52 protein-coding genes (1 of these 52 only partly in view) are annotated in these 57,216 nt (G+C 59.4%); 13 read left to right on the forward strand and 39 right to left on the reverse strand.

All coding sequences use genetic code 11. From position 1 onward, the window contains the following. On the reverse strand, positions 1-873 hold an 873-nt coding region (locus tag HMPREF2604_RS10145; protein WP_070565259.1), incomplete at its 3' end, for an HNH endonuclease signature motif containing protein. 109 nt (positions 874-982) lie between these two features. Then, positions 983-2,440, reverse strand: coding sequence for an NADP-dependent phosphogluconate dehydrogenase (gene gndA, locus HMPREF2604_RS10150; protein ID WP_070565261.1), 1,458 nt, complete (start codon positions 2,438-2,440; stop codon positions 983-985). Between the two features lie 43 nt (positions 2,441-2,483). Here gndA and HMPREF2604_RS10155 point away from each other — a divergent pair, with 43 nt between their 5' ends. Continuing rightward, positions 2,484-2,930, forward strand: coding sequence for a PaaI family thioesterase (locus HMPREF2604_RS10155; RefSeq protein ID WP_070520420.1), 447 nt, complete (start codon positions 2,484-2,486; stop codon positions 2,928-2,930). 4 nt (positions 2,931-2,934) lie between these two features. Here HMPREF2604_RS10155 and corA read toward each other — a convergent pair whose 3' ends face one another. Next, a complete protein-coding gene (gene corA, locus HMPREF2604_RS10160; protein WP_070532752.1) occupies positions 2,935-4,008 on the reverse strand; it encodes a magnesium/cobalt transporter CorA in 1,074 nt (357 codons plus the stop codon). Positions 4,009-4,091: 83 nt separating this feature from the next. On the opposite strand from corA, the gene HMPREF2604_RS10165 reads away from it, so the two are divergent. Further along, a complete protein-coding gene (locus tag HMPREF2604_RS10165; RefSeq protein WP_070520425.1) occupies positions 4,092-4,694 on the forward strand; it encodes a class I SAM-dependent methyltransferase in 603 nt (200 codons plus the stop codon). On the opposite strand, the gene thiD is transcribed toward HMPREF2604_RS10165, so the two are convergent. Both thiD and HMPREF2604_RS10175 read right to left on the reverse strand, forming a co-directional pair. Then, positions 4,691-5,527 carry a bifunctional hydroxymethylpyrimidine kinase/phosphomethylpyrimidine kinase gene (gene thiD / locus HMPREF2604_RS10170; RefSeq protein WP_070520428.1) on the reverse strand — a complete coding sequence of 279 codons (837 nt, stop codon included), beginning with the start codon at positions 5,525-5,527 and terminating at the stop codon, positions 4,691-4,693. The genes HMPREF2604_RS10165 and thiD overlap by 4 nt on opposite strands. 99 nt (positions 5,528-5,626) lie before the next feature. After that, positions 5,627-6,970: an NAD(P)/FAD-dependent oxidoreductase gene (locus HMPREF2604_RS10175; RefSeq protein ID WP_070565263.1), complete on the reverse strand. Its 1,344-nt coding sequence runs from the start codon at positions 6,968-6,970 to the stop codon at positions 5,627-5,629. Positions 6,971-7,156: 186 nt separating this feature from the next. On the opposite strand from HMPREF2604_RS10175, the gene HMPREF2604_RS10180 reads away from it, so the two are divergent. The 6 genes from HMPREF2604_RS10180 to HMPREF2604_RS10205 all read left to right on the forward strand — a co-directional run bounded on the left by HMPREF2604_RS10180 (position 7,157) and on the right by HMPREF2604_RS10205 (position 13,959). Further along, positions 7,157-8,449, forward strand: coding sequence for a class I SAM-dependent methyltransferase (locus HMPREF2604_RS10180; protein WP_070565265.1), 1,293 nt, complete (start codon positions 7,157-7,159; stop codon positions 8,447-8,449). 61 nt (positions 8,450-8,510) lie between these two features. Beyond that, positions 8,511-9,230, forward strand: coding sequence for a glycerophosphodiester phosphodiesterase (locus HMPREF2604_RS10185; protein WP_070565267.1), 720 nt, complete (start codon positions 8,511-8,513; stop codon positions 9,228-9,230). A 238-nt stretch (positions 9,231-9,468) separates the two neighbouring features. Next, on the forward strand, positions 9,469-10,443 hold the full coding sequence (locus HMPREF2604_RS10190; RefSeq protein ID WP_070565269.1) for a carbohydrate ABC transporter permease: 975 nt from the start codon (positions 9,469-9,471) through the stop codon (positions 10,441-10,443). Next, positions 10,444-11,415: a carbohydrate ABC transporter permease gene (locus HMPREF2604_RS10195; RefSeq protein WP_070565271.1), complete on the forward strand. Its 972-nt coding sequence runs from the start codon at positions 10,444-10,446 to the stop codon at positions 11,413-11,415. A 76-nt stretch (positions 11,416-11,491) separates the two neighbouring features. Beyond that, on the forward strand, positions 11,492-12,802 hold the full coding sequence (locus HMPREF2604_RS10200) for an ABC transporter substrate-binding protein (protein WP_070565273.1): 1,311 nt from the start codon (positions 11,492-11,494) through the stop codon (positions 12,800-12,802). Between the two features lie 26 nt (positions 12,803-12,828). Next, complete coding sequence (locus tag HMPREF2604_RS10205) at positions 12,829-13,959, forward strand: ABC transporter ATP-binding protein (protein ID WP_070565275.1); 1,131 nt, start codon at positions 12,829-12,831, stop codon at positions 13,957-13,959. A gap of 68 nt (positions 13,960-14,027) precedes the next feature. On the opposite strand, the gene HMPREF2604_RS10210 is transcribed toward HMPREF2604_RS10205, so the two are convergent. Beyond that, positions 14,028-16,949, reverse strand: a complete 2,922-nt coding sequence (locus tag HMPREF2604_RS10210) for an FAD-binding and (Fe-S)-binding domain-containing protein (RefSeq protein ID WP_070565277.1) — start codon at positions 16,947-16,949, stop codon at positions 14,028-14,030. A 109-nt stretch (positions 16,950-17,058) separates the two neighbouring features. On the opposite strand from HMPREF2604_RS10210, the gene HMPREF2604_RS10215 reads away from it, so the two are divergent. Next, positions 17,059-18,036: a bile acid:sodium symporter family protein gene (locus tag HMPREF2604_RS10215; protein ID WP_070565279.1), complete on the forward strand. Its 978-nt coding sequence runs from the start codon at positions 17,059-17,061 to the stop codon at positions 18,034-18,036. Positions 18,037-18,374: 338 nt separating this feature from the next. Here the strand turns inward: HMPREF2604_RS10215 and HMPREF2604_RS10220 are convergent, their stop codons facing one another. The 4 genes from HMPREF2604_RS10220 to HMPREF2604_RS10230 form a co-directional block, all read right to left on the reverse strand. Continuing rightward, complete coding sequence (locus HMPREF2604_RS10220; RefSeq protein ID WP_070520459.1) at positions 18,375-19,745, reverse strand: MFS transporter; 1,371 nt, start codon at positions 19,743-19,745, stop codon at positions 18,375-18,377. A 601-nt stretch (positions 19,746-20,346) separates the two neighbouring features. Next, positions 20,347-20,511 (reverse strand): hypothetical protein, encoded by a 165-nt coding sequence (locus tag HMPREF2604_RS14130; RefSeq protein ID WP_168163001.1) that lies wholly within the window; start codon positions 20,509-20,511, stop codon positions 20,347-20,349. Between the two features lie 15 nt (positions 20,512-20,526). After that, positions 20,527-21,225 (reverse strand): YceI family protein, encoded by a 699-nt coding sequence (locus HMPREF2604_RS10225; protein WP_070565281.1) that lies wholly within the window; start codon positions 21,223-21,225, stop codon positions 20,527-20,529. Between the two features lie 3 nt (positions 21,226-21,228). Continuing rightward, complete coding sequence (locus HMPREF2604_RS10230; RefSeq protein ID WP_070533068.1) at positions 21,229-21,588, reverse strand: hypothetical protein; 360 nt, start codon at positions 21,586-21,588, stop codon at positions 21,229-21,231. Positions 21,589-21,723: 135 nt separating this feature from the next. On the opposite strand from HMPREF2604_RS10230, the gene HMPREF2604_RS10235 reads away from it, so the two are divergent. After that, the gene (locus HMPREF2604_RS10235) at positions 21,724-22,107 is read left to right on the forward strand and encodes an RNA polymerase-binding protein RbpA (protein ID WP_010186588.1); all 384 of its coding nucleotides are present in this window, start codon (positions 21,724-21,726) and stop codon (positions 22,105-22,107) included. Positions 22,108-22,210: 103 nt separating this feature from the next. Here the strand turns inward: HMPREF2604_RS10235 and musI are convergent, their stop codons facing one another. From musI to HMPREF2604_RS10280, 9 genes are all read right to left on the reverse strand, one after another. Next, the gene (gene musI / locus HMPREF2604_RS10240) at positions 22,211-22,852 is read right to left on the reverse strand and encodes an ABC transport system MusEFGK2I component MusI (RefSeq protein ID WP_070520465.1); all 642 of its coding nucleotides are present in this window, start codon (positions 22,850-22,852) and stop codon (positions 22,211-22,213) included. A 26-nt stretch (positions 22,853-22,878) separates the two neighbouring features. Continuing rightward, complete coding sequence (locus tag HMPREF2604_RS10245) at positions 22,879-23,793, reverse strand: carbohydrate ABC transporter permease (protein ID WP_070520468.1); 915 nt, start codon at positions 23,791-23,793, stop codon at positions 22,879-22,881. Between the two features lie 3 nt (positions 23,794-23,796). Beyond that, the gene (locus HMPREF2604_RS10250; protein ID WP_070520471.1) at positions 23,797-24,642 is read right to left on the reverse strand and encodes a carbohydrate ABC transporter permease; all 846 of its coding nucleotides are present in this window, start codon (positions 24,640-24,642) and stop codon (positions 23,797-23,799) included. Between the two features lie 172 nt (positions 24,643-24,814). Further along, complete coding sequence (locus tag HMPREF2604_RS10255; protein WP_070520595.1) at positions 24,815-26,146, reverse strand: ABC transporter substrate-binding protein; 1,332 nt, start codon at positions 26,144-26,146, stop codon at positions 24,815-24,817. Between the two features lie 365 nt (positions 26,147-26,511). After that, a complete protein-coding gene (locus tag HMPREF2604_RS10260; protein WP_070520475.1) occupies positions 26,512-27,756 on the reverse strand; it encodes a DUF4032 domain-containing protein in 1,245 nt (414 codons plus the stop codon). 99 nt (positions 27,757-27,855) lie between these two features. After that, complete coding sequence (locus tag HMPREF2604_RS10265; protein ID WP_070565283.1) at positions 27,856-28,986, reverse strand: ABC transporter ATP-binding protein; 1,131 nt, start codon at positions 28,984-28,986, stop codon at positions 27,856-27,858. Positions 28,987-29,204: 218 nt separating this feature from the next. Next, positions 29,205-30,080, reverse strand: coding sequence for a polyprenol monophosphomannose synthase (locus tag HMPREF2604_RS10270; RefSeq protein WP_070520481.1), 876 nt, complete (start codon positions 30,078-30,080; stop codon positions 29,205-29,207). Positions 30,081-30,108: 28 nt separating this feature from the next. Beyond that, positions 30,109-31,596: an apolipoprotein N-acyltransferase gene (gene lnt, locus HMPREF2604_RS10275; RefSeq protein ID WP_070520484.1), complete on the reverse strand. Its 1,488-nt coding sequence runs from the start codon at positions 31,594-31,596 to the stop codon at positions 30,109-30,111. After that, complete coding sequence (locus HMPREF2604_RS10280) at positions 31,596-32,168, reverse strand: FxsA family protein (RefSeq protein ID WP_070565285.1); 573 nt, start codon at positions 32,166-32,168, stop codon at positions 31,596-31,598. Before HMPREF2604_RS10280 ends, lnt begins: the two co-directional genes overlap by 1 nt. A 70-nt stretch (positions 32,169-32,238) precedes the next feature. Between HMPREF2604_RS10280 and HMPREF2604_RS10285 the strand changes: the two genes are divergently transcribed. Then, a complete protein-coding gene (locus HMPREF2604_RS10285) occupies positions 32,239-33,078 on the forward strand; it encodes a cobalamin biosynthesis protein (RefSeq protein WP_070520490.1) in 840 nt (279 codons plus the stop codon). Here HMPREF2604_RS10285 and HMPREF2604_RS10290 read toward each other — a convergent pair. Together HMPREF2604_RS10290 and HMPREF2604_RS10295 are read right to left on the reverse strand one after the other, a co-directional pair. Beyond that, positions 33,075-33,821 carry an SDR family oxidoreductase gene (locus HMPREF2604_RS10290; RefSeq protein ID WP_070520492.1) on the reverse strand — a complete coding sequence of 249 codons (747 nt, stop codon included), beginning with the start codon at positions 33,819-33,821 and terminating at the stop codon, positions 33,075-33,077. The genes HMPREF2604_RS10285 and HMPREF2604_RS10290 overlap by 4 nt on opposite strands. Further along, complete coding sequence (locus HMPREF2604_RS10295; protein WP_070565287.1) at positions 33,821-34,945, reverse strand: M24 family metallopeptidase; 1,125 nt, start codon at positions 34,943-34,945, stop codon at positions 33,821-33,823. The genes HMPREF2604_RS10290 and HMPREF2604_RS10295 overlap by 1 nt, the downstream gene beginning before the upstream one ends. A gap of 45 nt (positions 34,946-34,990) precedes the next feature. Between HMPREF2604_RS10295 and HMPREF2604_RS10300 the strand changes: the two genes are divergently transcribed. Beyond that, positions 34,991-35,620 carry a serine protease gene (locus HMPREF2604_RS10300; RefSeq protein ID WP_246818419.1) on the forward strand — a complete coding sequence of 210 codons (630 nt, stop codon included), beginning with the start codon at positions 34,991-34,993 and terminating at the stop codon, positions 35,618-35,620. On the opposite strand, the gene HMPREF2604_RS10305 is transcribed toward HMPREF2604_RS10300, so the two are convergent. The 11 genes from HMPREF2604_RS10305 to HMPREF2604_RS10355 all read right to left on the reverse strand — a co-directional run bounded on the left by HMPREF2604_RS10305 (position 35,617) and on the right by HMPREF2604_RS10355 (position 48,989). Further along, positions 35,617-38,430 (reverse strand): DEAD/DEAH box helicase, encoded by a 2,814-nt coding sequence (locus HMPREF2604_RS10305; protein ID WP_070565289.1) that lies wholly within the window; start codon positions 38,428-38,430, stop codon positions 35,617-35,619. The two genes, HMPREF2604_RS10300 and HMPREF2604_RS10305, sit on opposite strands and share 4 nt — an antisense overlap. 98 nt (positions 38,431-38,528) lie before the next feature. Next, positions 38,529-39,518 carry a twin-arginine translocase subunit TatC gene (tatC, locus tag HMPREF2604_RS10310; protein WP_070520500.1) on the reverse strand — a complete coding sequence of 330 codons (990 nt, stop codon included), beginning with the start codon at positions 39,516-39,518 and terminating at the stop codon, positions 38,529-38,531. A 188-nt stretch (positions 39,519-39,706) separates the two neighbouring features. Beyond that, positions 39,707-39,970, reverse strand: coding sequence for a Sec-independent protein translocase subunit TatA (gene tatA / locus HMPREF2604_RS10315; RefSeq protein ID WP_070520503.1), 264 nt, complete (start codon positions 39,968-39,970; stop codon positions 39,707-39,709). Positions 39,971-40,053: 83 nt separating this feature from the next. After that, on the reverse strand, positions 40,054-41,019 hold the full coding sequence (locus tag HMPREF2604_RS10320; RefSeq protein WP_070520506.1) for a helix-turn-helix transcriptional regulator: 966 nt from the start codon (positions 41,017-41,019) through the stop codon (positions 40,054-40,056). Beyond that, the gene (locus tag HMPREF2604_RS10325) at positions 41,012-42,001 is read right to left on the reverse strand and encodes a helix-turn-helix transcriptional regulator (RefSeq protein WP_070520509.1); all 990 of its coding nucleotides are present in this window, start codon (positions 41,999-42,001) and stop codon (positions 41,012-41,014) included. The genes HMPREF2604_RS10320 and HMPREF2604_RS10325 overlap by 8 nt, the downstream gene beginning before the upstream one ends. Before the next feature lie 31 nt (positions 42,002-42,032). Further along, positions 42,033-43,415, reverse strand: coding sequence for a Pup--protein ligase (pafA, locus tag HMPREF2604_RS10330; RefSeq protein WP_070520512.1), 1,383 nt, complete (start codon positions 43,413-43,415; stop codon positions 42,033-42,035). Positions 43,416-43,462: 47 nt separating this feature from the next. Then, positions 43,463-43,654 (reverse strand): ubiquitin-like protein Pup, encoded by a 192-nt coding sequence (locus HMPREF2604_RS10335; protein WP_070520514.1) that lies wholly within the window; start codon positions 43,652-43,654, stop codon positions 43,463-43,465. Positions 43,655-43,690: 36 nt separating this feature from the next. Continuing rightward, positions 43,691-45,235, reverse strand: a complete 1,545-nt coding sequence (gene dop, locus HMPREF2604_RS10340) for a depupylase/deamidase Dop (RefSeq protein WP_070520517.1) — start codon at positions 45,233-45,235, stop codon at positions 43,691-43,693. After that, entirely contained in the window at positions 45,232-46,806 is a 1,575-nt protein-coding gene (gene arc, locus HMPREF2604_RS10345; protein WP_070565291.1) for a proteasome ATPase, read from the reverse strand. Before arc ends, dop begins: the two co-directional genes overlap by 4 nt. 44 nt (positions 46,807-46,850) lie before the next feature. Further along, the gene (locus HMPREF2604_RS10350) at positions 46,851-47,687 is read right to left on the reverse strand and encodes a tRNA (adenine-N1)-methyltransferase (RefSeq protein WP_070520523.1); all 837 of its coding nucleotides are present in this window, start codon (positions 47,685-47,687) and stop codon (positions 46,851-46,853) included. Positions 47,688-47,726: 39 nt separating this feature from the next. Beyond that, on the reverse strand, positions 47,727-48,989 hold the full coding sequence (locus HMPREF2604_RS10355) for a M18 family aminopeptidase (protein ID WP_070565405.1): 1,263 nt from the start codon (positions 48,987-48,989) through the stop codon (positions 47,727-47,729). A 76-nt stretch (positions 48,990-49,065) separates the two neighbouring features. On the opposite strand from HMPREF2604_RS10355, the gene HMPREF2604_RS10360 reads away from it, so the two are divergent. Beyond that, entirely contained in the window at positions 49,066-49,869 is an 804-nt protein-coding gene (locus HMPREF2604_RS10360) for a RecB family exonuclease (RefSeq protein WP_070520526.1), read from the forward strand. Positions 49,870-49,896: 27 nt separating this feature from the next. Here HMPREF2604_RS10360 and HMPREF2604_RS10365 read toward each other — a convergent pair whose 3' ends face one another. The 7 genes from HMPREF2604_RS10365 to HMPREF2604_RS10395 form a co-directional block, all read right to left on the reverse strand. Beyond that, positions 49,897-51,564 carry a formate--tetrahydrofolate ligase gene (locus tag HMPREF2604_RS10365; protein WP_070520529.1) on the reverse strand — a complete coding sequence of 556 codons (1,668 nt, stop codon included), beginning with the start codon at positions 51,562-51,564 and terminating at the stop codon, positions 49,897-49,899. 72 nt (positions 51,565-51,636) lie between these two features. Continuing rightward, a complete protein-coding gene (locus HMPREF2604_RS10370) occupies positions 51,637-52,944 on the reverse strand; it encodes an anaerobic C4-dicarboxylate transporter (protein WP_070520532.1) in 1,308 nt (435 codons plus the stop codon). A gap of 309 nt (positions 52,945-53,253) precedes the next feature. After that, entirely contained in the window at positions 53,254-54,786 is a 1,533-nt protein-coding gene (gene aspA / locus HMPREF2604_RS10375) for an aspartate ammonia-lyase (RefSeq protein ID WP_070520535.1), read from the reverse strand. Between the two features lie 91 nt (positions 54,787-54,877). Then, positions 54,878-55,723, reverse strand: coding sequence for an ATP phosphoribosyltransferase (hisG, locus tag HMPREF2604_RS10380; protein ID WP_070520538.1), 846 nt, complete (start codon positions 55,721-55,723; stop codon positions 54,878-54,880). A 58-nt stretch (positions 55,724-55,781) separates the two neighbouring features. Beyond that, positions 55,782-56,045, reverse strand: a complete 264-nt coding sequence (locus tag HMPREF2604_RS10385) for a phosphoribosyl-ATP diphosphatase (RefSeq protein ID WP_070520541.1) — start codon at positions 56,043-56,045, stop codon at positions 55,782-55,784. A gap of 103 nt (positions 56,046-56,148) precedes the next feature. Further along, positions 56,149-56,874 (reverse strand): HAD family hydrolase, encoded by a 726-nt coding sequence (locus HMPREF2604_RS10390; RefSeq protein ID WP_070565293.1) that lies wholly within the window; start codon positions 56,872-56,874, stop codon positions 56,149-56,151. Further along, positions 56,875-57,216: the 3' portion of a hypothetical protein gene (locus HMPREF2604_RS10395; RefSeq protein WP_070520547.1), read on the reverse strand. It continues 42 nt past the right edge of the window; only the last 342 of its 384 coding nucleotides appear in the window; its start codon lies off the right edge, out of view; the stop codon is at positions 56,875-56,877. It lies immediately after the preceding gene.

Genomic DNA, 57,216 nt, shown 5'->3' on the forward strand with positions numbered 1-57,216 from the left:
GATGTTGGTGTAGCCTCCTGCCTGCCAGGGCACCAAATGATGGACTTGACAGTAATCAGCGGGCTTGTTACAGCCTGGTCTAGAACATGTGTGGAATTCAGCGTGCAGGGTAAGGCGTTGTTTGAAGTTTGCTCCACGCTCTAGCCGGAAGGTGTCGATGGGTCCTTCAATAGGGTGCACGATGGTGGCATACCCTATTTCGGCAAACTTGTGGGTGAGGAATTCTGCCCCGGTCATGCGCCCGCCGTTGGTGAGGTTGAGCTCGATGTCCCCGTCACCGTTGATGATCTGGTCCAACTCGTTGAGGGTGACGATGACTTGGGTGCGCACCGCAGGTTTGGAACCGGTGCCCTCTTTGAAGAAGATGTCGTTGGCGGCTTGAAGCAGGTCGGTGGTGTTGGTTGATTCGAGGACGCCGCGCATGTTGGCGATCGTGGTGGCGTCGTCGGTTATGGAGAGTGTGTTGGGGCCTTGTTCCCGGTAGGTGATGCGTACGCCTGGTTTGGCTATGCGTTTGGAGCGTAGTTCTTTCAGTCGTGTGGCGGCGACGGTGGGGATGCGGTGTGCGGGTGTTCCTGCGAGTTTGATTCTGAGGTTCCAGGCGTCGAGGGTTTTCTTGACTTTTGCGGTGTAGGACTCGATGAGTGTGAGGGTGCCGAGGCTGTGGCGTTGTTGAAGGGCTGCGGTACGGGCTTTGCGTTGTTTGCCGCTAAAGCGGGTGGGCCCGAAGTACACCTGGTTAAGGCGTGCTAGTTCGGCGGCATCGGAAGCAGAAGCGCCGAGCGCGCGGAGCTCATCAGGTGAGCCAGGAATGTTTTCCACCAGCGCAATCCCCGAGTTGCGTAGGCGGATGTAGGTTTCGATATCCCCCATGGGCACAGAGACTAAAACAGGTCTCTACACCCCGCAACCGGAAGAAGAAAAATTCTGGTCGCGGGTAGCGGAGGGATAAGAAAAGCCTCTCAGGTGAGGGGCTTAGCAGCTACATTTCGGTAAGCGAGCGGTCACCTGACCATTCGATATGGAACGTGCCCTCGCGGTCCACACGCTTGAAGGTGTGGGCGCCGAAGAAATCGCGTTGGCCCTGAATCAGAGCAGCTGGGAGGCGCTCGGCGCGCAAGCTGTCGTAGTAGGACAGGGAAGAGGCAAACACCGGAACCGGCAGGCCCAGCTGCGTTGCAGCAACCACGACGCGACGCCAGGGGTCGATGAGGTTCTCCAGCTCGCCCTTGAAGTACGGGTCCAGAATCAAGGCAGGCAGGTCGGCATTGTTGTCGTAGGCCTCACGGATGCGGTCGAGGAACTTCGCGCGAATGATGCATCCACCGCGCCAGATGGTGGCCAAATCGCGTGGGTCCACGTTCCAGCCGAACTCCTCGGAGCCAGCCTTGATCTCATCGAAGCCCTGGGAGTAGGCAATGAGCTTCGCGGCATACAGTGCACGGCGAACGTCTTCGACGAACTCAGCCTTGTCCACGTTGAGCTCGGCAATGGTTCCGGAAGGCAGCTGGCCTTCCTGGGCAGCTGCACGTTGAGCCGTGGCAGAAGAGAGCGCACGCGCGAAAACGGATTCCGCAATGCCAGTGATCGGCACGCCCAGCTCGAGACCATTAATGGCGGTCCAGCGGCCGGTGCCCTTCTGGCCGGCGGCGTCCACGATGACGTCGACAAGCGGGGCACCTGTCTCCGGATCTTTCTGTGCTAGTACTTCGGCGGTGATCTCAATGAGGTAGGAGTCCAGGTCTCCGGCGTTCCATTCGCGGAAGACTTCGGCGATTTCAGCCGGTTCCATACCCGCACCATAACGAAGCAACTGGTAAGCCTCACCGATAACCTGCATGTCGGCGTATTCGATGCCGTTATGCACCATCTTGACGAAGTGGCCAGCGCCATCGGGTCCGATGTGGGTCACGCACGGAGTACCGTCGACATTAGCGGCGATGGACTCGAGGATTGGTCCCAAGGTCTCCCAAGACTCAGCTGGGCCACCAGGCATGATGGACGGGCCATTGAGCGCGCCTACCTCACCACCGGAAATGCCTGCGCCGACGAAGTGACGCCCCTTAGCGGCCACCTCCTTCTCGCGGCGAATGGTGTCCGTGAACAGTGCATTGCCGCCATCGATGATGATGTCACCCTCATCCATGGCCTCGGTGAGTTGCTCGATGACGGCGTCAGTAGCCGCGCCAGCCTTAACCATGATGATCGCCTTACGCGGGCGCTCGAGGGAGGCAACGAAGTCCTCGACGGTCTCGGAGGCAATGAACGCTCCTTCATCGCCGTGCTCGCTGATGAGCGCGCGAGTCTTTTCCGGGCTGCGGTTGTACACCGCGACCGTGTTGCCGTTGCGAGCAAAGTTTCGCGCAAGGTTGGAGCCCATCACAGCAAGCCCCACAACGCCAATCTGAGCGAGATCTGTCTTTTCAGCACTTTGAGTCATGTTCACCATCCTACGTCACCGAATTCCACTAACCTGTTGTGGCATGAACCACTCTGAAATCTTTGAAAAGCTCTTGGCCGTTTCCCAGTCGCGTCCGCTCAACGCGGAAGAACTCGAGTTGATCAACTCCAACCCGCAGGGGCTCGCAGGGCTTATTGGCCTGCGCTACACGCACATTTCTGCGGACGAGGTTCGATCTGAGGTGGAAGTCGTCCCAGATCACCACCAGCCTTGGGGCGTTGCAAATGGGGGTCTGTACTGCACAATTACGGAATCGACTGCATCCGTCGGCAGCCTAATCCTCGCAGGCAAGCCCGTTGTCGGTGTCAACAACAACACGGATTTCCTCAAGCCGGTGGCTTCGGGCACGGTGACCGCCGTTGCTACACCGCTGTACAAGGGGCGCCGCACGCAGCTGTGGGAGGTTAAGATCAGCCAGGGGGATGTGCTCCTCGCCGCGTCCACGCTGCGCACGATGGTGGTGCAGTAGCCTCTTACAACCAGTTGTTGCGGCGGAACCACCACCACATTCCGGCCACAACTAACACCATGAGGCCGATTGCGCCGTAATAGCCCCAAGGAAAATGTAGCTCCGGCATGACATCGAAGTTCATTCCGTAGATACCCGCGACAAGCGTTGGTGCGGCCCACATACCAACCACCGCGGAAATCGTGCGCATGTCGGAGTTTTGCTGCATGCTGATCTTGGCCACGGAGGCGTCTATAAGCGAGGTCAAGCGCTCATCGAACCCCGACACGTGGTCCTGGACCACCAGCTGGTGATCGTTGACGTCCCTGATGTAGGAGCGAATCGCCTTCGGAATGAGGTCCTTGTGGTCAGAGACCATCGAGCGCAAAGCAGGCGAAAGCGGCACGATGGCGTGCTTCATCTCCAGAATCTCGCGCTTGAACATATAGATGCGATCGATGTTCGGCAGCGAATTCGGAGTGAAGATTTCTTCCTCGAGCTCGTCGACTTCGATGGCGATGAGCCGGCAGATCTCCGAATAGCGGTCCACCATCATGTCTAGGATCTTCCACGCTAGGGACACGGGGCCCTGTTCGACGAGGTCCTGCTCATCCTCGATCACGTAGGCCAAGTTGGGTAGCTTCGCCGAGTGACGCACCGTGATGATGAATGTGTCACCGATGATCATTTGCATCTCACCAGTGGAAATAATCTGGCGCTTATCGGCTACCTCGTCGTGATCCCGGTAGTTCACTGACCGCGCCACCACGAACAGCTGGTCATCGTAGCGTTCCAGCTTCGGGCGCTGGTGTGCTTGGACGACGTCCTCGACGATGAGCTCGTGGATACGAAACTCAGCCGCCACCTTCGTCATCTGTGATTCGAGCGGCTCGTAGAGGCCTACCCACACGAAGCCGCGGCCGTACTCTTCTACGGTTTGCAGCGCGCTGTGCGGCGAAAACTCGCCGGGAAGAGCCTCGCCATCGACGAACACGCGGCAGTGTTCAATGGCACGTTCGACGGGAACGGAAAAACTCGGAGCACTGTCGTCAGAAGTATTTTTCTTGCGTGGCTTGAATGGTGACGGTACAGATGGCATCGTGTCTCAGCCTCCTTCGTTTCGTATCGGCGTTTTGTAATGGCGGCTAAAGCTTACACCTGTAAGGGCATATAATCGTTGTCATGCCTACCTGGAAAGAAGTTACTGCAGCGAATCCCGCCCATTCCCATAACTTTGCGCGGAAGTGGAAGACACTTCGGGCCCAGGGCAAGGACATCGATGGGGAAGCCCGGCTTATCGACGCCATGAGTGAACGCCACTCCCGCGTCCTCGACGCCGGCTGCGGTTCCGGGCGCCTCGGCGGTGAGTTGGCAAAGCGCGGCCACACGGTGTTGGGCGTGGACGTCGATCCCATCCTGATCGAGCATGCGGTCAATGATTATCCGGAGGCCCGTTGGGAAGTGGGGGACCTTTCGGAAGAGGAAATCCCGGAGGGTAACTTTGATATCGCTGTGGCTGCGGGCAACGTGATGACCTTCATTGCCATCGAAGGACGTGAGGCCGCTCTGCGCAACGTCTTCAACGCTTTGCGCCCGGGTGGTCGGTTCGTCGTTGGTTTTGGCGAAGGTCGTGGTTGGGGCTTCGATGAATTCCTCGACCTCGCCCGCGCGGTGGGCTACCGAGTCGACTTCATCTTCGCATCCTGGGACATGAAGGTCTTTAAGGAGAACTCCACCTTCATGGTGGCCGTGCTTACCCGCCCCGGCGCAGACCTATTGGGTTAGCGCTGCGCGCCTGCGGCGAGGCGCCGCAGCCGGTGACCATGGTCAACGGGGCCGCGCCCGCGACCGACGTGAAGCGCATCAGCATTCTCTATCGCTTCGTGGAGCCATTCGGTGGCCCATACCAATGCCTCGTCGAGTGTTTCCCCCGCTCCTAAACGTGCTGCGAGCGCGGAGGAGAGCGAGCAGCCGGTGCCGTGCGTGTTCTTCGTGTTAATCCGCGGGCAGGGCACGCGGGTTACCGCGCCGGACGGGCTTACCGTTGCATTATCGGCTTGGGCGCCGTCGAGGTGTCCGCCCTTGACCACGACCCAGGTCCCATTGTCGTGAGCCCACTGAATGGCGATATCGATTGCTTCCTCGAGGATGCGCGGCTGTGCGACGTCCGCGAGGACAGCGAGCTCCGGCAAGTTCGGCGTGACCACGGTGGAGCGGCGGGCGAGTTCGCGCACAGCGCGCTCCGCCTCCCGTTCGAGTAGGCGGTCGCCGCTGGAGGCGACCATGACCGGATCGCAGACTATGGGAACCCCCTCGGGCAGGGTAGAGACGAACTTGCTCACCGTTTCGGTGATGGACACCGAGCCGAGCATGCCGATCTTGAGGGCGTCGATAGTCACGTCCTCCTTCACACTTGTCAGTTGTTCGCGCAGGAATTCCACCGGAGGGGTGTGGATGGCGCGCACCCCTTGCGTGTTTTGCGCGACGAGGGCCGTCACCACTGCCATGCCATAGGCGCCGGCCGCCTCAAAGGATTTGAGGTCAGCGTGAATTCCCGCCCCTCCCGTGGGATCGGTGCCAGCAATGCTGAGGACGCGAGGCAGGGCAGGACGGTTCACGGTTTTCTCCTTTACGCTAGGGACTTCTTCCGTTCTACCGTATGTGGCCAAAGAAAAGGGAGAGAGGATGATTCCTCTCTCCCTTAAAGCGCGTAGAACTTAGTGAAGGTCGCGGTCAATGACGTTGCGAGCGACGCGCTGCTGCTGGGTGATTTCCAGGTTGCCGCGGTCGCGCGAGAAGGCGTTGAGGATCCAGTGCAGCGCCACGAGGGTACGGCTGCGGAAGCCAACGATGTAGAAGATGTGCAGGCCGAGCCAGGAGATCCACGCCGGGAAGCCAGCAAACTCGGTCTTGCCCAGCTTGACGACGGCGTTGAAGCGGGAAATAACGGCCATGGAGCCCTTGTCAAAGTACTCGAACGGCTCGGCTTCGTTCGCGGTGGACTCTTCATCGATCTTGGCTTCGATGAGCTTGCCCACGTGGTTGCCGCCCTGGATGGCCACCTGGGCCACGCCCGGAAGGCGGTTGAGGGAAATCATGTCGCCGACGATGTAGACGTTCTTGTACTCGCCAACCGTGAGGTCCTCGTTGACGGAGACGCGGCCGGCACGGTCGGATTCCACGCCAGCCTGGTCAGCGATGACCTTGCCCAACGGGGAAGCAGCGACACCTGCGGACCAGATCTTGGTCGCGGCCTCGATGGTGACCTCTTCCTCGGTCTTCATGTTCTTGTAGGTGACGGCGTCAGCGGTGACGTCGGTAACCATGGCGTTGAGGCGCACGTCAACACCCAGCTTCTCCAGCGTGCGTTGAGCCTTGCGGCCGAGGCGCTTGCCAAACGGCGGAAGGACCTGCGGAGCGCCGTCCAAGAGGTAAATCTTGGCGGAGGAGGAACCGAAATTGGAGTATTCGCCAGCAAAGGTGCGCTGTGCCAGCTCGGCAATCTGGCCGGTCAGCTCAACGCCGGTCGGGCCAGCGCCCACGATGACGAAGGTCAGCAGCTTCTCGCGCTTTGCAGGATCCTCTTCCAGCTCCGCCTTCTCAAAAGCGGAGATAATGCGGGAGCGGATCTCTAGGGCATCATCCAGCGTTTTCATACCTGGGGCATACTCGGCGAAGTGGTCGTTGCCGAAGTAAGACTGGCCAGCGCCGGCTGCCACAATGAGGGAGTCGTAGCCGTAGGTACGAACAGCGCCATCGAGTTCCGCGGTGACGGTCTGATCCTTGATATTGACGTCGGTGACCTCACCGTTGACAAAGTTAACGTTGTCCTGGTGACGCAAGATCTGACGCGTAGACGGGGCGATTTCGCCGGCGGAAATGACGCCGGTGGCTACCTGGTAGAGCATCGGCTGGAAGAGGTGGGGGTTCTTCTTGTCGATGAGGGTGATCTCAACATCCGCGTCCTTGAGCTTCTTGACGGCGTTGATACCGCCGAAGCCGGCACCGATAACAACGACGTGGTGGCGGCCGTTACTAGGACGGTGGGGAGTTTGCGCCATGGTGTTTGATTACCTTCCTTAAGAAAGCCAGATTATTTTACCCGAGTCAGTCTAAACCTTTCTACCGGTACATGCATACTTTATGGGTTATTAACTGGCTTTTTGGGCCGCGCCTCCACCCGCGCGGGCCCCGTTGGCTTTAGTCTGGGAGGACACATGCGTGCGATGAGGAAGGCTGACTTGAGCGTGTATCCCCACTTGGCTTCGATCGATGCTGCGGTGTGGCCCGGCGTGGCTACTGTCCCTTCACCGCGCCTACTGCGTATGAAAGCTGGCCGGGCTGAGGCGGAGTTCGCGCAGGCCTGTTCCAAGGCTGGGGTAGAGCTGGAAGGCGAAGATCCAGATGTCACCGTGCTTCACGACGCCCTCTTCTCCCGCACCGCCGATTCGGGTTGGCTGGGCCTGGCCGAGTCTTATATGGCAGGCGAGTGGACAACTCCCGATTCTGAGCGCCTTGTCAAAGTCCTCACGCGGCTGGTGGAGGTGGGTTATCGGCCGAAGGCCAAGGAGCTTGCCGTGGAGACATCGAGCCCTGGTGAACTACCCCTTGACGTTGTGAAACTGTACGCAGGTGACTCGCTGAGCCATTCGGGCGGCATTTTTGCAAGTGGCGTACCCACTACGGTGCGCGAGGCGGTGCGTAGCTATAGCGCGCGTGCGGGCAGAAAGGAACCCAAAGAGCACTTCGTCGATGTAACCACGGTGACCGAGCCGGCAGCAACGGACCGTGAGGACTTAGGCGACGCACAGCGTCGCGCTGCGCAGTGGCTTCTCGACGCCACCCGCACCGGCGCCGGAACACACCTCCTGGTCTATCCAGCCACTGGACTGCAAGTAGCGGTTCAGGCGGTGGCCCGGCGCGCCACAGTGGACGTGCTTACGGGCGACACGGAGCAGAGGGCGCTTTTCGACGAGCAACTGCTTCTCGAAGGCGCCGCTGATTCGGTTCACGTGCAGGGGATAGAGACGGCCTTGCCCAACCCAAAGAAGTGGCGTGGGCGGTATGACGCGATAGTGAGCGTCGAAAAGCTGGAAACGCTTTCGCCGCCGGAACGCCGACGATACGTCGAGATGCTGGACCGCTCGCTGGTCAGCGGCGGGCGCCTAGCTTTAGCTTCGCTTTTCGCCACGGATGCGATGACCCCGGCTGCGCGTTCGGCGATTCAGGTTCTGCGTGCCTATATCTGGCCTGGTCTGGAATACCCGACGTTGGAGGAAACCCACAGGCTCTTCGATAAGCGCTCCAACCTGCGAATCATCGGGCAAACCCACACCGGAAGTCACTACCTCGAAACGCTTCGCTACCAGCGCAGCTTTTTCGATGGCCGCCACCGCGAAGCCGGGGCGGCTGGGTTCGATCAGGTCTTCCGACGCCTGTGGACCTTCCAATTTGCCCTGCGCGAGGCGTTGCTCAGCCTGGGCATGCTGGATGCCGTGCACGTGGTGGCGACCCACCGCCACCGCGGCGGCCGGCGTTAGCGGTCTACACTGGGGCGGCGCCAAACGTCACAATTCACTTTGCCGCCCGGAGGATAAGAGTATGTCGGAGTGCCCAGGAATTATCGCGCACCGAGGTTATAACGGCTGGTACCCCGAAAACACAGTCCGGTCCTTCGAAGAAGCCCTCAAGCTCGACGTGGCTGGTGTGGAGTGCGACGTCAACCTAACCAAAGACGGAGAAGTCGTAGTTATCCACGATCAGACGGTGGACAGGACGTCGGATGGCGCCGGCGCTGTTGGCGACATGACCCTAGAGGAGCTGCGCACACTCAATTTCGGTACCCACGGGGATCCGCAACGCATCATGCTTCTCGACGAACTCGTGGACCTCGTCATGTCTTACCCCGGAAAGCAGCTGCTCATAGAGACGAAGCATCCGTCTCCTTTTGGTGCACGCCTTGAGGAATCGGTAGCGGAAGTCCTACGCGGCCGACAGCTCGATGCCGACCCACGGTTTAGCCTGATCTCCTTCAACCCCGAAGCAATTGCTCGGTTTCGACACTTCTTGCCGTCCTTGCGGTCATTCCTTCTCCTTGAACCTGATGAGGGAGTCCCGGAAACGCTCGAGGGTGCAACGGGATTTGGGCCTTCGATTCACCAAGCGCGGAGGGACGCCGGCTTCTTTGTCGGTGTTGATGCCCCGTCCTACGTGTGGACGGTGAACCTGCCGAAGGACATGGAGTGGTGCCGCGAAAACGGAGTATCGCTCATGGCAACCGACCTGCCAGAGCTGGCAATCGACGTGCTTTCGCGCAGTTAGCCAGCGTTAGGCTACATCCTCATCTGATCCGTCATGGACCGAAATGGTCTATCTAAAGAGACGGCGGAGTTCTCTCATTAACGCGACGTGATGTGAGGTCTTCCATTGTGTTGCTTGTGATGTTCCCCACGCGTAGCATGGGTTTTCGAGTGCTCGGCTCCGGAAATTTTCCTGCTGTTTATCAAGTCAATACTTTCAATAAACTTTTTGTTTACTGCCTTGGTCTAGTTTCTTCTGCATGGCAATTTCCACCCCGGCAAGCGGGCTAACGGCTGCGATCCCTGCAGTCACTGAGAAGCCGGTCGTCTCCGAGGACTTCGCGCGTCATCCACGCAAACGGAAGCTCGATTGGAAACAGATCGGTCTTGCGGCATTGCTCGTTGGCCCGAACCTTCTCCTTCTCGTTCTTTTCACTTATCGGCCGTTGGTCGATAGCATTCGCATCTCTTTCTTTAACTGGAATATTTCATCGCCGACGATGACCTTTGTCGGTCTTCAGAACTACATCGACTGGTTCCAAGCACCGGATACCGGACGCGTGGTGTTCAACACTGTCGTTTTTACTTTCTTCGCGGTGGCCGGTTCGATGGTTTTGGGACTGGCTCTGGCATTGCTGCTGGACCAAAAGCTTTTTGGTCGCGCTGCGGTGCGTTCGATGGTCTTCGCTCCCTACGTCATCGCAGGTGCGGCGATTGGCGTGGCCTTCCAGTTTGTCTTTGATCCCAACTACGGCCTCATCCAATACTTCTTGGGGATCATCGGGGTCGATGTGCCGAACTTTTACCAACAACAGAATTGGGCTCTGTTCATGATTACGGTGACCTATATTTGGAAAAACGTAGGCTACGTTTTCGTTATCTATCTGGCTGCCTTGCAAGGACGGCGCCGTGATCTTGACGAAGCATCGGAGATTGACGGCACCCCGGCCGCGCGACACCTCTTCCGTGTGGTCCTGCCGCAGCTTCGCGGCACCACCTTCTTCTTGTTGATTACCGTGCTGCTCAATTCCTTCCAGGTCTTCGACATCATCAATGCGATGACCGGTGGTGGACCGTTCGGCTACGGAACTTCCACGATGGTCTTCCAGGTGTACCAGGAGACCTTCATCAACAACCGTGCCGGCTATGGCGCAGCAGTAGCTACCATCATGTTCCTCGTAGTGCTTGTCATTACGGTGCTGCAGATTAAGTTGCAGGAAAGGATGGATAAGTAAATGTCCGAAAGCCACGCAATTCCGGCTTCCGTCCAAGTGGGGCTACCGCAAGCAAAGGGCGAGCTGCCACCGGTTCCTGGCTCACAGTCCCTCGCAGCTCCAGTCATCACCGAAGCCCAGCGCAAGCGCAAAGGCGAGCCAGTTGATCACAGTCATCCAGCCACGAAGGTTATAGGCTATATCGCCTTGGTGCTGACGGTACTCATGATTATGGTGCCCTTGTACTTCATCTTCATCACCAGCTTCAAGTCTTTCCAGGACGTGTACTCGGATCCGATTTCTTTCTGGCCTAATCCGCTCGAGGCGGAAAACTACTCCTACGTCTGGCAGACCTCTGGATTCTCGAGCTACCTGAAAAACTCCATCATCATCACCTTGGTCCTAACGGTGGTGGAGGTAGTCCTCGGCGTTTTGTCGGCCTATGCCTTTGCTTTTATTCGCTTTCCTGGCCGAAATTTACTCTTCCTGCTCATCATCGCGTCATTGATGGTGCCCAACCAGATTACGATTATTTCGAACTACTCGTTGGTTGCGTCGTGGGGTTGGAGAGATACCTACGCTGGCGTCATTGTCCCATTGGCCGGCGTGGCGTTCGGTGCCTTCCTCATGCGCAATCATTTCCAATCATTGCCTCCGGAAATACTCGAGGCCGCTCGCATGGATGGAGCAGGATTCTTTACTACCTTGTTCCGAGTAGTCCTGCCAATGTCGTGGCCAACGCTGTCTGCGTTTGTCCTCATTACCGTGGTCAATGAATGGAACCAATACTTGTGGCCCTTCCTGATTACGGATACACCGGCTGCAGCCACACTGCCGGTGGGCCTGACCCGCTTGCAGGACGCGGAAGGCGTTACAAACTGGGCACCAGTGATGGCCGGCACCGTGCTGACAACCCTGCCCATGATCATTATCTTCCTCATTCTTCAAAAGCCGATGATCAAGGGCCTGACTGCGGGCGCAGTCAAGGGTTAGTCTGACCGCCTGCTATCTCAACGCCCAACTCACTCAAGTCCCCCATATTCTTCACTTTTCAAGGAGAACCTCCACCATGTCTCGTAAGACCTCTACTCGCATCGCTGCCGTTTGTGCAGCACTGCTGACCACCGTGTCTCTGACCGCCTGCGCAGGTGGCTCGACCACTGCAGGAAGCGGCTCCAAGGATGGCGGCGACGCCAACACCATCACCTTCTGGTCCAACCACCCGGGTTCCTCCCGCGACCTGGAGCAAGAGCTCATTGATGAGTTTGAGAAGGAAAACCCGGACCTCAAGGTTGAACTGGTCACCGCTGGTTCCAACTATGAGGAAGTTGCACAGCGCTTCAACGCGGCGCTCGCTGGTGGCGACTTGCCTGACGTCCTCGTTGCATCCGACGTCACCTGGTTCAACTTCGCACTGAATGAGGCCACCACACCGCTCGATGACCTCTGGGAGATGAACGACATTGACTCGGAGAGCTACGTCGATACCCTGCGTGAAGACTACAAGTACAAGGACAAGCACTACGGCGTGCCGTACTCCCGATCCACGAACCTGATGTACTGGAACACCGATGACCTCAAGGCAGCGGGGCTTCCTACCGATCGTGGCCCGAAGGACTGGGAAGAGTTCGACGAGTGGGCTACCAAGATCAAGGACAAGCTCAACAAGCCGGCTGTTACTGTTCCGGATGGCTCCAGCTATCTCGACTGGTACTTCCAGGGCATGATTTGGGCCTTCGGTGGTTCTTACTCTGATGAGTGGGAACCGAACTTTACCTCGAAGGAGTCCATCGAGGCAGGTAAGTTCCTGCAGGAGCAAGTCAAGGCTGGGCATATCGAAATCTCCACTGACCCGACCGTCGCATTCGGCTCCGGCAAGGCCTCCGGTCTGTTGGAGTCCACCGGTTCTTTGGGTGGCCTGAAGGAGACGGCAACGATTCCGTTCATCACCACCTACCTGCCGGGCCCTGGTCCTTCGGCAGCGACTGGCGGTGCCGGACTTGCCGTGCCGGCTGGCATTTCTGACGAGCGCAAGGCTAACGCGGTTAAGTTCATTGACTTCCTGACTAATACCGAGAACACCATCAAGTTCTCCCAGAAGACGGGTTACATGCCGGTGCGCAAGGACGCCTTGGACGATCCGGAAGAGAAGAAGTTCTTGGAGGAGAACCCGAACGCGCAGACCGCTATCGAGCAGCTCAACGAGAACACCAAGCCGCAGGACTATGCTCGCGTCTTCGTACCAGGCGGCGGCCAGCGCATCGGTGGCGTTCTCGATCGCATCACCGTGGGCAATGAGGACGTAGAGACCGCATTCGGTGACCTGCAGAAGGAGACCCAGAGCGTTATCGACCGCGACATCACCCCGAAGCTCAAGTAACACTTTGGATAGTTTGAAAGGACACCATGGCTACAGTTGAATTCCGTCAAGCTTCCAGGATTTATGATCCGAAGAAGCCTCCGGCGGTTAGCCGCATAAACCTAGATATCAAGGACGGCGAGTTCCTAGTACTCGTCGGGCCTTCGGGCTGCGGCAAATCTACGACATTGCGCATGCTCGCGGGCCTTGAGCCAATCGACGAAGGGCAGATCTTCATCGACGGGGCTGACGTTACTGAAGCCCGCTCGCGGGATCGCGATGTAGCCATGGTGTTCCAATCCTATGCGCTGTACCCCAACATGACAGCGCGCCAGAACATGGCCTTTGCCTTGCAGAACGCCAAGGTGGATAAGGCAACCATCGAAAAGCGCGTGAATAATGCCGCGAAGATGTTGGAACTGGAAGACCTCATTGATCGCAAGCCTTCCGCTATGTCGGGCGGCCAGCGCCAGCGCGTGGCTATGGGACGCGCTATAGTCCGCCAGCCCAAGGTCTTTCTCATGGATGAGCCGCTGTCCAACTTGGATGCGAAGCTGCGCGTATCGACGCGTGCGCAAATCCTGCAGCTGCAGCGCGAGCTCAACACCACCACGGTCTACGTTACCCACGACCAGACTGAGGCAATGACCATGGGGGACCGCGTGTGCGTCCTCAAACAAGGCATTATTCAACAGGTTGACGCGCCCAACACGTTGTATGAAAACCCTGGAAACACGTTCGTGGCGACGTTTATCGGTTCGCCGGCTATGACTCTTATCGACAATGTCCCGTTCGTCGACGGTCGCGTTGTCGGCGGCAAGGACCATGCGCTGGACTATTTCATGCCAGCAGAGCAGGCCGCGAAGGTGGCCGCAGATCGCGTCATCGTGGGCGTGCGGCCAGAGAATTGGGAAATCGTTGGCGTGAACCAACCCGGTGAGCAATATGGGCTACCAGTTCGGGTCGACATTGTGGAGCACCTTGGCTCCGAGTTGTACGTCTACGGCGGCCCAGAGGAGTCGGCGGATGACGTCATCGCAGTCCGTGGTGACCGTATTTCAGTGAAGGTGCCCCGAGGCGTTGACGTGCGACAAGGCGACACGATTTACCTGCGCCCGATTAAGGGAGGTTGCGTGTTCTTCGCCCCAGACACCGAAATCAATTACGACTATCTCTAAGCTGCTTCCACCACAACTAACGTGCCGGTGGCAGGACTCCCATGAGGGGTGCCGCCACCGGCATGGTGCTATGGAGTGACGACCGGTCGAGACGCGCGCTCAAGGAGCACCGCGATTGAGTCATAGGTCTTGCCCGCAATCATTTCTAGACCCATCTCGCAGGTGCGGTTATCAGAGACGTACGTGTCGAAGTGTTCGGCGTCGAGAGAAGCGCGCTCCTCGCGGGTAGCGGACTCAACAAGCTCCGGGTGAAGCATGACGCGGTCGCCAGCGGAGCCACAGCACTGTGCCCCCTCAGGGATCTGGGCGTCTCCGCAGAGGTTGGCCAAGTCAAGGAGGTCCTGGCTAATCCCCATGTGATCTGTCGAGCACGTCGGGTGGACGGCGATGCTGCCCATGCTCTTCACGATTGGCAGGTGTGGTGCAATTTCATCACGCAACCACTCCACGACATCGAGGATTTTTAAGTCCTCCCAGAGCTCGCGGTCGGCGGGGGAGAGCACCTCCGGAACCGAGTCGAGCAGCCCGTGGGTGCAGCTTGCCGCGTCAACCACGATGGGCAGGCGGCCGTGCTCCGACCAGTGCCAGAGATCGCGAACTATCTTTTGAGCTTGATATTCAAATCCCTCTTTGTAGCCCTTGGATGACCACGGGGTGCCGCAGCAATCGCCCGCGACATCTTCGGGGATCCACACTGGCTGGCCAGCCCGGCGACCAAGCTCCACAATGGCGCGCGGGAGGTCTACCGAATCCTTAGCTGCCCCAGCAGGACGGCCGAAGATGCGATTGATGCAGGCCGGGAAGTAAAGTGCACCAGCACCCTCGCGCGGAGTTTCCGGCAGACGCGATGCGGCCTTCGGAAGCGGGCCTGGGACGGTCGGCAGCAAGTCGGGGGCCACCACGTTACGCGCCATGTTGGCCCCCAGTTCCAGAGGCTTGTGAGGAACCTTGTTGGCGGAGACGATGCCAGCGCGGGCGAGCTTTTCCACCAGCTCCCAGCGCTGTGCCGTCGTGAGCGCCACCTTTTCGCGGGCGGGGGTTGCCTGCTGAGAGCGTAGCTTCTTCATGACGGCACCGGTATCGATGCTGATCGGGCAGGGGATAGAACACGTGCCGTCGGCCGCGCACATGTCGACGGCGTCGTACTGATACTCCTTCTGCAGCTGCGCCAAGACCTCCGAGCCTTCTTCCTGCCGAGCCATCTCGCGGCGCAAGACGATGCGCTGGCGTGGGGTCACCGTGGCGTGGCGGGAGGGGCAGACAGGCTCGCAGAAGCCGCACTCCACGCAGGGGTTGATCTCACTTTCGACCTTGGGGAAGGACTTGAAGTTGCGCAGGTGAATGGTCTGGTCGCGCGTGAGCTTTACGTTCGGTGCGAGGATGCCCTTGGGATCGATCATGTTCTTGACTTCCCAGAAGAGCTCGAAGGCCTCCGTGCCCCACTCGTGCTCCAGGAAGGGCGCCATGTTGACGCCAGTGCCGTGCTCGGCCTTCATCGAGCCTTGGTACTTATCAATGACCAGCTCAGCCAAATCATCCAAGAACGCGGCATAAGACTCGCGCTCCTCCTCAACGTCGAAGCGCGGGGTGAAGAAGAAGTGCAGGTTGCCAAAGGCAGCGTGCCCCATGACGGATTCCGGGTAGCCGTACTTGGCCTGCAAGTCCAACAGGTCCGCTGCAGCCTCGCCGACCTGGGAGGGTGGGAAGCAGACATCCTCGGTGATATAAGCCGTGCCATTCGGGCGATCCGCACCCAGCAGCCCGTAGAGGCCGTTGCGTAGCTCCCACGCGCCGCGCATACCTTCTGCGGTGGTGAGGAATTCGAGGGGGCGCAGTAGTGGGGCGTCGGCAAGCACGGCGCGCAGGCGATCCATGGCTTTGTCTAGGTCTGCCTCGTCGCTGCCGCCGACCTCCACGAGGAGTGCTGCGGCATCGTCATCGAGGTTGCGCCAGGATTCCGGGGCGTGGGAGTAGTGCTCGGCCGAGCGGCGCATCACCGGGGCAACTAGGAGCTCGCAGGCCTCCGCGCCGGTCTCCATGATGGGGTGCACGTAGTTGGCGGCATCGCGAAGGTTGGGTAGCTCGACCCATGTCGTGGCCTTCACGCGCGGTAGCTTCACCGTGCGGATGACGGATTCGGTAATAGCACCGAAGATGCCCTCGGAGCCGATGAGGAGGCGCTTGAGGATGTGCACGGGCTCGTCCTCGTCGAGGAAAGCATCGATACGCAGGCCGTTGGTGTTGCGAATGGAGAACTTGGTGCGCAGGAACTCCACCATCTCGGTGTTGGCGCGTAGTTTGTCGCGGAAGGCCAGCAGATCGGCGTGGAGCTTTGGCTCCTGCTTGCGGAAGGCCTCGTCCCCACGAGACGTATCTACGATGGTGCCGGATGGTAAGACGAAGATGAGCTCTTCGATGCTGTGGTAGCTATCGCGTTCCAAGGAACAGCGCATGCCGCCGGAGTTATCGGCCAGCACGCCACCGATGGTGCACACGGACGTGGAACCCGGGTCCGGCCCCAGCATGAAGCCATGGCGGGAAAGTACGGCCTGGGCATCGCCCAAGATGACGCCGGGGCGGGACCACAGCTTGCGGCCTTCCTCGCGTACTTCCATGCCGCCGAAGTGGGTTTTGACATCGACGAGGATGTCGTCGCCCATAGCTTGGCCGTTGAGCGAGGTTCCTGCAGCGCGGAAGGTCATGTGGCGATCGTGGCTATCGCAATACTTCATCAAGGCAGACAGGTCCGCCGCGTTGCGTGGAGAGACCACGATGTTGGGGATGGAGCGGTAGGGGCCGGCATCGGAGGAGAAGCGCACGAGGTCGCTGAGACGTCCATGCACGTTTTCTGCGCCGACGATGGCTTCCATGTCCGCGAGGAGTTCGGCGGGGGAGCCGTTCTTGAAGCGTGCGGGGACGGCGTCGGCCTGGCTTGTGGTGCCGGCTGGACGTGAGAAACGAGAGGAATCGGGGCTTAGTAGCTTGGACATGTTTCTAATCTATCGCTTGATAGTAAATATGGGTCAAACCGGGTACGTGAGGTTCATCATATGAGATACTCAATTCATCTAGTGAGACACCTTCTGGAAAGGAAACACCGTGACGAACCCACGCACAGAGGGGGAGACCGGCGAGAAATTCGCCGTGTATATCTTCCCCATCGTCATCATTGCCTGCGCTTTTGTCGCTTTCATGAGCCCCAACACCTTTGAACCGATAGGGCAGTACACCTCGCAATTGCTGATGGTCATCATGTTCTCGATGGGTCTGACCTTGACCATTCCGGACCTGGCGCTCGTGGCGAAGCGTCCGTTGCCCATCTTCTTGGGTGTTATCTGCCAATTTGCCATCATGCCGACCAGCGCCGTACTCGTGGCAAAACTGCTGGGGCTTTCCGACGCCGCCACCGTCGGCCTCATCCTCCTCGGCTCTGTCCCCGGCGGTACCGCATCCAACGTCATGGCTTACCTAGCCAAGGGTGATGTGGCACTGTCAGTGGCGATGACCTCGGTATCGACCCTCGTCTCACCGATTATGACGCCTTTGCTCATGCTGTGGCTGGCGGGGGAGACCGCTGAGGTCGACGGCGCCGGCATGATGTGGTCGCTGGTTCAGACAGTGCTCATTCCTGTAGGACTCGGGCTTCTCTTGCGCGTTATCGCCAGCAAGGCAGTGGACAAGGTCCTGCCGGCGTTTCCGTGGGTAGCTATTGCCGGCATCGGAGGCGTGGTCATGGCTGTGGTTTCAAAATCACAGGACAAGCTCGTCACCGTTGGCCTGGTCGTCTTCGCAGGTGTGGCCATTCAGAACCTCATCGGCTTCCTTTTTGGCTATTACTCGGCGAAGCTTGCCCGTCAACGCGAGGCGGCGGCGCGTACTACGGCAATCGAAGTGGCAACGCAGAACTCCGGATTGGCTTCGGCCTTGGCGCTGCAGTTCTTTACCCCGGAGGCGGCGCTGCCGGGTGTCGTGGCCGCGGTGTGGGCCAATGTCACCGGAGCGATTTTCGCCGCCATCGTGCGCCGCAAGCCCATTGTCAACGAACTCCAGACCGAGCGAGCAACTGTTGCTGCGTAGTTAGCAGGCGCCTCTGTCACAAAGCAGCATCTCATGGGCGGCTAGCAACTACTGTGCTAGCCGCCCTTTCCATTTGTCCAGACCTGAAAGTGCAGGAACGCTGGTCGTCGCCAAGCACTGCCCGGATGCTTAGCGACGGCCACCTGCAGGTATGCACTTTCTAGTCTGCGCTTTTGGAAGCAGCGGCAGAGTGCTCCCACGATTGGATCCCCCAATCGGTGTCTTTCGGGACGGCGCTGCCGGGGCCAAGCCGCCGACGGAACCGAAACCAAAATCTCCCCGACCTTTGGTGTGAAACACCAGAAGAAGTCGGGGAGAAGCATGTGTCTTAAGACCGGCTAAACCTGCGAGAGGTCATGGTCCTTCAGCTCCTGCATCATGATGATTGCGATGAGAGAGATGAAGCAGACGATGATGAGATAGTATCCAACAAAATTCACGTTATAGGAGCTGACCAGCCACGTTGCGATGAAAGGTGCTACTGCAGCACCGAGGATGGATGAGACGTTGTACGCGATGCCGGAACCGGTGTAGCGCACGTTGGTGGGGAAGAGCTCTGGAAGGACAGCGGACATAGGGCCGAAGATGAGTCCCATGATGAACATGCCGACGACGAGGAATCCGAGGACCGAGTTTCGGTCAGCGTTGTCGATGCCGAGGAAGAAGGGGAAGCTAAAGCCGAAGGCAATCATGATGAGTGAGGTTACGGTCAAGATTGGCTTGCGCCCGTACTTATCCGAAAGCATCGAAGATACGGGGATGCCGATCATGAACATGAAGATGGAGATTAGCTGAATCTCGAGGAATTCCAGGTAAGGGATTCCCAGGCCCAGCTCCTTGGTCTTATCACCAATGCCGTAGGAGAGAATCCAGGTGGTGACCAGGTAGAACAACGTGTAGCAGGAGACCATGACGAAGGTGCCGATGATCATTGGCTTCCAGGCGATGCGGAATGCTTCAGCCATAGGTGTTTTGACCTTCTTGCCTTCGTCAACGGCCTGCCGGAAGACAGGAGTTTCTTCCAAGCGCAGGCGGACATAGAGGCCGATGAGAACCATGACCGCAGACGCGAGGAAGGGGAGGCGCCAGCCCCATTCCATGAAGGTGCCGGTGGTGTCACCGCGTGAGTAATCCATGGTGGCAACCAAGGTTAGGAAAAAGCCGTTAGCTAAGAAGAAGCCGAAAGGTGCGCCAAATTGTGGCCACATGGCAGCAGAAGCGCGCTTACCTTCCTCAGCGGTTTCGGAGGCCAACAGTGCTGCGCCGGACCATTCGCCACCCAAGCCTAAGCCTTGGCAGAAACGCATCAGAGCCAGCAAGGCCGGGGCGATGATACCTGCGGTCTGGTACGTGGGCAGGATACCGATGATGAAGGTGGCGATGCCCATTGTCAGGAGCGCACCGACGAGCGTGGCTTTGCGGCCGACGCGATCGCCGAAGTGTCCGAAGAGCAATGACCCCAGCGGCCTCGCGATGAAGGCCAAGCCGAAGGTGGCGAAGGACTGGAGCAGGGCGACGGTGGGATCCTCGGTCTTCGGGAAAAAGAGAAAAGGAAAGACGGCTACGGCTGCCGTGGCATAAATATAGAAGTCGTAGAACTCGATGGTCGTGCCAATGGTCGAAGCCACGGCAATACGAACACGATCACGTTTGGTGAGTTGCTGTGTTGTGCCCGCTGGCTTTGGCAGCGTGGTGTTGACGGCGGTCATGTGAGAGGCGCCCTCCTTGAAAATTTCAATAGCTTGATTGGTTATGGAGGAAACACTACCGTCTCACCGGGTGAAATGAAAGTCTCATTGAGTGAAAAAGTTAAAGCGAGTGACTAGCGGTTGAAAGCTGGGGAGCGGAAGCGTGGTTAGAATGACATAATGTACATTATCGGACAAACACTTATGAACTGGGTGGGGTCTTTCCTTCAGGGCTGCCCGGTTCCGAGTTTGTTCCTTGACTGTGCTGTCTCGACTCACTCATGGACGCTCATGGTTTCACCCTGGTCGCAGCGCGTGCTGTTGGCGGCTGGCTGGCGATTGGTTTCTGGGCTGCGTGTCGTATCGGCGTTGCCGATTCTGTGTTGGGAAATCCTTCGTGGCTGCAAGGTTCCTTTGCTTGCTACCTTCCGGATGCCCCTTTTTGCGCGCCACTCCTTGTTTTGTGGATAAGGTCTCGTGCGCGGGGTTGCTATAGTTGGCGGCCGCTTACCTTCATCTGCGCCTCCCTGTTGGCTGCTTAGTGGGCGGCCCCCAAATTGCCATTAAATAGTCACAGTTACGTAATTGGGGTATACTTCTGTGCATGCGTCAAGCGTCAGTTTTAGCGCTGACGGTAGGCGATCACCAGCTGCACGATGGTAAGAGCTACGAGTACCGCCGAGAAGGCAGCGAGGAGCTTCATCTCCTGCAACCAAATAAAGATGCCAAACCCTACGAGCACGACGAGCCGTACCCACAGGATTGGAATGAGGCGTTGGGAATTCATGAAGAACAGTGAATCTTACTTCTCAAAGGTGACGCGGACGTTGATCTCGCCAGTTTCGGAGATCCGCGCGGCGATCATTTCAGGAGTCTCAATGCCGAAATCGAGGCGGTTAATCGGGATGTCGCCACCCAAGATGATGGTGTCGCCATCGCGGACCACCTGAAAATCCTGGCTAACGCTCTTGGTCTGGCCGTGGATGGTGAGATCGCCTGTGAGTGGGATGGTGACTACTGAGCCGTCGTCAGGCACGGCGGAGACGTCTGCGGGCTCGGTCAATGTGAAGGTAGACTCTGGATACTTTGTGACCTCAAAGAGCTTTGTCTTCATGTTCTGGTCGCGCACCTTCTTGTCCGTGGTCAGGCTCGCCATGTCCACGGCGATGTGCGCCTTCTCAACGGTGCCGTCCTTGATGGTGGCCTGGCCGGTGACATGCTTGGTTGAGCCGGATGTCGTGCGCTTATCGGCTGGGAGGATCTCATCGATAGTAAAACCTGCCGAGGTGTGGTTATATGCCGTACCTTGCGCCACGTGCCATTCGCCATCGACGTTGGTAGTAGCGGCCTGGACCTTATCCGCATTGATGGGCTCGGTTTTGACACCGCGGCCCATGATCAAAGAAAACACGAGTGGTCCTAGGGCCAGCGCTGTCGAGGCCACAATCAGGATCACGAAGATACTAACGATCAGTTTGCGGTTGCCTAATAGGGATTTCATGTACTATCTCAATTCCTCAAGCTTTCGAGCCAGTGCGACCAGTTCAGCACACAGCTGTTCCATCTCTTCAGCGCTGGCGCTTTCCGACGCTGCCGTAGCAACATCCTCAGCGCAACACCGCAGCTCAAAGAGGCCGTCGCGGAGACGATCAGCCTTCTCTGGAGTTAGGATGACGGCATCCGCAGGAATGGGCGTTCCAACCACGTTGTGGCGCTGCTCGTAGGCTCGCTGCTTGCAGGATGGCGAGCAGAACTTGCGTGGCCTACCCCGGCCGCCCTGCGCGATTTCCTTGCCACACCACTGGCAGGTTGCCGGGCTGCGCCTTGGCGGCGTGTCGGGCTGCGGATCCTGTGTACCAATCACCTCAATCACCTTAGCCCATTAACCCGAGGGTGGGAACAAAGGCAAGGGGCCATTCGTTATAATGATAGATCTTTGGGTGATATAGGTCGACCCTGATCCCTTTCCTACCTCAACACTTGAAAAGGATGATGTTGCATGGCAGATCGCGTACTCCGTGGCAGCCGCATGGGCGCAGTGAGCTACGAAACCGACCGCGACCACGACTTGGCCCCGCGCCAGATGGTGAAGTACCGCACCGAAGACGGCGACATCTACGAGGTGCCCTTCGCTGACGATGCGGAGATTCCCGAGGAGTGGATGTGCAAGAACGGTAAGCTCGGCACTCTGGTTGAGGGCGAAGGCGTAGAGTCCAAGCCCGTGAAGCCGCCGCGGACCCACTGGGACATGCTGCGTGAGCGTCGCTCCATTGAGGAGCTGGATGAACTCTTGACGGAGCGCATTGAGAATCTGCGTTCGCGACGTCGCGCGGCGGCACGCCTCCTCAAGGAGCAGAAGGCGCAGGAAGAAGGAGAGGCCTAGCAGCCTTTGCGCGCCGCATAGAATTCTCAAGGGTAGTGAATCCACGAAGAAGTGGATACCACTACCCTATTTTTCGTTTTGGGGCCGGCTTGCCCGCAGCGCCTTATGCGGCGCTGCCATCGGGTGAATCGGAATTGAGTTCGGGCCATTGTAGCGCCAACTCAGCGAGATAGACTGCGAGGGCCGGACCGAGCACAACGAGAAAGAACAGGTAGCCTCCCCACTGCGCAGGGAAAAAGAGTGGGTACAGTACCAGCAGTGCCCAAGGGCACACTGCTAAAAGCGTACGCGGAAGGTGCGCTACCGCCTTCATCATGGCCGTTGTGCACCGTTGACTAAACCTCAACCCTGGCGCATCGAGGTGGAAGAACCACACACTAATGCAGCTTATGACAATGAGGCCTGAGACCAGCGCAGCGCGAAGCACTACGCCCATCGTCCCGAGCTCAGCCTTTGCGATAATGGCGAATTCATAGGCGGCCAAGGCGCCTACGGCGAGGTAAATGAGCCACCATGTAGTGTTTACCCCGGGACGCGTCAAAAGGCCCCGAACGAAGGCCGAGCCGCGGCGGGAACCTTCTTCGCGAACCATCTGACCAGTCACCGCGTGAGCGGTGCGTAGGGACATTCCCCCAGTGAATACGGGAAAGCACGTGATAACCAGGAGAACGTTAACGATGACGAGGTCAGCGAAGAGGCTCAGAGCAGCATAGAACTTCGATTCGGGGCCCAGCATGCGGTTCATGGTTTTCTAACCTACCGCACTGCGGATTAGCCCTTGACAGCGCCGGCAGCAACACCTTCGATGATGTGCTTCTGCGTGGAGAAGTAGAAGATGACGATAGGAATAATGGCCAGAACCAGCATCGCCATCATGGCGCCCATATCGCGGTTACCGTTGGAGCCAACGAAGGACTGGATGACTACCGGGATGGTCTTGTAGCGGGTGGAAAGGCCGATGACCAGGTACGGCAGCAGGTAGTCGTTCCATACCCACATGGCATTGAGAATGGCCACGGTAATGGCAGTCGGCTTAAGCATAGGCCACACCACGCGGAAGTAGTTCTGGAGCGGGCCGCAGCCGTCGATCATCGCGGCTTCCTCGACGTCCAAGGGGATGGACTTCACGAATCCGGCAAACATGAACACCGATAGACCGGAACCGAAACCGAGGTAGAGCACCACGATGCCGATCGGGTTGTTGAGGTGAAGCATGTCTGCAATCTTGACCGTCGGGAACATGACCATCTGGAAGGGGATAATCATGGACACCACGAAGAGGTAGTACAGAAGGTTCGTCCACCAGGTCTTAACGCGCGTGATGTAGTAGGCGGTCATCGCGGAGAAAAACACGATGACAATCACGGAGAGAATCGTAATGACGAAGGACCACAAGGTCGCTTCAAGGAAGCCCTGCTTGGTCAAGCCCACCATGAAGTTCTCGAAACCGACCCAGGTTTCACCGATGGGTAGGGAGAAAGGATCGGATGAGATAGCGAACTTGGACTTAAAGGAGTTGATGAAGATGAAGAGAATCGGGCCAAGGAACACGATGGTAAAGAACACCAGGATGGCGTAGACAATGAACTTGGCGCCGCCGGACATCCTGGTCTGGTTGTCCGTGGGAAGCTGGTGTTCCTTCTTCTTCGGGGCCGGTGCGGCCTGCGCTGAAGTACTGGTAGTCATGACTTAAGCCTCGATTTCCTTGGAGCGGGTCGCGCGCAACTGGAAGTACGCGATGACGACCACGACGACGACGAAGATGACGGCCTTGGCCTGCCCCACGCCCTCGACGTTCATACGGTTGAACAGCGTATTGACGATGTTAAGGGCGACCATCTCAGTTTGTCCGCCAGGTGCACCGTTGGTCAGTGCAAGGTTTTGGTCGAAGAGTTTGAAGGAATTCGACAAGGTCAGGAAGAGACAAATGGTGATTGACGGCATGACCATCGGAATGGTGACGTGGCGCAGCATTTCCCACTTGTTGACACCATCGAGCTCAGCGGCCTCGAGAAGCTCCGGCGGGACGTTTTGTAGACCGGCGATGTAGATAATCATCATGTAGCCGATCAGCTGCCAGTTCAGCAGCATGATGAGGCCGGCGTAACCGAATTTCCAGTCCGCGCTAATAGTCGTGGAATAGTGCGAAAGCACGGCGTTGATCATGGTCTGCCAGGTATAGCCCAGGACGATGCCGCCGATGAGGTTCGGCATGAAAAAGACCGTGCGGAAGAAATTTGTTCCGCGAAGCTTGCGGGTCAGCATCCACGCCAAGAGGAAGGCGAAGACGTTGACGGTGATCACGGAGACGATGACCACGAGGACGGTGAAACCGAAGGCTGAGATGAATCCTTCGCGTTGGGAGAAAGCTTTGACGTAGTTGTCGATGCCAACCCACTTGGCGTTAGTGATGGTGGTGAATTTCGTAAAGGAGAGGAAGAAACCCACGATAAACGGCACCAAGAAGGCAATCATGAATGCCAGAAGGGTGGGCAAGACAAAGACTGGGAAGTATTTCTTCAGCGTTGCTTGCATGGTGGTGAAACCTTAAATTCAGGTGGTGCCACGCGTTTCCCAAAGGATGGCGGCGAGGAGAGGGGGGCTGAGGGCGTGGAACAAACTGACGAGTACGTGCCATGCCTCTCACCTACTCCCCTCCCCGCCCTCCGTTTGGGAAGGCGGATGGCGAGGGGATGGGACTAAAGGTTTAGCCCCAGTTGGATTCCTTTTCAGCAGCCCAGTTGTCCTTGAACTGCTTGACGACGTCATCCCACTTCAGGGTGCCGGAGGCATACTGAGACAGGGCTTGGCCGAAGTCATCCTTGAACTGCTGTGACGGGAAGTACTGGAAGTTCCACGGGTAGGTGGTGAGGTCTTCGTTGTCGATAGCTTCCGCGACCTGCTTTGCCAGCGGGTCATTCGGAGTGTCTTCTGCGGAGTAGTTCTTGAACGGGGCAATGAAGCCAAGGTCCTTAACCACGTGCTCCTTGCCGGCATCGGAGGTGAAGAGCCAGTCCACGAAGTCCTTGGTAGCCTTCTGGTCTGCCTCGGAAGCCTCCGAGTTCACACCCAAGTAGTTTTCGGTACCGACGTTGATGCCGTGCTTCTCCTCATCCGGCAGGCCCATGTACATCGGCAGGAACTTGATCTTGTCTTCCTTGACTACGTTGCCGGAGGTCTCGGAAATCTGGGACCATGCCCAGTTACCGTTTTGGACCATGGCGGCCTTGCCCTGAGCGAACTCAGCCATGGAGTCAGAGACCGTCTTAGACGGGGCAAGAGACTTCTCGACGGTGGAGTTGTCCAGGTAGAGATCGAAGAGGTTCTTGTACTCCTTGTTATAGGAGAAGTCGATTTCGTTGGTGTCCTCGACGCCCTTGTCTTGGTACTCCTGCCAAATCGGAGCGTTGGCCAGGTGTGTCTGCCAGCGCCAGTCCTCGCCGGAGGTCAGTGAGGTGGAGGCAAAGGCGCCCTCAATGCCGAGCTCGTCCTTCTTCGCCTGCATGTCCTCGGCGACTTCCTTGAGCTTCTGGTAGCTCTTGATCTCATCGGTGGACTTGATCTTTGCCCCGGAGGTGGCGATGTACTTGTCGAAGATCTCGTCGTTGTAGATGATGCCGAAGCCCTCGACAGCGAACGGGACGCCGCGTACCTCTCCATCTTCAGTGGTCAGTGGCGGGATGTCATCGGTGAGCTGCTTAGCTACCTCGGTATCCGACATGTCTGCCATGTAGTCTTGCCAGGTGATGAAACCAGCCGGGCCGTTGACCTGGAAGAGGGTCGGTGCTTCATCTTTGCCGATCTCAGCCTTGAGGGTCTGCTCATAGGAGCCGGAGGCTGCGGTGACGACCTTGACCTTGACGCCGGTCTCTTCGGTGTAAGCCTTTGCGATCTCCTGGTAAGCGGCATCCTGTTCTGGCTTGAAGTTCAGGAAGTAGACATCGCCTTCGTCGTCAGTAGAGCCTGAGCAGGCGACGAGACTTGCGGCGGCCAGCATGGAAGCCATGCTGATGGATGCGATGCGAGTAAGACGCTTCATGTGGTCCTCATCTTTCTTGATGAAAAGCGGGATGTTGAGCCGTAGATAGACAACCGGCTCGTATGCGGTTATGTCTGGGCGATCCTCCATGACAAAGGCTCTTGCCCAGTGCTACCAGTTGGTCCATAGCTGGTCACTATCCGACTATGAACTGGTTAGCCTGTCTCCTACCTTAGTGAGGTATTCCACACGATCAAAAGAAATCGGGCCTAAAACGCCCGATTGTGACTATATCCATATTCGGGCATGAGATCGCTCCCCATTTAAGGGGCAATCGGGCCTAAAACATACAAAACGATATAAGAAACGGCTGAGAGCGGCTCGATAGACTTGAGCTATTGAGCGGTGTTGGGGCACACGGGCGGTTATGACAAGTCGTCATTCGGTGCCGGCGTCTGAAGCAGCCGAGCCTCGTCGCGGCGGGCGGGCAATACGGAAGAGAGATAGGACGCCGTGGCTTCCGGGAGGGTTACGGCTTCTCCCCTCTCTTGGGCGAGGAACCAGCGGTGGTCAACGATCTCGTGGAAGATCTGTGCCGGTTCCAGCTTGTGGAGCATCTCGACGGGAACCGCAGCAATGGTCGGTTCATACTCGTGTGTCATCCACAAGTGCGCCGCCTGGGTCAGCCCAACATGAGGGCCGCACTCGATGGCCTGATAGGCCTGGATAGAGCCCAATAGGCGTTGCGCTTGGTGCTCCTCGACGCTCAGCCCTGTCAAGCTCAACAACTCCGAACGATAGTGGCCGGGATCGACTACCACAGGGCGAATGCGCACGACCTGTTTCGACTCGTCCTTGGTGACCTTGAGCTCCCCCACGTCGAAACCCAGCTGGTTAAGGCGGTCGATCCTCTCGGAAACGCGCCAGTACTCGCTGGCATCTACGGATTCTTCGGCGGTCAGCTCTGTCCACAATTCAAGGTAGGAACTCTCGACCAAGCTTCCGAGGGCGATAACATCGATATCTTGATCTAGGCATTCACCTGCCTGCAAGTCCATGAGCTCACCGATGATGTTGACGCGGGCGATGTCGACGTCGTAAAGCCTGCGTGACTCGGAGAGATTGGGCTGGAACTCCCCTGTTTCGGCGTCGACAAGATAGGCCGAATAAGTCTCGGCATCACGCCGGAAAAGGGTATTCGACAGCGATACATCACCCCAGTAGAAATTCAGCAAGTGCATCCGCACCAAAAGCACCGACAAGGCACGGATGAGCTTCTCCGCTTCGACGACTGTCAGGTGCCGCGAGAAGATCTCGCGGTACGGAAGAGAAAACTCTAGGTGTTCAGTCACCAGAGCTGCGGTGAGCTCTCCGTAGCTTTCTACAGCCGGCTGGCGTCCCGTGATGACTGCAACGGGACGCACGCTGGGAGCGCCGAGGCGCTGCAGCTCACGCAGCATCTTGTACTCGTGGTGAGCGGTACGCGCACCAATCTCCTTGACTGCGACGATGCCGCGATTGATCCCCACGAAACGCACGATATGCCGGGAAATGCCCCTGGGCAGTGCGGCGATGAGATCATCGGGCCACTGTTCCAGGGGCGTATCCCAAGGCAACGCCAGCAATGCCGACGCGTACGTCGAAGAGGTGATGCTCATGGACTCTTTCATGTCGAGTCACTCCACCTTCTTTGCTGATTTTGGCCTAGAGCTTTGCCACAGCCGTGCTGACGTTCGCGACATGTTCCGCGGGTCAGCCGGCATATGGGCTTAAGGGAGGCGCTTGCCAGTCGACGCCGAGAAGTTGTGCTGGCCGCCTTCCACGATGCGTGCGTGGAAAATGCTGCCCGGGGCAGGCGCAGTGTTCGGAGCTGCACGAACGACGATCTGGCCCGACTCGGGAACGTCTTCGCTCGAGGAGCCGAGATCACCTTCGCCCACCAATTTTCCGTAGAGGAAGGAGTCGGAACCAAGCTCTTCCACGAAGTCAAGCTTGATCGGGATGGAGAGATCGGTGGACTCGCCCTCGGGGATGATTTCGAGGGCCTCTGGGCGGAAGCCGATGGTGATGCGACCGTTATCCTCCGGCGTCATCGCAGCGACAGTTTCCGGGGAAAGCTTGATACGAGCATGGCCGGAGGTTGCGTTACCGTCCTTGACAGAGAAGGTGCCCAGGTTCATTGCCGGGGAGCCGATAAAGCCGGCGACGAAGACGTTGGCGGGGCGGTCGTAGAGCTCGCGGGGTGCGCCAACCTGCTGAAGGTAACCGTCCTTCAGTACAGCGATGCGGTCACCCATGGTCAAGGCCTCAGTCTGGTCGTGGGTGACGTAGACGGTGGTAACCCCAAGCTTGCGCTGCAGGGCTGCGATCTGGGTACGGGTCTGCACGCGCAGCTTGGCATCGAGGTTGGACAGCGGCTCATCCATGAGGAAGACCTGCGGGTTACGCACGATTGCGCGGCCCATGGCAACACGCTGACGCTGACCGCCGGACAGGGCCTTCGGCTTGCGCTCAAGGAATTCGGTAAGACCCAGGGTGGCGGCGGCTTCGTCGACACGCTTGTTAATTTCGTCCTGGGACTTGCCGGCGATTTTCAGGGCGAAGCCCATGTTCTCGCGCACGGTCATGTGCGGGTAGAGAGCATAGTTCTGGAAGACCATGGCGATATCTCGGTCACGCGGGGCAACGTGGGTGACGTCTTTGTCGCCGATGTAGATGGCACCGTCGGTGACGTTTTCCAAGCCGGCCAGCATGCGCAGCGTCGTGGACTTACCGCAGCCGGAGGGGCCGACGAGGACGAGGAATTCGCCATCGGCGATTTCCAGGTTGATCTTCTTGACGGTGGGTTCCTTAGCGCCTGGGTAGGTCAGGGACGCATCTTTGAACGTTACGGTTGCCATAGCATACTCTCCTCCATCGGCAGGTACGTGCCGAACGATCCGTAGTGTGAGAATGAAGTGAAGCAAGTCACTGTGCACCAGATAAAGTGCCACCTACGACATTAGCACTGGTGGTGGTTATTACCGCAAAAGCCCGAAAACCATGACAGGTTTTCGGGCTTGTTTGCCTTATGCGAGGCTCGAAAGGTCAGCGTGCCTTTCCTTGGAGAGACTGGATTTTAACGGCTGAGCATTCCTTTAACCAGGCTGGATACCTCGGACACAAAGTCAGACACGGCATTCTTAGCCGTGGCGGCCTTGGAACCAAGCTCCATATCCTTCACTGTGCGGGAAGTGATCTTGGATACTTCCGAGGTGAAGTCGCTGACCTGCTCGGAGCGGTGAGCGACTCCCCACTTGGTCACCTCGAGCAGGGAATCCTTGACGAAGGAGCCGTCCAGCTTGGATTCGCCCAGCTCGCGCTCGGTGAAGGTAATCGGAACCTCGCGGACATCGAAGCCATCCTTGATGGCGCGGAAGGCAACATCTACCTGGAAGATGTAGCCGGCGTTGGATAGTTCCTCAAAGTCGAGGTGCTCTAGCAGTTCGCGACGGAAGGCGCGGTATCCAGCGGTCATGTCGTTGATGCCAGCGCCCAGCGCCACCGAAATGTACTTGTTGCCCAATCGGGACAGTAGCTCGCGGTTGGCCGGCCAGTTCACAGTCTCTCCACCCGGCACATAGCGAGAACCGATCACCAAGTCAGCACCCTTGTCGATCTCCTCGAGCAAGAGATGCAGCTGCTCCGGGGCGTGGGAGCCGTCCGCGTCCATCTCGCAGAGCACCTGGTAGTCCTTCTCCAGGCCCCACTCGAAGCCGGCGATGTAGGCGCCGAGGAGGCCGCCCTTGCCCTCGCGGTGAAGGACGTGCAGGTGAGAATCCTCGGCGGCCAGCTTGTCCGCGGCCTCTCCGGTGCCGTCCGGGGAGTTATCGTCCACGATCAGGATGTGAACCTCCGGGGTGGCCTTGCGCACGCGGCCGGTAATCAGCGGCAGGTTCTCAATCTCGTTGTAGGTGGGGATGATGACCAGAGTAGATTCGCGGGTCGAGCTCACTAGTTCCTTGCTCCTTTTGGTTTCTGCTTTAAGGCGCGCTGCGCCGTCCGGACAAGCGGGTGGAATAGATCGCGTACAGCGCGCAGACCGTTCCAATAATAGTCATGAGCCACTGCAGGAGCGAACCATAACGCACCGCAAATGTACGCCCCTCTCGGAGCGGAAGCTCTTCTTCGAGATAAGCCGGTTCAAAGATGCCGCTGTCCTGGCTCACGGAACCATCTGGGTGCACGATGGCCGAGACCCCTGACGTGGCCGCCACAACGACGGCGCGATCTGCTTCCATGGCGCGCAGACGGCTCATGGCCAACTGCTGGTAGGTCATATCGGAATCACTGAACGTGGCGTTATTTGTTGGCGTCGTGAGAATCTGCGCCCCGTTGTTAATCGCGGTTCGAAAGGCCTGGTCAAAGCTCACCTCGTAGCAGGTGGCAACGCCGACCGCAGTTCCGGCCATGGTCACCATTCCTGGCCCGTCACCGGGTTTCATGTCGCCTGCGAGATCCACCAAATCGGTAATCCGCGCAAAGAAGTCACGCATCGGCATCGTTTCGCCAAAAGGCTGCAGGTACTTCTTGTAGTGATGCTCCCCCACCGATCCATCCGGGTTGAATACCTGCATGGTGTTGCGCGCACCGACCTCATCGCGCGTTAACGTGCCGACGAGGATGGGGGCGTCGATGTCGTGGGCGGCGGCGTCGATAAGCGCCCGTGCGTCGTCGTTGGCAAAAGGATTGATATCGGAGGAGTTCTCCGGCCAGATGACGATGTCAGGCCGTGCACCATCCTTGGCTGCCTGTTCGGTGACGCGGACGTGGTTATCCAGCACCGCGCGGCGCTGCGCGGCGAAGTCGAGGCCAAGCCGCGGAACGTTTCCCTGGACAGCGGCTACCGTCACAGTACCCGTGGTATGGCTAGGGCGATTCACGCCCTGCGCAGCTACAAGTCCGGCAAGCAACGGCACCGCTAAGAGGGCACAGGCCAACCGTGGCGCGCGCGCAAGCCCCACCAGACCCGCGCCCATGCAGACGACCGCACAAGTAATGAGCGCGGGACCACCCCACGGGGCGAGGTTGGCCAACGGTCCTTCGATCTGACCCCATGCCAGGCGCACCCAGGCAAAGCCTCCAAAAGGTACGGAGGAGCGCAGCATTTCCACCGCCACGTAGAAAAAGGGAAAGAGCGCGAACCCATAGCGCAAGCGCAGCAGTGCTGCCCCACCGACGCCGAGGAGGATGCTGTACAGCGAGAGGAAGATAGCGAGCGCAATATAAGGCATGTTGCCCACGAGCTCACCAATCCACGGCAGCGTGAAGAGGTACAAGACAGCGCTATGGACTATGGCGATGAGTACTGCCCATCCTAGATGCAGGGGCTTTCTCCACGGCGCCAGCGCTGCCACCAGCATGGCCATCCCAATGATCCCCGCGGCCCACCAGCCGCGTGGTTCCACCGAAAGATACGTGACCGCGCCCGACAGAGCGGCAAGAACAAGCCGCGCGAATATGGGGAGCACTACTTGCTTCCGTCCTCGAAGTCCTCGGGCTTAACGTGTTGAGTCCACGAGCGGATTTCTTCTTCATCCAAGACTTCGTGCGATTGGCCTGACTGATCCATCCCGCTGCCGGCTGTATTGCCACCAACAGTGCCGAAGGAACCATAGGAATCGCGGTGCTGCGACATGGGCGAGGCCTCGTACACGCGCACGCCCATGTCCTCAATCTTTTTGAACATCGATGCGGCAAGGAGCGTGCGGATTATGGAGCGCGTGGGCGCAAAGATGAGCAGAGCGCCAAAAACAGTGGAGACGAACCCAGGCAGCGAAAGCAGGATGCCGCCCACCATGGTCAGACCAACATTGCCGGCCGTTTTGCCTGGGGTGGGATCCTCCATCACATAGACGCCGTCTTCGGTCTGCCGGATGCGGCTGGCCATCATGCGGCGCACTTCCCAGCTGGCAATCGTCATCCCGAACAGCATGGTTAACGCCAAAGCAAGCAGCGCCCACAGCACACCGATCCACTCGGCGACTGCCCAAAACGCCAGGGTTTCGAGGAGGATGTACGCGATGAACAGAAGAAACGGCATGCAGCCCACCATACTTGCTGGACCTGCCGGTTCGCTGGCGACCCTCCCGTAACGATTAAACTTGCGCACCATGTCCCTCACTGAGTCGAAGCATCCTGAATCCGAGACCATGCGCTTCCACCCCGCCGGCGGCGTCGTCACGCCCGAGCAGTGGTTAGCACTGGGCCAGGCCGCCCGTGAACATGGCGATGGCTATGTGTACCTAGAGCAGCACAGTGTTATCAGTGTGCGCGGCGTGAGTAACGAGCAGGCGCTTGGCGACGTCCCCCTCCCCACCGCCGCTGCCCACGTCTTGGCCTCTCCCCTCTCTCTTCAGGCGCGCCGGGTAGCGCAGCGCGTTGCTGATGCCTTATCTGAAGAGGAAGGAACCTCCCCGGCTATCACCCGCGCTGCGGTCTTCGGCGTCGATGGTGGAGCTGGCGATCTCCTCGCACACGGCGTGGCGGCGGGACTCCAACTATCCGGCGGCAGTGCAGGGCAGGTCGAGGAAGCCGACTCCGCACGCCTCATCCGTGAGGGGGCAGCAACTGGACCGGCGCTGGGATTATGCGACGCGATTTCGCAGCTCGTGGACTACGTGGACGAGGTCTCCGCTGAGAATCCAGAGGCCATTGACCGGTTGTCCTCGGCTACACCTGCCGGACTCGCGCAATCGGATGTGCCCATTGGTTGGTTAACCGAACACACTGCGCCCGGCCGCGTCGATCTCGGCGCGGGCCTCCAAGATGGCGTGTTGCCCGCAGAGTACGCAGGGCTCATTGCTCAGCTGGGAGCAGCGATCACCGTTACTCCGTGGCAGGGCTTGGTCATCCACGATTTGGCGGAGGGCGATGCGGACGTCGTGCTCCGCGTCCTTGCTCCGCGCGGCTTCATCTTCGATGCCAATTCCCCCGCGCTCGGACATCGCTAGCGCGGCATGTGCCGCCAGATGGGGCGCGGGACAAGCTTCATGACCCAGGCCAACAGCTGAAGCGTCCGTGGGATCCACAGCGTGCGGGACACCGGCCGCGAACCCGACGAGGATTCGACGGCCTTGACCACAGCTTGTGCGACTACGTCAGGTGTCACCGACAGGGGCGCGGGTTTCATCCCTTGTGTCATGGACCCGATAACGAAACCGGGGCGCGCGGTGATCAGCGCTAGGTCGCTGCCCTGCAGGCGATCCGCCAGACCTTGGCAGAAGGCATCGAGGCCAGCCTTGGTTGAGCCATAGACATAGTTGGCCCGCCGTGCACGCCAGCCCGCAATGGAGGAAAAGGCCACGATATGGCCTCTTTTCATGACGTCGGCCAGCACGGTGAGCATAGATACCTGCGCGGCATAATCAACCAGAGCGATGTCGAAGGCATGGGCTTCGTCGTGCTCAGCTTGCTCCTGGTCACCCAAGATTCCGAAGGCGACAACCGCCGTCGTGATGTCCTCACCCGCGAGCGCTGCAGCTTGCTCGATAACTGCGCGGTGGGAGGACACATCCGCGGCATCGAAGGAAAGCGTGTGAACGGACGTTGCTCCGTTGCGCAGAAGCTCTGAGGTGAGCTCATCCATGCCGTGCTCACCCCGCGCGGCAAGTACTACCGGGCGGCCTGCGCACAACCGGCGTGCAAGCTCGCCGCCAATATCGCTGCGCCCACCAAGAATCAATAGCGCGCCCATTAACGCAACCCCCTCGGAGCTTGGTTCAAAGACTCGTAGCCGGACTCGGTGGTCACCACGATGTCCTCGAGACGCATGCCCCATTTTCCGGGTACATAGATACCAGGTTCGATCGAGAAGGCCATGGACTCTGCAAGCTCCAGCTCGTTTCCTTCCATGATGAAGGGCTCCTCGTGCGTCGACAAGCCGATGCCATGTCCGGTGCGGTGCGTGAAGTACTCACCCCAGCCGGCGCTTTCGATCACACTGCGTGTCGCACGGTCGATCTGCTGGGCAGTCGCCCCGGGCCGTGCAGCAGCTCGCCCGGCAGCTTGGGCCTCTTCCAACACCGCATAGGCTTCCTGGAAATCAGCAGGCGCCGCAGAAGGATCTGCGCCTACCACGTAGGTGCGTGTGCAATCAGAGTGATAGCCGGAGGGCAACGTCCCCCCGATATCCACCACCACGGGATCACCAGCGCTGAGTTCGCGCTCCCCGTAGTCATAGTGCGGGTTCGCACCATTCGGGCCGGAACCAACGATTATGAAGTCCACCTCTTTGTGCTCGCGCAAGATAAGCTCGCGCAAATCTGCCGCTACGTCGGCCTCAGTGCGGCCAGGCTGCAGGAGACGTGGCACCTCTGCATGGACGGCATCGATAGCCACTGCCGCAGCGCGTAGCTCCGCGACTTCATCTGGGTCCTTGCGGCTAAAGAGCCCAGCCAGCGCCTCGGTAGCAAGCACATACTCCACATGTGGAGCATCCGTCGAAGTGAGCGAAGACGGCTCGACTTGGCGTCGAATCGTGGACTGGAAACGCAATACGTGGTCCGCAGTTAGCGAAGAGCCCACAGCCACGGTGGTGGGATGCGTACCGTCTAAGGCCAGTGCATAAGGGTCCTGCCCGTCACTCCATCCCACTAGCTGGGCAGCAACGCCTTGAAGCGATTCAATGTCGGTGCTGGGTGCGACGATGATCGGTTTGGCCTCGGGACGGATGACCAGGCACGTCAACCGCTCATGGGAAGAGACCCAGGAACCCGTAAGATAAGCGAACTCTGCGCCGGTACCCACGAGCAATACATCGATACCCTTGGCAGCGGCAATCGCGCGGGCGCGGTCCAAGCGGGAAGCATAATCAGTCATGGCAGTTAGCCTACCGCTCGCCTTCGTCCAGTTAAGCTGGGCGCCGTGAATTCCTATCCCGCAGCCGTCAAGATCCGTACCCGCGGTAGCTATTGCTCGGGTGTGCTCATCGATGCATCCTTAAACCCCCGCTCCCAGCAGCGAACCCGGCTAGTTCTGACCTGTGCGCACTTCTTTCGCGATGGCGTGGGCGGTGGTGAACACTACAAAGTCAGTGGCGGGTTCAACCGGCGGATCACCGCCGTGCGCACGATTGACGGGACCGATATAGCTGTGTGCCTGCTTGATATACCAGCACCGCCCCGGGACCTTCCGGGGCTCGCTAAAAGCACACCGCATTTTCGCGCGCCAGTCAACACCTGGGGATATGGCGGAAAGTCCCGTCGCGCACAGAAGCGAACGGGGTTGTTTCTACTGCCCTTCTTTCGCACGTGGTCCATCGACTTCCGCACCACTGTCTCCCCCGCCGGATTTGTCTTCAACACGATTCCGGCAGTCAAGGGTGACTCGGGAGGGCCAGCGCTTGTCGACGACTCCGTCATCGGAACCCAAGCCCTCATCCTCAACCCATTGGGGAGAAACCTGAAGCTAGCCACGGTGGCGCTGGTCGCGCCCCACCGCAAGGCCATCGCGGCGGCAGCCACCGTGATACTGGACTTGGTCGAAGGAAATTAAGCGCCGATGGCGACAACGCCTCGTTGAATCGCGTCAATGGCGCGCCAGGCATTGCGGCGAATCTCTTCTTCGTAGCCTGTCTTGGCTACCTGCTGGAGCAGGTCGATGACCTGGCGGCACCAACGGACGAAGTCACCCGGAGTCAGCTCTGCGCCGGACTCGTTAGCCGCGGCCATGCAATAGGCCAAGGGTGCGCCCGCCGTCCACTGGTGGATGGCCAGCGCGAAGGCAGGCTCCGGTTCACGGGTCTGTGGCAGATTATGGCGCTTCTCATCGCTGACAAGCTCCGCGTAGATGCGCCACGTTGCGTTCATGGCGTCCGCCATTTCGTCGCTAGCCGCACCTGGTTCGCCGCGGGTGGCCTTGCGGTTTTCGAAGACGCACAGGGAGGCAACGCCGGCCAGCTCTGCCGGGTCAAGGTCATTCCAGATACCCCGCTTGAGGCATTGTGCCACCAGTAGGTCGGATTCGGAATGGATCTTGGCCAAGCGCTCGCCTTCGTCCGTGATGACCGGCTCGCGGTCCTCGCCATAGCCTTCAAACTCCACGTAATCCATCTCTGCCAGCAGGTCCACGATGCGCTCGAAAGTGCGGCCGAGGGTATCCGTGGCGCGCTCCACCTTGGCTTCCAACTTGTGGAGCTCGCGCTCGCGTCGGGCGAGCTTTTGGGCCACACCGGCCAGCTGCTCGCGGTCGGTCGCCGGCCAATTGTGCACCGGGTGCTCGCGGAGGGCATCGCGCAGCTGCGCGATCTTCTTGTTGGGACGATTACGCGGCTCAGTGCGCATCTTCTTAGGCCGCTTGTAGTAGTCGCGTTTGAAGGCATCCTGAACGTACTTGGTATGCCGACGCGGATGCTTCTGCGCCGCACGCGGCAGCTTCATGTGGCCGACCACTATCGGCGGATTATCAATACCGGCTGCATCGATGCGGCCTGACCATCCGGTCTCCGTGGTGACCCAGGGGCGTGGATCGGCGGTCTGGTTTGCCGGGGTGATGACAACTGCCAGGGTTGGTCGCTTCTTTGTTGCGATAGCGACGACCTCACCCACCTGCAAGCGGGCAAGGACCGCCGCGACCTCCTTGCTCCTCTCTTCTTTCTTGGAGGCACGCGCTGACTTTTCTTCCTCAGTCAGTTCGCGGCGCAGCCTCATATAGTCCATGAGTATCTCCGCTGGGTCTTCACCATCAATTGTCGGTGGAGCCAAGTTATCTACGGCCTGATCTAACTGTGCCCGAAGCTCGCGGACCCGATGCTCAGCGCGCTCAATTTCGCGCGTTTCTTCCACGACAGAGCCATCCGCCTGGAACTGCGCAAAGGACTTCTCCAGCAGGCGCAAAGAGTCATCGAAGCCGAGCATGCCCAGCAGGTTGATGGCCATGTTGTAGCCGGGTTCGAAGGTAGAGATGAGCGGATAGGTGCGGGTCGATGCGAGGCCCGCCACCGCGGTGGGATCCATGGCGGGTGCCCACTGCACGACGGCATTGCCCAAGGTATCGATGCCACGCCTGCCCGCGCGGCCGGTGAGCTGCGTGTACTGACCCGGTGTCAGGTCCACGTGTGCCTCGCCGTTAAACTTCACGAGCTTCTCAAGGACCACCGTGCGCGCGGGCATATTGATGCCCAGGGCAAGGGTTTCGGTGGCAAAGACCGCACGAACCAGGCCTTTGACGAAGAGCTCCTCCACGATGTGCCTAAAAGCTGGCAGCATACCCGCATGGTGGGCGGCGAAGCCACGCGAAAGCGCCTCGCGCCATCGCTTGAAATCAAGAACCTTGAGGTCTTCTTCCGGAATGCCTTCCACGCCCTTATCGACGATGGCCTTAATCTCAGCTGCCTCCTCTTGGGAGGTCAGCACCATGCGGGAGCGCAGACACTGATATAACGCACCATCGCAGCCCGCACGGGAGAAGATGAAGGTAATCGCCGGCAGCATCTCCATTGACTGCAGTTCTTTGAGTACCTCTGGACGACCCAGCGGCCGGTAGCGGTCCTGCGCGCGGGGTGCGCCGCTGCGCCGATCTTTGTTTCGGTCGTTGCGTCCTCCGCCTTTGTGTCGGGCACGTGCACGGAAGCTCGCGCGGTTTTGTGCATAGTCTGCGCGGCCGTTATCGCTGTCTCCTGCTTCTAGGCGCTGGATACGGCGCGCCAACTCAGCATTGACCTGGCCGCCTGAATCAGGCTCGAAGAGTGGGTAGATCTTGCGTCCCACCATCATCCACTGGTCCAGCGGGACGGGGCGCTTATCGGTAACGATGACCTTGGTATCTCCGCGCACGGTGGTTAGCCACCGGCCGAACTCCTCGGAGTTGGACACCGTTGCCGACAAACCGATGATGGAAACATGTTCCTCGAGGTTGAGGATGACCTCTTCCCATACCGCGCCGCGCGAGGCATCCGCCAAGAAGTGGATCTCATCCATCACCACGTGGGTCAAGCGATCCAATGCGCCTGAGCCCGCATAAATCATGTTGCGCAAAACCTCAGTGGTCATCACGAGGATGTCCGCGGAAGAATTGATGGAGACATCACCCGTCAGCAGCCCCACGGCATCCTCGCCGTGTGCCTCAACCAGGTCGTGGTACTTCTGGTTACTCAGCGCCTTGATAGGGGTGGTGTAGAAACAGCGGGTCCCCTGGCGCAGCGCCAGGGACACGGCGAACTCACCAACGACCGTTTTGCCCGCGCCGGTGGGAGCACAGACCAAGACTCCGTGGCCCGCTTCAACTGCTTGGCATCCTTCGATCTGGAAGTCATCCAGTGAGTACGGCAGGGCTTGAGTGAACTCGTCCAGATGCGTCAGTGTCATAAGTCCCCAGGGTACCTGTCAGGTACCGCGAACTAGCGCGACGGTCCCCGGCGCCAAGCGGGAACGTTTGAACAAGGTACCTAAGAAGGCTGACAATCCTACAGAACGTCGTCGAAGAAGCCGCTCTGCGGGGGCTGAGTGTTCCTCTGTTGAGGCTGCGGTGTCGGAGCTTCACCCGTCGAGGTCGGGGGAACAGGCCTGGAAGATACCGGCCGCGAAGACGCAGAAACGCTCGTTGATGCAGACACCGGAGTTGGTGCACCTATGGCACCCGGACCTTCGTCCAAGGACGAGGCTGTTTCATCATCCAGATCCATCCAGTCTGGGCGCTGGCGCTTCTGGCGTTTGTCGTTGATGCGGCAGAACTGGAAGGCCAATTCCACGAGGAGTACGAGGGCACCGGCCAAGACCAACATCGAAAAAGGTTCTTGGCCGGGTGTCACCACCGCAGCGAAGATCATGATGGCGACAATGATGATGCGGCGCTTGTCCTTGACGTCATCGTATTCCAGGACACCTATCACATTGAGGCATACCACGAGTAGTGGGATCTCAAAGCTCACGCCGAAGATGAGGAGCAACGTCAGCAGGAAGTAGAAATAGCGCTCACCGGTTAGTGCCGCGGTCTGGTACTCCGAGCCCATGCCCATGAGGAACTCCAAACCCACGGAAAGGATGAAGTAGGCAAGAAGCGCGCCAAGCACGAAGAGAACTACCGCCGTGGAGACAAAAAAGAAGGTGAAACGGCGCTCGTTCTTATGCAGACCGGGCACAATGAATGCCCATATTTGATGGAGCCACACCGGTGAGGACATTACTGCGCCAGCCAACGCGCCCACTTTGAGGCGCAGCAGCAGCATTTCGAAGGGGCTGGTGGCGAGCAAGCGGCATTCGCCATCCGCGGTGAAAGAGATGCGCTTTTCCTCAGGCAGCGAGCAATAGGGCCCACGCAAGATCTCGCCTAGCGGCGCCATATTAAACGGAGCGTTTTGATACCAAATGAATCCGATGATGGTGCCTACCACGAGAGCAAGCAAGGAAATCACGATGCGCCGACGCAGTTCTTGGAGATGTTGGACTAGGGTCATCTCCCCCGTAGGATTCTTGGGCTTGCGGCGCAGCTTTGAGGTCCACTTTTGCTTGCGTGCGCTAGACGCGGGATTCGGCGGTGTACTCGCGGTACTCAATGCAATGCCTCCCTAGAAAGCCCACAGCGGCACACACTCCCTTGGAGTTCCAAGTCCCTTGAGCGTGGTGTGCCTACCGAGAAAGATGATTAGTTCTGATTTCCATCAACCGGCTTGGATGCGCGCGGCTGCATTTCCGGGCTGTTCCAGAAGTCCTCATCGTTCTTCTTCGATGCAGCAATTTGGGCCTGCTGCTCGGGAGTGTTGTTCTCCTCCTTCATCTCCTTGACTTCGGACTTAAAAATGCGCATGGAGCGGCCCATCGAACGAGCTAGCTCCGGCAGCTTCTTGGCGCCGAACAACAGCACGATAACGAGAACGACAAGGCCGATTTCCAAAGGTCCCACGGTCATTGAGGGTGCCCCTTCTTTCTAGGTTGATGAAGCGTACGCTTCCATGCAGCGCAGCGCTGCACGGGGCGCACACAGGAGAGCTCTTAGTCTGGCAGTTGAGTATAACGCTCCAACGCCCGTTTTCTATGTTCCGAAATGGCGTCGACGAGCTTCTGCGGCCCCACGACCCGCAATCGGTCGGCTTGACCGAGAGCGAAACGGCTAAACCATGCTTCAGATCCGACGGGCATCGTCGCAGCTATCCGCCCATTTTCTAGTGTTTTGCCGAGAGTGATGTCGTAGTGTTCTGCTAGCCAGGTGAATTCTTGGTTAATCTCCAGCTGCGCAACGAGAGTGTGATCTAGGCCAAAGGGGGAATCGGGGTTGAAGTCCAGCTTGCGCAGGTGCGGGGTTGCGGTTGCGTCAAGCACCTCAACATCGCTCATGCGGTCCAAGCGGAACGTGCGGTGCTCCCCTACCGATTCGTCCCAGGCCACCAAATAGGGTTCTCCATCCACGATGAAGATTCGTGCTGGGTGCACGGTGCGCTCGCTGGTGCGGTTGGAGGACATGCTCCAATAGGTGAAACGGACCTGCCGGCGCTTGTCGACGGCCCCCGCCAGCGCCGCTTGCACCTGAGATTCCTCCGGATCCGTTGTGGCCAGGGAATCGTAGATGGCGGCGGTCTTTTCATCCATGATCTCGCGCAGCTTCGCGGCGGCGGAATGGACTGCGGAGACGTCGACAAGCCCCGGCATTGCCTCAAGGGACTCGAGCGTCAGCAACAACGCGCCGGCCTCCGTTGGGGTCAAGCGCAGGGCCTGGGTCAGGCCCTGGTCGTTGTAGATCTCGATGCCATCGCGGTAGCTGAAGCTTAAGTCGATGAGGTCCTCAGTATTGCGGCCCACCCCGGAGCAGAAGAGCCTATCGACGGCATCCTTAAGCTCAGCGGGGGTCATTCCCAAATCCTCGGCCGCCTCCATCGGGGTCAACCCTGGGTGGTTGCGCAGGTATGGGATGAGGTTGAGGGAGCGAACAAGAGACTGCAGTTTGCGTGGCTGATCAGCCATGGTGTGATTCCTCCCCACTCAAGAGCGCGACGATGTCTGAACGAACTTCTGTCGGTTCAATCACCACGACATCTGGTGCATATCCCGCGGCGGTGCGCACTAGCCAATCGCGGCGCACGCCCGTCAGCGCAAGGAGGCCATCCGCGCGTCTGCGTCCGGCATCGACAAGCTCCGCGGCCTGGCCATCTGGTACCTCAAGGAGGGCATCGACGGTGTCTCCCCGGTCAAGCGCTTCCACGACGAGATCTTGCAGCGGCGCGGTGGGCTCGAGGTGGGTGGCCGCAGCGCGCGAGCGCCTGACGTTGTCCACGCGGGTAGCGCGGAAAGTACGAGGTGCCTCGCGGTCCACATCCCACCCGACGAGGTAAACGCGATCACGGTGGTTGACTAGGCCCCAGGGATCCATGTGGCGGCGAACCGGCTTGGCTGAGGGCGTGGCGTAGTAATCAAAGGAAATGCGCAGCCCCGCGCGCACGGCGGTAATCACCCCGGTGACGAGCTCTGGGCTCAGCCTGGTCATGTCGTTGACGGCGGTGTAGACGGGCGCACCGCGCAAGTCGCGGGAGGCTCCCGAGGCTGCGAGTTTGGTCCACGCGGACAAGCTGAAATCACTCAAGCCCCCCGGGGTGCCAATCCCTCCGGCAACGCCCAACACCATGGCTTCCTCGGGTGTGAAGTCCACGGGAGGCAGCTGGTAGCTCTCAGGATCAAGGCGATACAGCGAGCCTTCCACACCACTGCTGTGCACCACCGGCACTCCGGCGCGTTGCAGCGTCACAATGTCGCGGGAAAGCTGCTTCTGAAAGGCCTCGTCGCTGCGGGATTGATAACCCTCGACGTTGGTGCGAATCCAGGCAGCGCTGCGGTCGGGAACGCCGCCTTGGTGCGCTGCGCCGTGGAGGGCAAAGGCGAGGTTGGTGAGCCTTTCGATGGCTCGATCTCGGACTGGTGTCCGAGCCGCAGTGCGATCTGCTGACGGCATGATGGCAGGTTCCTTGTTGAGGTTCGGGGCCTTAAGCACCTTGGTGCGAACGCATGTAGTCTAACAACCCGTCTAAGCGCGGGTCCTCGGATACGAAGGGGTCGGAGAACTCTTCGGTCATGGGTTCTGGGCGGTTGACTTTCATCCGCGTCCAATCCACCGTCACAGCGGCATTGAGCTCGCGGGCAACGGCGAGGAACTCGCCGCGCAGCTTGGCACGGGTGGTCTGCGGTGCGGTATCGACGGCGGCATTGATTGCTGCATCATCGATCCACTGTTCCACCATGCCGCGCTGCTCCAGCACGCTGTAGAGACCGCGCCCAGGGCGAATGTCGTGGTAGGTCAGGTCAATCTGGGCCAGCTTGGGGTGCGCCCAATCTCCGCCCAGGCGCTCGCGGTAGCGGTTCAGCAGGCCGCGCTTAATCACCCAATCGATCTCGCGGTCGACCGCGGAAAAGTCTTGTGTGTCAATGGCCTGGAGGGTGCGCTTCCAGAGATCGACGACGCGTGCGAGCTCAGCCGTTGGTGTCCCGGTGTCCTCGCGGTGCTCCAGCCAACGCTCTGCGGCGGCACACAGTTCTTGCTGGATTGCGAGCGCGGTGGTGTTGCCGCCTCCCTCGAGCGGAAGCTCGGTGCGGCCGGTGGAATCGAGCGCGATGGTGCGGATGTGCTGAATTGGATCAAGCACCGAAAGCTCCGGTACCTCAAAGCCAGCCTCTAGCATCTCCAGCATGAGCAGCGTGGAGCCTACTTTGAGCGCCATCGTGGGCTCCGCCATGTTGGAGTCGCCGACGATAACGTGCATGCGGCGGAAACGCTTCGAATCACCATGCGGTTCATCGCGGGTGTTGATGATGGGGCGTGAGCGAGTCGTCGCAGAGGACACGCCCTCCCACACTTGGTCGGCGCGCTGTGAAAGCACGAAACGCGCAGGCTCGTCGCCCTTGGCAGGTTTAATCATCCCGGCGCCGCAAATGAGCTGGCGGGTGATCATGAACGGCAGGAGGGCCTTGCCGAGGTCTTTGAGCACCACGTGGCGGCCAATGAGGTAGTTCTCGTGGCAGCCGTAGGAATTGCCCGCAGAATCGACGTTATTCTTGAACAAGTAGACGGCGCGCTTCTCCCCCTCCGCAGCCAAGGCTTCCTCCGCCTGTACGGCCATGCGGTTGACCATGGCATCGCCAGCGCGCTCGTACGCGATGAGCTGGCTCAGGCTATCGCATTCAGCGGTGGCGACCTCCGGGTGGGAGCCGACATCGAGGTAGAGGCGCGAGGCGTTGGGGCTAAAGATGTTCGAGGAGGAGTACTTCGACACGATGGGCCGGAAAAGCACGCGAGCTATCTCATCCGGGGACATGACTCGCTGGCCATGGGAAGCACTCGCCGTGATTCCGTACTCGGTTTCGATGCCCATGATCCGCCGTGCGTAGACAGGGGCGCTACCGGAGCGCTGTTCCACCTTTATTCGCCGCCCTTTTGGACGTAGGAGCGCACGAACTCCTCGGCATTGGATTCCAGGAGCCCATCGATCTCATCGAGGAGATCATCGGTTCCGGCGCTGTTGATGCTGACTTGTCCAGCGTCGAACTCTTGTGAGTCTCCTCCCTCACCGTTGCCGCCGCCGGCATTGATCTGAGACTGCTGTCCGCTCATTGTCAGAGCTCCTTTCGCGAGTGGAGGTTTGCTGCGCTAATACAGTGTAGGGTACTCGATTCGCACCCCGAGCTGGCGCAAACCGTCGACGAAATCGGCGGCGCTGTCTGCAGATTCCAGCAAGGTTCCCACTTCGTCCTGTCCGAGCCGCGTGGTGTCATCGAGCGCCACGCAGGCGGCTCCCGAGTTGGCGCCCTCGGCTTCACCAATTCGGAAGGTTAGTGACTGCCACGATGCGGCCAGGACGTCTTCGCCGAACATGCGGGTGGCGTGTCCGCGCAGATAAGCGCGGGTATCCGTGGGCGGGGTGTCGCCGGCCGCAGCAATCTCCTCCTCACTGACCAAGGTGCGCATCTGGCCCTTGCGCACGAGCGCGTGGTAGAGGGACTTGGCCGGGTCAATATCGGTGTACTGCAGATCGATGAGCGCCAGCTTCGGGTCATCTGCAGCCACGCCACGGTCGAGGTATCCCTTAATCAAGCGGTACTTGGCTACCCAATCCAGCAGATGGGCCGCCTTCAACGGGTTGTCCGCCAAGAGCGACACGACCTCGTCCCAGGCGGCAAGAACCTTCTCATCTGACTCTGAGGTCGCAGTGACCCGCTCCCGGTAGACGGCGAGGATCTCGAGGGCGGTGAGGCGGCGGCCGTCGTGAAGCTCCAGCTGATGAGTCAGGGTGAGGTCGCGGCTAACTCGCTGGACCTCTGCCACGGGGTCCTTCAGGCGCAGGTCACTAAAGTCAACGCCCTCCTCAATGGCGTCCAACACCAGTGACGTCATACCCAGCTTGAGCAGCGTCGAGGTATGGGCCATCGTGGCATCACCGATGATGACGTGCAGGCGGCCAAAGTCCTCTGCCACCGCATGCGGTTCATCACGGGTGTTAATGATGCCGCGGTTGAGCGTGGTCTCCAGGGAAATCTCCTGCTCGATATAGTCCGCGCGCTGCGAGATCTGGAAGCCTGGTTCCTCACCATCAGCGCCCAGGCCCATGCGGCCAGCACCGGTGACCACTTGACGGGTGACGAAGAACGGGATCAGACCTTGGGCGATGTCGTCGAAATCAGTCTCCCGGGAGTACTGGTAGTTTTCGTGGCTGCCATAGGAAGCTCCCTTGCCGTCCACGTTGTTCTTGTAAAACTTCAGCGGCGGGCAGGGATCGTGCGTGGCCAGTACTGACGTGCCCTGGGCAGTCAGAGATGCTACGGCATCTGCAGCGCGGCGCAGGATGAGGTCGCCGGCGGCGTCATAAAGCATCGCATCCCAGGCATTGGTGCACTCCGGAGAGGAATACTCAGGGTGGGCGTGATCGACGTAGAAGCGGGCTCCGTTGGCCGTGACCACGTTGGCCACGCCCAGCGCGTTTGGGTCCACCACGGGCACGGTGTGGTAGCGCTTGAGATCGAAGCCGCGGCTATCGCGCAGCGGGTGCTCCTCCCGAAAGTCCCAGCGGGAGCGCGCACCGGTATGCAGGGCGGCATAGGCCACTACCGCGTGCGTGGACGTCACGATTGGTGACAACGCCGGGTTCGACGGCGTGGAGATTCCGTACTCGGTTTCGGTTCCTAGGACACGGCTCAAGGTTTTACTCCCATCAATTCGACCCCGGTGACATGCGCGCCGGCGGAGGTCCCGGCGACGATCTTGGCCCACTCCTCCGGGTTGGCGGATGTCGGTACGTATTCCGATTCAGCCTGCTCGGCAGCAATGGCCTGGTGCAGGTGCGCGGCGGTGATGCCTACGGGTTGTTTACCCTCCGCAGCGTTGGTTTCGTCCAAAGCCTCCTTGATAGCCAACTTCTTTGCGCGGGAGACGATGTTGGCGATCATCGCGCCGGAGACGAAGTCCCGGTAGTGCAGCACGCGAGGATCCGCGTTGGAGAAGTGCAGCGTGACGAAGGGGCGCTCCGCGTAGAGATCCTCCACTGCGGTATCGATGAGCTGGGAAAGCTCGCCCTCGTGCGGGACTGATTCCGGGAAGTGGCGCGCAAAGATTTCCCGCGCGCCCTGCTTGGTGGGCCGGTTGACGCGGATCTTGATGTCGAGGCGCCCCGGGCGCATGATGGCGGGGTCGATGAGCTCCTCGCGGTTGGTGGCACCGATGACGATGACATTGCTGAGCTTCTCGACGCCATCCAATTCCGTCAGCAGCTGCGGGACGACGGTGGTTTCCATATCGGAGGACACACCGGAGCCGCGCGTGCGGAAGATGGATTCCATCTCATCGAAGAAGATGATGACCGGCCGCTGGCTACCATCAGCAGTGGGCTCGGAGGCAAGCTCGCGGGCGCGTTCAAAGATGAGGCGGATACGGCGCTCAGTCTCACCCACGAACTTGTTGAGCAGTTCTGGGCCCTTCACGTTGAGGAAGTAGCTGGGGGCAGTAGCGCCCAGGGACGCCGACAGAGAATGCGCGACCGCCTTGGCGATGAGCGTCTTGCCACAGCCAGGTGGGCCATAGAGCAGCACGCCCTTCGGCGGCTGGAGATCGTATTGGCGGTAGAGCTCTGGGTGGAGGAAAGGCAACTCGACCGAATCGCGGATGAGCGAAATCTGCTCGTCCAAACCACCGATGTCCTCGTAGGATACGTCCGGGACTTCCTCCAGCGTGAGCTGCGCTACTTCAGTCTTGTGCACGCGCTCGGTGGCCACGCCTGATTTCGGCTCGACCAGGAGGGTATCGCCGGCACGGACGGTATCGCGCAGCATCGTGCCGAGCAGCACCACCTGCTCTTCGCCCGCGGAATTGATAACCACCGCGCGGTCGGTGCCTAGGCGCTCCTGGAGCGTCGCCAGCGCGCCGGTATTCACCGGGGCACAGCCCTCCACCACCACGAATCCTTCGCCCAAGCGGACCTGCTGCCCGACTTCTAACGAGCCTGGCTCCAGGTTCGGAGAAATCTTCACCCGCATGGCGCGGCCATTGGTGTATACCTCAGCATCGCGGCGCGAATCGTGTGCGCGCCCGGAATAGCCAAGAAAGACGCCGTACGTGGAGGCAGGCTCTGCAAGAGCGTCCACCTCCGCGAGCATCTGCTGAAGCTTCGTGCGCGCATCCTTCAACAGGGCAGCAAGCTTGGCATTGCGCTCAGCCAGTTGCTCTATCTGGCGGCGGTGCTGGCCAAGTTCCTGGGAATGAGTGGCATCGTTCATAGAATCCACCCTAGCGCGCGGTGCGCCACGTTAAGCCTCGGGGCTTATTTTCGGGCGCGGCGCTGCGGGCGGGGCGGGGTGACGCCGTCGGCAAGCCGACGCGTCCAGATCAGGAACGCGGTGTGCGCGTTCATGCGGTGCTCCGGGCGGGTGGCCAAGCCCTCCACCTTCCATTCACGCACGAGGGACTCCCAGGCGCGCGGCTCCGTAAAGCACTTCAGCTCGCGGATTCCCTCCATCACCTTCATCAGCTGCGGCACGGTGGCCACATAAGTCATGAAGACGCCGCCCGGGATGAGGATATCGCGCACCTTCTCGAGGTGCTCCCAGGGTTCGAGCATGTCCAAGATGACGCGATCCACGGGGCCGCCGAGCTCCTCGACGGTCACATCGGCCAAATCGCCAAGCCGCGGGCTCCACCACTCGGGCTGCTCACCGAAGTATTCGGCGACGTTGTTCACGGCGTATTCCAAGTGATCATCGCGCACCTCATAGGAGAAAACGTGGCCTTCTGGCCCCACGGCGCGCAAGAGGGTCATTGAGAGTGCTCCGGAACCGGCGCCGGCTTCCAGCACGCGCGCACCCATGAAGATATCGCCCTCGACCAGGATCTGCGCGGAGTCCTTGGGGTAAATCACCGCAGCACCGCGCGGCATCGACAAGACGTGATCCACCATGAGGTGGCGGAACAAGAGGAAGGAGCTGCCCAGCGTCGAATCGATGACGGAGCCCTCATCCATGCCGACGATGTCATCGTGGTTGATGATGCCCTTGTGCGAATGGAACTGGCCTCCCTCCTCGAGGACGATGGTGTAATGACGCCGCTTGGCATCCGTGAGCTGCACGCGGTCGCCGTAGCGGAAGGGGCCAGAATAAGCCATAGCGTGAAAAACCTTTCACAAAGTTAGGGGCAAGAAGGATTAACCAACCAAGTATGCCTCAAGGGCGTCACCAAGCCATAGTTGGTCGCGCTCGCCTACCAGCTCACGGATCGAGTGCATCGAGAGCATCGGCACTCCCACATCAACGGTGGGGATGCCCAGACGGGTGGCAGAAATCGGCCCGATGGTGGAGCCACACGGGACATCGTTATTTCCCACGAAGCGCTGGACCGGAACACCCGCACGGCGGCAGGCAGATTCCCACAGGGCCACGGTATTAGCGTCGGAAGCATAGCGCTGGTTGCCGTTAATCTTGGTCACCGGGCCTTGGCCGATGATCGGGTGATGCGTGGGATCGTGCTTTTCGGCGTAGTTGGGGTGCACGGAGTGCGCGGCGTCGGCCGAGACACAGCTGGAGCGCGCAAACATCTGGAAACGCTGCTCCTCGTTCGCGCCGAGGGCACGGGCGGTGCGGGTCAGGATATCCCCCAGGATCGGGCCACCTGCGCCGTAGCGCGAAGAGGAGCCCACCTCTTCGTGATCAAAGGCCGCCATGACGAGGACGTCCTTGTGCTCGATGGAGTCGGCGTTCTTTGCAGCAGCGAGCAGGGCACGCAGCGAAGCATGAACGGAAGAAAGGTTGTCCATGCGCCCGGCAGCGATGAGCTTTTCGCCGGCGCCAAAGACCTCACCGCGCTGGGCATCCGCGGTAATCAGGTTGAAGGAAGCGATATCCTCTGGGTCTACGCCAAGCTGCTTGCCGACGACCCCCATCACCGACGTCTCCGGAGTACCCACGGAGAGCACCGGCTGCATGTGGCGCTGGCGATCCGGCTTGAACTCATCTTTGCGGTAGAGGTGGATCGCCAAGGAAGGCAAGCGCAGCAAGGGGCCGGTATTGATCAAGTGGCGGCTGCCATCCTTCGTGATGACCTGGCCGCCGACGGGGAGCTCGCGGTCGAACCAGCTGTGGAGAAGCACCCCGCCATAGACCTCGACGGCTACCTGCTGCCACCCTGCGGAATCGAAGTCCGGGGTGGGCTTGAGCGCCAGGCCGGGCGAATCGGTGTGGGAGCCGATAATGCGGAAGCCGGAATCCGGGCCGGCGCCTTCGGGGACATACCATGCCATGACCGCACCACCCCGGACCATGACGTGGCCGCCTGGTGCAGCTGACCATTCGGCAGACTCATCTTGGCGGCTAAAGCCGGCGGCGACGAGCGTGCGCGCCACCTCTTCAGCCGCGTGATAGGACGAGGGGCTCGCGGCGATGAAATCAAGAAACTCTTGCGTAGTGCTCATGCCATCTAGCTTGCCACGGACGGTCGGGAGATGCGGGAAGGTTCGCGGTGGGCTATGCGCTAGGCTGAGAAACACTATGCCGAAACGACTAGCCCTCTCTCCTTCCCGTGCCTCCGACTACAAACAATGCCCGCTGCTCTATCGCTTCCGGGCTATTGACAAGTTGCCCGAGCCCAAGACGAAGGCCCAGGTGAAGGGAACGCTGGTCCACGCAGTCCTAGAAAAGATGCACCAGCTGCCCCGCGAGCAACGTGAGTACCCAGCCGCGGTGAAGATGATTAAGCCCGAATGGGCGGTGATGCTGGACAAAGACCCCGAGCTGCGTGAATTGGTGCCGGAGCCCGAAGAGCTGGACTTCTTCGTCGAGGCGCGCGAACTGGTCAAGGGCTACTTCCAGATGGAAAACCCCCAAGGCTTCGACGCCCACAAGTGCGAGATGTACGTCGATACCGTCTTGCCGAACGGTGTTCCTGTCCGTGGGTTCATCGACCGCGTCGACGTTGCCCCCACCGGCGAGGTACGCGTGGTGGACTATAAGACGGGAAAGAAGCCGCTCCCCCGCTATTCCCAGGACGCGCAGTTCCAGATGAACTTCTACGCGCTGGTGTACTGGCGGCTGCTCGGCACCATCCCCACGCAGTTGCGGCTGATGTACCTCAAGGTCCTGGATTCGATGTTCCTCACGCCGGGGCCGGAGGAGCTCGAGTACTTCGAGCGCGACCTGGGTGAGCTCTGGGCCAAGATCGAAGGCGATGGCAAGTCCGGTGACTTCAGGCCCAAGACCTCGAAGCTCTGTGGCTGGTGTTCTTTCCAACACCTATGCCCCGCCTTCGGCGGCACGCCACCCGAGTACCCCGGGTGGCCGGACCGGGCCTCGTAGACGGCGCCCCGAAGAGCGCGCCGCGGCTTAGAACAGGCCAGAGATGGAACCATCCGCAGCAACATCGATGTTGTTGGCCGCGGGCTTCTTCGGTAGACCCGGCATGGTCATGACGTCGCCGGTCAGCGCCACGATGAAGCCAGCGCCTGTGCGGGGCTGCAGCTCGCGGACATGAAGGACGTGGCCTTCCGGGGCGCCGAGCTGGCTCGGATCATCCGAGAAGGAATATTGAGTCTTCGAGATCACGACTGGGAACTCCTCCCAACCGTTGTCCTTGATGTACTTCAAATCCTTCAGCGCCTTAGACGAGTACTCCACCCGCTCGGCGCGGTAGATTTCCCTAGCAATGGTGTCGATGGAGGCCTCGATGCCCTCAGCGGGATCATAGAGCTGGTGGGAGTTACCCTCGGAAAGACTCTCCAGAAGGCGCTCAGCCAGCGCTGTTGCTCCCGCTCCGCCCTTGGCCCACACTTCTGCTTCTTCGAGCGCGACGTCGAAATCGGCGGCCCACTGGCGCATGAACTCGCGCTCGGCCTCGGTATCGCTCCAGAAGAGGTTGAGAGCGACCACTGGCTTGAGGCCAAATTTGCGCACGTTCTCAACGTGGCGCTCGAGGTTCACCACGCCCTTCTTTAGCGCCTCCAGGTTTTCGGTAGTGAGTTCCTCGCGGGGCTGTCCGCCGTTGTACTTCTGGGAGCGGATAGTCGCAACAACGACGGCACCGGCGACGTCAAGATCACCGAAGCGGGACTTGACGTCCATGAATTTCTCGCCGCCGAGATCCGCGCCGAAGCCTGCCTCCGTGAGGACAATGTCACCGAAGCGCATCGCAGTCTGGGTTGCCAGCAGCGTGTTGCAGCCGTGAGCGATATTGGCGAAGGGGCCGCCATGGACGAAGGCAGGGGTGCCGCCCAGGGTCTGGACCAGGTTAGGGTTCAGGGCATCACGCATGAGCGCTGTTAGTGCGCCTTCTGCGCCCAATTCGCGGGCGGTTACTGGCTTTTGGTCGTAGGTGTAGCCCACAGTGATGTCACCGAGACGCTTCTTTAGGTCTGCCAAGTCGGTTGCGAGGCCGAGGATGGCCATGATTTCCGACGCCGCCGTAATGGTGAACCCAGTCTCCCCCGGCACGCCGTGGGCGGGGCCACCGAGCCCGGTAACAACGTGGCGCAGGGCACGGTCATTGACGTCAACGCAGCGCTGCCAGGTAATGCGGCGCGGATCGATGTTGAGCGCATTGCCCTGGTGGATGTGGTTATCGATGATGGCGGCCAAGGTGTTGGTGGCCGCGGCGATAGCGTGGAAGTCACCGGTGAAGTGGAGATTGATGTCCTCCATTGGGACAACCTGAGAGTAGCCGCCACCCGCGGCGCCTCCCTTGATGCCCATGACAGGGCCCTGGGAAGGCTCGCGAAGGGCGACGATAGCCTTCTTGCCCAGCTGCGTGAGGGCGTCGGTCAAGCCGATAAGAACAGTAGATTTACCCTCGCCAGCTGGCGTCGGTGAGACGCCGGTGACGAGGACCAACTTGCCATCTGCGGGAGTATCCCCAACTCGAGTGATATCCACTTTGGCTTTGCTTTGCCCATAAGGAATAAGAGCCGTCTCCGGAATGCCTGCGCGTGCAGCAATATCCGTAATCGGTTCGAGCTGGTGAGCTTGAGCAATATCAACATCAGAAGGTTGCGTAGTCATGCTCTCCAGCTTAGCGCGCTAAAGAAGCGCGCTAAGCAACATCAAATTATTTCTAAATGATGCTAGGTGATGCTAGATAAGGACTGCGCCAAAGGCGTAGCACAGGAGGACCGACAAGACGATGCTCACAGTGCCTGGAATGATGAACGGGTGGTTGAAGACAGCCTTGCCAATGCGAGTCGAGCCAGTGTCATCCATTTCGACGGCCGCCAACAAGGTCGGGTACGTCGGCAGGATGAACAGCGCGGACACTGCTGGGAAGGCAGCCACTGCGGTAAGCGGGTTGACGCCGAGGGCCAGGGCTGCCGGCATGAGAGCCTTAGTGGTTGCGGCCTGCGAGTACAGGAGCGCCGCAGCGAAGAAGAGCACGATGGCCAGCAGCCACGGGGCGGACTCAATGATGGACCCGGAGATGGCCTGGATGTCCTCCATGTAGTGGTTGATCAGCGTGGTACCCAACCATGCGACACCGAGCACGCAGATACAGGCGGACATACCCGACTTGAAGACAGGCGTGTTGAGAACGTCGCCGGCGGGGACCTTGGTGACCATGACGATGAGTGTTGCGGCGGTGAGCATCACTGTCATGATGGCCTCGTTACGCGGCAGCGTCGGTTCCTCGATAAGACCCACCTGGGATGAGGTAAGGGTGGCCCACAGCATCACGATGACGATGGCGACTAGGAAGATGATGACCGAGGTCTTTGCACCTTGTGCCGGAGCGTAGTTCTGGGAACCCTGCGGCAGCTTCACCAAGCCCTGGGCCTTGCGCTCTTGGTAAACGGGGTCATCTTCGAGTTCTGCGCCCGAGCGGTTTGCTACCCAAGCGGCAGGGAAAATGGAGAGGAACGTAGCCGGAATAAGGACCGCGAGGATCTGCAAATAGCCCACGCCCATCGGCTCCAGCAGCGAAGCCAACAGAACAACGGCTGCGGAAATAGGTGAGGCACAGATTGCCATCTGCGAGGCTACGACGGAAATCGAAAGCGGGCGGGAAGGACGGACCTTGCCTTCCTTCGCTACCTCAACGATAACCGGGAGCGTGGAGAACGCCGTGTGGCCGGTGCCTGCCAGAACGGTCATCAACCACGTAACGATAGGTGCGTAGAACGTGATCCTCTTTGGGTTCTTGCGAAGAAACTTTTCGGCAAGGTAGACCAGATAGTCCATACCGCCAGCACGCTGCATGGCAGCAATGGCGGCGATCACGGTCATGATGATGCCAATGACATCAAAGGGGATGTCTTCACGCGTTACGGGGACACCGGTGAGGCCGAGTAGTAGAACGCCCAAGCCGCCGGCCATACCAATACCGATCGAACCAATTCGGGCACCGAGATAAATCGCCGCAAGGACGATAATGATGTGCACAACAACCATTATGTAACTCCAATATGTGCAGGTGAACTGCAGTATGGGTGGTAATTCGCGCTGTGGTCAGTACACGACCTGGGCGCGACAACTGACAGTTCTAATTCTGCCCTATTTATGTGGCTTTGGCGAGAATCCAGGCCCGATTGTGTCCGTTTACACACCGATGCCAACCACTGCACCCCCATCGGGGTATCCAGGGTGTCGGCAGCATCAGTCGGATTGAAAACAGCCAAACGCCCGTACCACCTTCAGCGAGGCAGTACGGGCGTGGACGAAACAGCAGAGCGTATTTACAACACTGGTGCTGACGAAGGTTTATTCATCGATGTAGAGCTGACCGCGGAACTCCGGGTGCATGAGGTTCTCAACGGACAGAACCTTGTTGAGGGTCTCCTCATCGAGCAGGCCCTTCTCCAGAACGAGCTCCTTGACGCCCTTGCCGGTCTTGAGGGACTCCTTAGCAATCATGTCACCGTTGTGGTGACCAATGAACGGGTTCAGGTAGGTGACGATACCGATGGAGTTCTCAACGTACGCGCGGCAAACATCAGCGTTAGCCGTGATGTCCACGACGCACTTCTCACGCAGGGTGTCGACGGCGTTGCCCATGATGCGGATGGACTGGAACAGTGCCTCACCGATAACCGGTTCCATGACGTTGAGCTGCAGCTGACCAGCCTCGGCAGCCATGGTGACTACGTGGTCATTACCGAAGATCTTGAAGCAGACCTGGTTGACAACCTCCGGGATAACCGGGTTGACCTTACCCGGCATGATGGAGGAACCGGCCTGACGCGGTGGCAGGTTGATCTCTGCCAGGCCGGCGCGCGGGCCAGAGGCCAGCAGGCGCAGGTCGTTACAGATCTTGGCCAGCTTCATCGCTGCGCGCTTAATGGTGGAGTGCAGAAGCACGTAGGCGCCACAGTCGGAGGTTGCTTCAATGAGGTCGCGGGCGGTCTTGATCTCAAGGCCCGTCACCTCAGACAGTGCTGCGGTGACCTGGTGGCGGTAGCCAGCCGGGGTGTTCACGCCGGTACCGATGGCGGTTGCGCCGAGGTTGATCTCCAGCAGGCGCTTCTGGGCGTCACGCAGGATGGCCTGCTCTTCGGCCAAGTTGTGAGCGAAGGCCTTGAATTCATCACCCAGGGTCATCGGCACTGCGTCCTGCAGCTGGGTGCGGCCCATCTTCAGGATGTCAACGAACTCATTGCCCTTGGCGTGGAATGCAGCCTGCAGCGCGTCGATACGCTCAATGAGGTCCTCCATCGCGTAGTAGATGCCGAGACGGAAGCCGGTCGGGTACGCGTCGTTGGTGGACTGGGACATGTTGACATCATCGTTCGGGTTGATGATGTCGTAGGCACCCTTTTCCTCACCGAGGTGCTCGAGCGCCAGGTTGGCCACAACCTCGTTGGTGTTCATGTTGAGCGAGGTGCCAGCGCCACCCTGGAAGACATCCAGCGGGAACTGGTCCATGCAGCGGCCTTCTTCCAGAATCTGGTCACAAGCCCAGATAATTGCTTCTGCCTTCTTCTTCGGAAGAACGTGCAGGCGGCGGTTGGCCATAGCGGTGGCCTTCTTGACCTGGACCATGCCGCGGATGAAGTCCGGGATGGTGTTGATGGTCACGTAGGAAATCTGGAAGTTTTCGATAGCGCGGAGCGTGTGAACGCCGTAGTACGCATCGTTCGGAACTTCCAGGGAGCCGAGAAGGTCAGTCTCAGTACGCGTCTTCTTGCTAGAGGCGGACTTCGAAGACTTGTTGGTGGCCTTTTCTTCGACCTGGGACTTTACATCCTTGGTCTCTTTGGCCTCTGCTTGTGCATCCTTCTTAGTTGTCTTTGCCATCGGGGCTGACTCCTTGCATAAAAATCGAAGAACGATGATGGTCAGTCCCCATCGTAGCTAGGAGCCCGAATAAAATGTTTGGAATCTCCCCCTAAAAGCGGGCAATCCGAAGATCCGAGGCAAGAATTGCCTCTGCCCCGAGCTCTTCGAGGCTGTCCATAACTTGGTTGGCCAGTTTGCGGGGAACCATGACGCGCACGGCAACCCACCCTTCACGGGCCAAAGGAGAGATGGTCGGTCCTGTAAGCCCAGGGGTCACCGCCTCGACGTCTGGCAACTTTTCTTCTGCCACGTTGTAGTCCAGCATGACGTAGTGGCGCGCATTGAGGATTCCTCGAATGCGGCTAAGCACAACGTTTTCATCAGCGGTGACGTCTTCTCCCTCACGCTTTATCACCACGGCCTCCGAGGAGACGATGGGGTCGCCGAAGGGTTCAAGCCCCTGCTGGCGGAGGGTGGCTCCTGTGGAGACAACGTCGGCAATGACGTCCGCGACTCCAAGGTGAATCGAAATCTCTACTGCACCGTCAAGGCGGATAACCTCGGCATCGATTCCATTGGCAGCGAGGTGATCGCGTACCACGTTGGGATAGGACGTGGCGATGCGCTTGCCTTGCAGCTTGGCGACGTCCCACTGCTCCCCTGCTGGTGCGGCGTAACGGAAGGTCGAGCCGCCAAAATTGAGTGCTAGAACTTCATTGAATTTCGCTCGGGAATCGAGCGCCAAGTCTCGACCAGTAATTCCCAGATCCAAGACGCCTTGTGCCACGTAGATAGCGATATCCTTTGGGCGCAGAAAGAAGAACTCGACTCCGTTCTCCTCGTCCACGACGTTGAGCGATTTACTGTGTCCGCGGCCCTTGTAGCCGGCTTCCTTGAGGATTTCAAGGGCTGCCTCGGACAGCGATCCCTTGTTGGGGACGGCGATTTTGATCATCAGTGTGTGGTGCTTTCTACGCTGAATACGGTGAATGGTGGGACGGCTTTATGGCCGATTAAAGGTAGGTGTAAATGTCTTCGAGCTTCAGGCCACGCTTATGGGCCATAACCTGGAGCCAATACAGCAGCTGTGACATCTCCTCAGCGAGCTCTTCATCAGACTGGTATTCCGCGGCGATCCACACTTCGCCAGCCTCTTCGATGATCTTCTTGCCCAGATGGTGGATGCCTTTGTCAAAAGACTCCACGGTGCCGGAGCCCTCAGGGCGTTCGGCGATCTTCTGGGACAGTTCCTCAAATAGGCTCTCAAAATTCTTCACGGTGGTTTATTCTTCCACACCGCTGCATAAAATTCTGCTAGTCGGCCGAAATTCTCAGTTACGCAAAGCCGGCTGACATGATGCGCAACTGAAATCGGTACGTCTAGTCGGCGCGCAACCGGCTAAACCACTCGTGAACATTGGCCGCCGTCGCCCCCTTCAGATGACGGTGAGCAGAGCCCCGGAGGTCAGTAATTTCGGTGGCTTGCTCGGGCACCGCGACGTGGTCTCCCTCCGGCAGTCCGATGACGGTGCACCCGGCGTCGACAGCCGCGCGCATACCTGCCGCAGAGTCTTCAAATACAAGGCAGTCCCGTGGATCGGCACCCACTCGACGCGCCGCCTCGATATACATATCGGGGGCAGGTTTGCCTTGGGGTACTTCGTCACCGCAAATCGTGTCGACGAAGTACTCGCGGCCTAAGGCCGCAATCGCGGAATCAGCCACATATCGTTCCGTGTTTGTGGTCACGATCATCGGCATTCCCAGGCCCTTGAGTTCGTCGAGCAGCTCGGGAATCCCCGGGAAAATCTCCAGGTGTTGGGCAAAAAGGGACCTGACGTAATCGAACATGAGCGCACGATAGCGTTCGTTATCTCCTGGCTGAAGCGTAACGCCTGCTTTGTGCGCACAGATGCTGAGTGTGTCTTCGAAGGTAGCGCCAACCGTGGCTAAGCGCTCCGTGGGTGTTAACCGGCGCCCTAGTGTTTCAGAGAGATAAAAAGTGGCCTCTTCCCACAGGGGCTCGGAGTTGGTCAGTGTGCCGTCCATATCCCAAAAGATTGCTGCTGGACGGGTAGTGAAAGCGGAATTTGCGTGGTCAGTCAATTAGAAGTCCAGCTCCGGAAGCTGCGCGAGCGCCTCATCGTCCGCACCGGTTGCCGCAGAGGCGGAGTGAATAAGCTCTGTGAGCTCTTCCTTCTCCTCCGGTTCCAGCACTGCATCTGCGTTTTCTTGGTTGAAGGCCGCGAGCTTGTCCACGGTGGGGCGTACCGCGGCGCTCAGGAGTGACCCTTCAGGGTCATCCGGAAGCTTATCCATATCGTCGAGGAACGACTCCAAGATAGTGCGAAGGCGTGGGAGTACCGCGGCATCAAACGGGGCCTCCCAGAATTCCTTTTCTTCTTCCTTGAGGTAATCCCCGGTAGCGAAGGACTGTAGGTTGGACAT

The organism is Corynebacterium sp. HMSC055A01, from assembly GCF_001809405.1.
Lineage (GTDB): Bacteria > Actinomycetota > Actinomycetes > Mycobacteriales > Mycobacteriaceae > Corynebacterium > Corynebacterium hesseae.

Excerpts from the sequence above, each read along its gene's own strand:
- pafA (WP_070520512.1), bottom strand. The coding sequence starts at position 43,415 with ATGGGCATCGAAACCGAGTACGGAATCACGGCGAGTGCTTCCCATGGC.
- aspA (WP_070520535.1), bottom strand. The coding sequence starts at position 54,786 with ATGGCAAAGACAACTAAGAAGGATGCACAAGCAGAGGCCAAAGAGACC.
- HMPREF2604_RS10265 (WP_070565283.1), bottom strand. The coding sequence starts at position 28,986 with ATGGCAACCGTAACGTTCAAAGATGCGTCCCTGACCTACCCAGGCGCT.
- HMPREF2604_RS10320 (WP_070520506.1), bottom strand. The coding sequence starts at position 41,019 with ATGGCTGATCAGCCACGCAAACTGCAGTCTCTTGTTCGCTCCCTCAAC.
- HMPREF2604_RS10205 (WP_070565275.1), top strand. The coding sequence starts at position 12,829 with ATGGCTACAGTTGAATTCCGTCAAGCTTCCAGGATTTATGATCCGAAG.
- HMPREF2604_RS10175 (WP_070565263.1), bottom strand. The coding sequence starts at position 6,970 with ATGGCGCAAACTCCCCACCGTCCTAGTAACGGCCGCCACCACGTCGTT.
- HMPREF2604_RS10290 (WP_070520492.1), bottom strand. The coding sequence starts at position 33,821 with ATGGGCGCGCTATTGATTCTTGGTGGGCGCAGCGATATTGGCGGCGAG.
- hisG (WP_070520538.1), bottom strand. The coding sequence starts at position 55,723 with ATGATCAAAATCGCCGTCCCCAACAAGGGATCGCTGTCCGAGGCAGCC.
- gndA (WP_070565261.1), bottom strand. The coding sequence starts at position 2,440 with ATGACTCAAAGTGCTGAAAAGACAGATCTCGCTCAGATTGGCGTTGTG.
- HMPREF2604_RS10190 (WP_070565269.1), top strand. The coding sequence starts at position 9,469 with ATGGCAATTTCCACCCCGGCAAGCGGGCTAACGGCTGCGATCCCTGCA.
- HMPREF2604_RS10370 (WP_070520532.1), bottom strand. The coding sequence starts at position 52,944 with ATGGTTGTTGTGCACATCATTATCGTCCTTGCGGCGATTTATCTCGGT.
- HMPREF2604_RS10295 (WP_070565287.1), bottom strand. The coding sequence starts at position 34,945 with ATGACTGATTATGCTTCCCGCTTGGACCGCGCCCGCGCGATTGCCGCT.
- HMPREF2604_RS10365 (WP_070520529.1), bottom strand. The coding sequence starts at position 51,564 with ATGACTACGCAACCTTCTGATGTTGATATTGCTCAAGCTCACCAGCTC.
- arc (WP_070565291.1), bottom strand. The coding sequence starts at position 46,806 with ATGAACGATGCCACTCATTCCCAGGAACTTGGCCAGCACCGCCGCCAG.
- HMPREF2604_RS10220 (WP_070520459.1), bottom strand. The coding sequence starts at position 19,745 with ATGACCGCCGTCAACACCACGCTGCCAAAGCCAGCGGGCACAACACAG.
- corA (WP_070532752.1), bottom strand. The coding sequence starts at position 4,008 with ATGCCATCTGTACCGTCACCATTCAAGCCACGCAAGAAAAATACTTCT.
- HMPREF2604_RS10225 (WP_070565281.1), bottom strand. The coding sequence starts at position 21,225 with ATGAAATCCCTATTAGGCAACCGCAAACTGATCGTTAGTATCTTCGTG.
- HMPREF2604_RS10305 (WP_070565289.1), bottom strand. The coding sequence starts at position 38,430 with ATGACACTGACGCATCTGGACGAGTTCACTCAAGCCCTGCCGTACTCA.
- HMPREF2604_RS10195 (WP_070565271.1), top strand. The coding sequence starts at position 10,444 with ATGTCCGAAAGCCACGCAATTCCGGCTTCCGTCCAAGTGGGGCTACCG.
- HMPREF2604_RS10245 (WP_070520468.1), bottom strand. The coding sequence starts at position 23,793 with ATGACTACCAGTACTTCAGCGCAGGCCGCACCGGCCCCGAAGAAGAAG.
- HMPREF2604_RS10325 (WP_070520509.1), bottom strand. The coding sequence starts at position 42,001 with ATGCCGTCAGCAGATCGCACTGCGGCTCGGACACCAGTCCGAGATCGA.
- tatA (WP_070520503.1), bottom strand. The coding sequence starts at position 39,970 with ATGACCGTGGGACCTTTGGAAATCGGCCTTGTCGTTCTCGTTATCGTG.
- HMPREF2604_RS10335 (WP_070520514.1), bottom strand. The coding sequence starts at position 43,654 with ATGAGCGGACAGCAGTCTCAGATCAATGCCGGCGGCGGCAACGGTGAG.
- HMPREF2604_RS10235 (WP_010186588.1), top strand. The coding sequence starts at position 21,724 with ATGGCAGATCGCGTACTCCGTGGCAGCCGCATGGGCGCAGTGAGCTAC.
- tatC (WP_070520500.1), bottom strand. The coding sequence starts at position 39,518 with ATGACCCTAGTCCAACATCTCCAAGAACTGCGTCGGCGCATCGTGATT.
- HMPREF2604_RS10255 (WP_070520595.1), bottom strand. The coding sequence starts at position 26,146 with ATGAAGCGTCTTACTCGCATCGCATCCATCAGCATGGCTTCCATGCTG.
- HMPREF2604_RS10360 (WP_070520526.1), top strand. The coding sequence starts at position 49,066 with ATGCCGAAACGACTAGCCCTCTCTCCTTCCCGTGCCTCCGACTACAAA.
- HMPREF2604_RS10350 (WP_070520523.1), bottom strand. The coding sequence starts at position 47,687 with ATGGCTTATTCTGGCCCCTTCCGCTACGGCGACCGCGTGCAGCTCACG.
- HMPREF2604_RS10260 (WP_070520475.1), bottom strand. The coding sequence starts at position 27,756 with ATGAAAGAGTCCATGAGCATCACCTCTTCGACGTACGCGTCGGCATTG.
- HMPREF2604_RS10250 (WP_070520471.1), bottom strand. The coding sequence starts at position 24,642 with ATGCAAGCAACGCTGAAGAAATACTTCCCAGTCTTTGTCTTGCCCACC.
- HMPREF2604_RS10185 (WP_070565267.1), top strand. The coding sequence starts at position 8,511 with ATGTCGGAGTGCCCAGGAATTATCGCGCACCGAGGTTATAACGGCTGG.
- HMPREF2604_RS14130 (WP_168163001.1), bottom strand. The coding sequence starts at position 20,511 with ATGAATTCCCAACGCCTCATTCCAATCCTGTGGGTACGGCTCGTCGTG.
- HMPREF2604_RS10280 (WP_070565285.1), bottom strand. The coding sequence starts at position 32,168 with ATGCCGTTTCTTCTGTTCATCGCGTACATCCTCCTCGAAACCCTGGCG.
- HMPREF2604_RS10285 (WP_070520490.1), top strand. The coding sequence starts at position 32,239 with ATGTCCCTCACTGAGTCGAAGCATCCTGAATCCGAGACCATGCGCTTC.
- musI (WP_070520465.1), bottom strand. The coding sequence starts at position 22,852 with ATGAACCGCATGCTGGGCCCCGAATCGAAGTTCTATGCTGCTCTGAGC.
- HMPREF2604_RS10155 (WP_070520420.1), top strand. The coding sequence starts at position 2,484 with ATGAACCACTCTGAAATCTTTGAAAAGCTCTTGGCCGTTTCCCAGTCG.
- HMPREF2604_RS10210 (WP_070565277.1), bottom strand. The coding sequence starts at position 16,949 with ATGTCCAAGCTACTAAGCCCCGATTCCTCTCGTTTCTCACGTCCAGCC.
- HMPREF2604_RS10355 (WP_070565405.1), bottom strand. The coding sequence starts at position 48,989 with ATGAGCACTACGCAAGAGTTTCTTGATTTCATCGCCGCGAGCCCCTCG.
- HMPREF2604_RS10165 (WP_070520425.1), top strand. The coding sequence starts at position 4,092 with ATGCCTACCTGGAAAGAAGTTACTGCAGCGAATCCCGCCCATTCCCAT.
- HMPREF2604_RS10200 (WP_070565273.1), top strand. The coding sequence starts at position 11,492 with ATGTCTCGTAAGACCTCTACTCGCATCGCTGCCGTTTGTGCAGCACTG.